We start from the raw sequence: 56575 nt of genomic DNA, 5'->3' as shown, positions 1-56575 counted from the left end.
TGGCGGCGAAACGCGGCATGGTGGTCTCCTTTGAATAGTATGAAGCCCTTGTGGTGGCGGGTTTCTGTGGGAGCAAGGTTTGCCCGCGATGGCATCGCCTCGGTATCAACATGAACAGAGGCGCCTGCATCGCGGGCACGCCTTGCTCCCACACAAGCTCACTCCCACAGGAGGGCGGCAGTCAATCGAGCAACGAAATCGCCGTCGGCGCGTCGTTGCCCACCAGCGCCAGGTCTTCGAATTCGTTGACGGCGTTGATCTCGGTGCCCATGGAAATGTTGGTCACCCGCTCCAGGATAATCTCGACGACCACCGGCACCTTGAACTCCTCGATCATCGCCTGGGCCTGGCGCAAAGCCGGCTGGATGCCGGACGGCTCGAACACCCGCAGCGCCTTGCAGCCCAGGCCTTCGGCCACGGCGATATGGTCCACGCCATAGCCGTTGAGTTCCGGCGCGTTGAGGTTGTCGAAAGACAGTTGCACACAATAGTCCATGTCGAACCCGCGCTGGGCCTGGCGGATCAGGCCCAGGTAGGAGTTGTTCACCACGACGTGGATGTATGGCAGCTTGAACTGTGCCCCCACCGCCAGCTCCTCGATCATGAACTGGAAGTCATAGTCACCCGACAACGCCACCACCTTGCGGTTCGGATCGGCCTTGACCACCCCCAATGCGGCCGGGATCGTCCAGCCCAATGGGCCGGCCTGGCCGCAGTTGATCCAATGACGTGGCTTGTACACATGGAGGAACTGCGCCCCGGCGATTTGCGACAGGCCGATGGTGCTGACGTAGCAGGTGTCCTTGCCGAACACCTGGTTCATCTCTTCGTACACGCGCTGTGGCTTGACCGGCACGTTGTCGAAGTGGGTCTTGCGTTGCAGGCTGGCCTTGCGCTGTTGGCAATCTTGCAACCAGGCGCCGCGGTTTTTCAGCTTGCCGGCGGCCTGCCATTCGCGGGCCACTTCGATGAAGGTCGTCAGGGCCGAGGCGGCGTCGGAAACGATGCCCAGGTCCGGCGTGAAGACGCGGCCGATCTGGGTCGGTTCGATGTCGACGTGAATGAACCGGCGCCCTTCGGTGTACACCTCCACCGAGCCGGTGTGACGGTTGGCCCAGCGGTTGCCGATGCCCAGCACCAGGTCCGACTTGAGCAGCGTCGCGTTGCCATAACGGTGGGACGTTTGCAGGCCGACCATGCCGACCATCAGCGGGTGGTCGTCAGGGAGGGTGCCCCAGCCCATCAGCGTGGGGATCACGGGGATACCGGTGAGCTCGGCAAACTCCACCAGCAGCTCGCTGGCGTCGGCGTTGATGATGCCGCCTCCGGCCACCAGCAAGGGCCGTTCGGATTCATTGAGCATCGCCAGCGCTTTTTCGATCTGCACCCGATTGGCTGCCGGTTTCGCCAGGGGCAGCGGTTGGTAGGCGTCGATGTCGAATTCGATCTCGGCCATCTGCACGTCGAACGGCAGGTCGATCAGCACCGGGCCCGGCCGGCCGGAACGCATCTCGTAGAACGCCTTCTGGAACGCATACGGCACCTGGCCTGGTTCCAGGACCGTGGTCGCCCACTTGGTCACCGGCTTGACGATGCTGGTGATGTCCACCGCCTGGAAATCTTCCTTGTGCAACCGGGCGCGGGGCGCTTGGCCGGTGATGCACAGAATCGGGATCGAATCCGCCGAGGCACTGTACAGGCCGGTGACCATGTCGGTACCGGCCGGGCCCGACGTACCGATGCACACACCGATATTGCCCGCCTGGGTGCGGGTGTAGCCCTCGGCCATGTGCGAGGCACCTTCTACATGGCGAGCGAGGACATGATCGATGCCGCCAACCTTTTGCAGGGCGCTGTAAAGCGGGTTGATCGCAGCCCCCGGGATGCCGAAGGCGGTGTCCACGCCTTCGCGGCGCATCACCAGGACGGCGGCTTCGATTGCTCTCATTTTGCTCATTGTTTTGTGCCTCTTACGTTTTGTAATTGTATACAAGTGGCTTTGCGCAGAGTGTATTCATGGCGAAAGACGCAGGTCAACCCATTTTCTCAAGCGCCTGTTTCATTCGTTGGAGTGCCATGAACGCTGCGTCGTTTCGTCGTGAATGGCAATTTAAGCAAATAATTGTATACAAAAAATTATTTCATTGTGTTCTATTTGTTGCGTTCGGTTTTGCTGAAAACGCAACCCATCAAGCTTTTTCATAACAAAAGAAGGACAGCACCCATGAGCGCTCTAACCTTGAAAATCGCCGTCGACCTGGCGGGGCAAGCTCTTGACGCCGGCCGTGAGATCAGCGCTGCACCGCTGACCGTCGCGGTCCTGGACAGCGGGGGACACCTGATCGCCTTACAGCGCGAAGACGGTGCCAGCCTGCTGCGTCCCCAGATCGCCATCGGCAAGGCCTGGGGCGCCATTGCCCTGGGCAAGGGCTCGCGCCTGCTCACCCAGGACGCCCAACAACGCCCGGCCTTTTTCGCTGCACTCAACGGCCTGGGGCAGGGCAACATCGTGCCCGCCCCGGGTGGGGTGTTGATCCGGGATCAGGAGGGGCGTGTGTTGGGCGCGATTGGCGTCAGTGGTGATGCTTCGGATGTGGATGAGCGGGTGGCGCTCACCGCGGTCGAGGGGGTGGGGTTGCGGGGGGATGCGGGGATTGCCGTTTGATTTTGCCGTGAATGGACTGGCGTATTCGCGAGCCCGCTCCCACAGGATCTGGTGATCGACACAAAATGTGTGAGCGTCGCAAATTCCTTGTGGGAGCGGGCTTGCTCGCGAATGGGCGTGATGCGGTGTTTCAGGCCACCTCACAGCCCTTCAAAACCAACCGAATAATCGTCTGCGCCGCCGCTTCATAGTCCGTTTCATCCAGCTTCGCCTTGCCGGTTACCGCCGTGATCTGCCAGTCGAAATCGGCATAGGTCTGGGTGGCGGCCCAGATGCTGAACATCAGGTGGTTGGGGTCGATGGGGGCGAGTTGGCCGCGGTCGATCCAGGTTTGGATGCAGGCGATGTTGTGCCGGGCCTGGGCGTTGAGTTGTTCCACCAGGTCGGGGCTCAGGTGGGGGGCGCCGTGCATGATTTCGCTGGCGAAGACTTTCGAGGCGAAGGGCAGGTCGCGGGAGATGCGGATCTTGGAGCGGATGTAATGGCTCAGCACCTCGCCGGGCACTCCGTCGGCGTTGAACGGTGTCGACGCCTGGATAATCGGCTCGATGATACTTTCCAGGACCTCGCGGTAGAGGTTTTCCTTGGATTTGAAGTAGTAATAGACGTTGGGTTTGGGCAGGCCGGCCTTGGCCGCGATGTCGCTGGTCTTGGTCGCGGCGAAGCCCTTGTCGGCAAATTCCTCGCTGGCGGCACGCAGGATCAATGCTTTGTTGCGCTCGCGGATAGTGCTCATAAACCCAGGGGTTCCTTGCCTGTTCTGGCGGTGGGGCATGGTAGCACCGGCTTCGCGCGAGGCTCAAGAATGCCCCTGATACCCCGGCTCGCGGTATGCTGCGCGGCATTATCATTCAAGGAGGCCCCCATGGCTGGAAGCAGTTTGCTGGTACTGATCGACGACATCGCCACCGTGCTCGACGACGTTGCATTGATGACCAAGATGGCCGCCAAGAAAACCGCCGGCGTGCTCGGCGATGACCTGGCGCTCAATGCCCAGCAAGTGTCAGGTGTGCGTGCCGAGCGGGAACTGCCGGTGGTGTGGGCGGTGGCCAAGGGCTCGTTCCTCAACAAGTTGATCCTGGTGCCGTCGGCGCTGGCCATCAGCGCCTTCGTGCCCTGGCTGGTGACGCCGCTGTTGATGGTGGGTGGCGCCTACCTGTGTTTCGAAGGGTTCGAGAAGCTCGCCCACAAGTTTCTCCACAGCCCGGCCGAAGACCAGGTCGAGCACGCGCAACTGGTGGAGGCGGTGGCCGATCCGGCGGTCGATCTGGTGGCCTTTGAAAAGGACAAGATCAAGGGCGCGGTGCGCACCGACTTCATCCTGTCGGCGGAAATCATCGCCATTACCCTTGGCACCGTTGCCGACGCGGCGCTGTCCCAGCAGGTGATCGTCCTGTCGGGCATCGCCATCGTCATGACGGCCGGCGTCTACGGCCTGGTGGCGGGGATCGTCAAGCTCGATGACCTGGGCTTGTGGCTCACGCAGAAACCAAGCCAGGCCGCCCAGTGCATCGGCGGCGCCATCCTGCGTGCAGCGCCCTACATGATGAAAGGCCTGTCGGTGATCGGTACTGCGGCCATGTTCCTGGTGGGCGGTGGCATCCTCACCCACGGCGTGCCGGCGGTGCATCATTGGATCGAAGGCGTGACGGCCAGCGCCGGCGGTGCCGGGTTCATCGTGCCGATGCTGCTCAATGCGGCGGCGGGGATCGTGGCAGGGGCGGCGGTGTTGGTCGGAGTGATGGCGGTTGGCAAGATCTGGAAAATGCTGAAAGGCTAAGCCTGACAACACCAACCCCTGTGGGAGCGAGCAAGCCCGCTCCTACAGGGGTTCTATGTGATCTATTCGGCAATCTGCAACTTGCGCGACTCGGTATACACGTACCGCACCTTCTCGTACTCGAACGGCGAGTTCAGTTGCCCGTAGCGGAAGCCGGTCTGGTAGCGCTTGTCGACGACGCGCAGGGCCAGCAGTTCCGGGTGGTTGGCGCTGACCTCAGACACGTTCAGGAAGTTGATCGCCGATTCGGCGGTGTAGTCCACCAGCAAGCCCGAGGTGTCGCGCAGGTTCGATGGGCCGAGGATCGGCAGCACGACGTACGCGCCGCCGGGCACGCCATAGAAGCCCAGGGTCTGGCCGAAGTCTTCGTTCTGGCGCGGCAGGCCCATGGCGGTGGCCGGGTCCCAGAGGCCGGCGATGCCGATGGTGGTGTTGAGCAGCAGGCGCGCCGTGGTTTCCATCGAGCGCTTGCCCTTGAACTGCAACAGGCTGTTCATCAGGTTCGGCACGTCGCCCAGATTGTTGAAGAAGTTGCTGACCCCGCTGCGCACGAAGCCCGGGGTGACGTAGCGATAGCCATCGACGACGGGCAGGAACACCCATTGGTCGAAGCGGTAGTTGAAGTGGTAGACGCGGCGGTTCCACGACTCCAGTGGGTCATAGACGTTCAGCGCGTTGAGGGTCGAGCGCTCGAATTCGCGTTGGTCCAGCCCCGGGTTGAACTTGAGCCGGCTGAGCGGTTCCTTGAAGCCGTCGGCGTCCACCACGGCGGGCGCCGGGGCCTTGCTGTCCTCGGCGTGGACCAGGCCCGCCCCCATCAACGCCGCGATAAGCAGGAGATATTTAGCCACGGAAGAACTCCAGCATGGCGTCGCTGTTGACGCGGTAATTAAGGTTGCCGCAGTGCCCGCCCAAGGGGTAGACCGTCAGGCGATCGCCAAAGGTCTTGCGCAGGAAACCCAGGTCACCCGGGCCGAGGATGACGTCGTCGGCGTTGTGCATGACGGCAATCTTCGGGCTGGCATGCAGGTAATCCTTCAGGGCGTAGAGGCTGACCTGGTCGACCAGTTGCAGCACGCTGCCGCCATCGGTACGCGCCCGCCACATCGGAATCACCTGCTCGGTGAGGTAGCAGTCGAAGTCGCATTGCAGGGCGCGCTTGAGGAAGGGCGTCAGGCTGGTGCCTTCGGAGATCGGGAACTTGGGCGGGATGATCAGGCCGCGTCGGTTGATCAGGTCCGAGGTGAACGCGATGTCGGCCGCCGAGAAACGGAACGAGGTGCCGATCAGCATGGCCATCTGCTCGTTGCTCAGATGCTGCTTGGACTGCTGGAAGTCATACAGCAGGGCGTCGTTGAGGTCGATGTAGCCTTTCTGCTGGAAGTAGCGGGTCAGCTTGTTCAACACCAGTTCATAGAATGTGGTGGTGCTGTTGATGCCCTTGACCTGGGTCTGGACGAGCCTGTCCAGGTTGGTGACCGAGGTGTAGAGGTTCACGGGCGGGTTGAGCAGCAACACTTTCTTGAAGTTGAAACTGCGCCGGGTTTCATCCAGGTGGGCGACGAAGGCGGCGTCCAGGGCGCCGAGGCTGTAGCCACTGAGGTAGTACTCGGTGATCGGCAGCTTCGGATGCTGCGCGCGCACGGCTTGCATCACCCGGTACATGTCTTCGGCGTCTTCCTTGCTGATCCCCGGCGTGGCGAAGCGCGAAGCGGCACTCATGAAGTCGAAGCTGGTGGGCGAGGACAGCTGCACCACGTGGTAGCCGGCCTTGTAGTAGAGGCGCTTGAGGTATTCGTTGAGGGTGCTGTCGTAGCGCGCGCCCGTGCCGGCGATCAGGAAGATCAGCGGTGCGGGTTTGTCCTGGGTGGCCATGCGGTAGGTGAGGCTTTTCACCGGCCAGAAGTTGTCCGGCAGGATGAACTGGCGTTCCGGGCGCAGGGTCAGGCTGTGGTCCGCCTGGTGGATGTCCTCGATGGGCGGCAGGTCCGGGCGCAAGTCCGGCGGGGTCGTGGCGATGGTCGCCTCGAACGGGTTAGTCAAGGGATAGCCATAGCTGGCGGCGTCGATATCCACCGCCAGCGCGGACGCACTCAGGAGAAGGCCGCCGAGCAGGGCAGCGAAGCGCAGGGAACGGGGCATTGACTGAAATCCCTAGAGAAAGGTACCGGAGGGTGTGCAGGCTATGACCACCGAAGCCGAGCCAAGTGCCACAACGAGCACGAAACAGCCTTGAACGGCGGGTAAATAGCCTCGGAACGATACACGTTGCGGCGGGTAATTGGATAGTTGCCTACACTTGTCGCGGATGGCGTTCTGATGTCGTTTCCCGTTGTTTCGATGTCGCTGCCAGATCAGGTCCCAGGCCGGCGCAGGTTGATGATCGTTGCATCAGTACTCCACTGATGTTCGAACCGGTTTGCAGGCGAGCGTGATGGGGGCGCTGAGCACCATAAAAATACGTTGACGTCGCTCGGCATCCGCCGGGCGCAGCACTTTCGGGGAAGTACACGATGAAGATGCGACGACTCATGGGCGCAGGTGCCGCACTGGTACTGGCGATCAGCTCCACACTGGCCAGCGCCGAAACCAAAACCCTGAGCATCGGCTACGTTGACGGCTGGTCCGACAGCGTCGCGACGACCCACGTGGCAGCCGAAGTCATCCAGCAGAAGCTCGGTTATGACGTGAAGCTGCAAGCGGTTGCGACCGGGATCATGTGGCAGGGCGTAGCCACCGGCAAGCTCGACGCGATGCTCTCGGCCTGGCTGCCAGTGACTCACGGCGACTACTGGGCCAAGAACAAGGACCAGGTGGTCGACTACGGCCCGAACTTCAAGGACGCCAAGATCGGCCTGATCGTGCCGGAGTACGTCAAGGCCAAGTCCCTTGAGGATCTGAAAACCGACGAGTCCTTCAAGAAACGTATTGTCGGCATCGACGCCGGTTCGGGCGTGATGCTCAAGACCGAGCAGGCAATCAAGGACTACGACCTGACCGGTTATCAACTCAAGGCCAGTTCCGGCGCCGGCATGATTGCCGAGCTGACCCGTGCCGAGAAGAAGAACGAATCCATTGCCGTGACCGGTTGGGTGCCGCACTGGATGTTCGCCAAGTGGAAACTGCGCTTCCTGGAAGACCCGAAAGGCGTCTATGGCGCGGCTGAAACCGTGAACAGCATCGGTAGCAAGGAGCTGGAAGGCAAGGCGCCGGAAGTGGCGGCCTTCCTGAAGAAATTCCAGTGGGCCTCGAAGGACGAAATCGGCGAAGTCATGCTGGCCATCCAAGAGGGTGCCAAGCCTGAAGCCGCTGCCAAGGACTGGGTCGCCAAGCACCCGGACCGCGTGAAGGAGTGGACCGGCAAATAATCGGCCGGGTTTAGCGCTCTCGAAAACCGCATGGCTTTAGGGTCATGCGGTTTTTTTTTCAATGTTCAGCATGTGCAAGCCCGCTCCCACAAAGAAGCAATGCAGCGGTTAAGGGCAAACTGGCAAAACCGTCATGTCGTTCTAATACTAAGGTCGTCTGGAACCTGGCCTTGGGCCGCATAGAGTAGAGTCGTTCCAACTTAAATCTGTGCTGCGAGGATAAAAACAATGAACGACAGCATTTACCTCTCGATTCAAAACAGCCCGCGCTTCAAGGAGCTGGTGAGAAAAAGGGAAAGGTTCGCCTGGGTTCTCTCGGCGATCATGCTTGGGCTGTATTCCGGCTTCATTCTTCTGATTGCCTACGGGCCACACATTCTCGGGGCCAAGATCTCGCCCGAGTCGACGATCACCTGGGGGATTCCCATCGGCGTCGGCCTGATCGTCTCGGCCTTCGTCCTGACCGCTATCTATGTACGGCGCGCCAACGGCGAGTTCGACGACCTGAACAATGCGATTCTCAAGGAGGCTCAGCAATGATCCGTCGTCTACTGGCTCTTTTGAGCATTGCCGTGTTTGCGCCGGGTGCCTGGGCGGCTGAAGCCCTCACCGGTGCCGTGCAGAAACAACCCCTGAACGTCTCCGCCATCGTCATGTTCGTGGTGTTCGTGGGGGCGACCCTGTGCATCACCTACTGGGCGTCCAAGCGCAACAAGTCGGCCGCTGACTACTATGCGGCGGGCGGTCGGATCACCGGTTTCCAGAACGGCCTGGCCATTGCCGGCGACTACATGTCGGCGGCGTCCTTCCTGGGGATCTCCGCGCTGGTGTTCGCCTCCGGCTACGATGGGCTGATCTACTCCATCGGCTTTTTGGTGGGCTGGCCGATCATCCTGTTCCTGATCGCCGAGCGCCTGCGTAACCTGGGTAAATACACATTTGCCGACGTGGCGTCCTATCGCCTGGGCCAAACCCAGATTCGCACCCTGTCTGCCAGCGGCTCGCTGGTGGTGGTGGCGTTCTACCTGATCGCGCAAATGGTCGGTGCCGGCAAGCTGATCCAGCTGCTGTTCGGCCTGGACTATCACGTTGCGGTGGTCCTGGTGGGTATCCTGATGTGCCTCTACGTGCTGTTCGGCGGCATGCTGGCCACCACCTGGGTGCAGATCATCAAGGCGGTGCTGCTGTTGTCGGGCGCTTCGTTCATGGCCCTGATGGTCATGAAACACGTCAACTTCGACTTCAACATGCTGTTTGCCGAAGCGGTCAAGGTTCACCCTAAAGGCGAGGCGATCATGAGCCCCGGCGGCCTGGTGAAAGATCCGGTCTCGGCGTTCTCCCTGGGTCTGGCGCTGATGTTCGGTACCGCTGGCCTGCCGCACATCCTGATGCGCTTCTTCACCGTGAGCGACGCCAAGGAAGCGCGCAAGAGCGTGCTGTATGCCACTGGCTTTATCGGTTACTTCTATATCCTGACCTTCATCATCGGCTTCGGCGCGATCCTGCTGGTCAGCACCAACCCGGCCTTCAAGGACGCGGCAGGTGCCTTGCTCGGCGGCAACAACATGGCGGCGGTGCACCTGGCCAACGCGGTGGGTGGCAGCGTCTTCCTGGGCTTCATCTCGGCCGTAGCCTTCGCCACCATCCTGGCGGTCGTTGCGGGCCTGACCCTGGCTGGTGCCTCGGCGGTGTCCCATGACCTGTACGCCAGCGTGATCAAGAAAGGCAAGGCCAACGAGAAGGACGAGATCCGCGTCTCGAAAATCACCACCATCGCCCTGGCGGTGCTGGCGATCGGCCTGGGCATCCTGTTCGAGAAGCAGAACATCGCGTTCATGGTGGGCCTGGCGTTCTCCATCGCGGCGAGCTGCAACTTCCCGGTGCTGTTGCTTTCGATGTACTGGAAGAAGCTGACCACCCGTGGCGCCATGATCGGCGGCTGGATGGGCCTGGTCAGTGCCGTTGGCTTGATGATCCTGGGCCCAACCATCTGGGTGCAGATCATGGGGCACGAGAAGCCGATCTACCCGTATGAATACCCGGCGCTGTTCTCGATGGCCATTGCCTTCGTCGGCATCTGGTTCTTCTCCATCACCGACAAGTCGACCGCGGCCGAGAACGAGCGGGCGCTGTTCTTCCCGCAGTTCGTGCGTTCGCAGACTGGCCTGGGGGCGAGTGGGGCGGTTAACCACTGATGCGGTAAGTTGCAGGTGTAGTGTTTGAAGAAATACCCCGGTCGAGAGGCTGGGGTATTTTTTTCTGTGCTGTCTGTGTTGTTTGTGAGTGCGCCATCGCGAGCAAGCTTTGCTCCCGCAGGAGGGTGAGCACAGAGTCAATGCCCATTATAGAACTCTGTGGGAGCAAAGCTTGCTCGCGATGGCGTCAGTGCAGGCAGTCCAGTCTGGAGGCATAAAAAAACGGCCCCTGCTCTTATATAAGAAGCAGGGGCCGTTTCGGTGTAGCGTCAGACCTTGTTACTTGCGGTCTTCCAGCTTGGTGATGTCACGCGACTCGTAGCCGGTGTACAGCTGGCGTGGACGGCCGATCTTGTACGGGCTGGAGAGCATTTCCTTCCAGTGGGAGATCCAGCCGACGGTCCGCGCCAGGGCGAAGATCACGGTGAACATGCTGGTTGGAATGCCGATCGCCTTGAGGATGATCCCCGAGTAGAAGTCGACGTTCGGGTACAGAGAGCGCTCGATGAAGTACGGGTCGGTCAGGGCGATCTCTTCCAGGCGCATGGCCAGTTCGAGTTGCGGATCGTTATTGATCCCCAGTTCCTTGAGCACTTCGTCGCAGGTCTGCTTCATGACGGTGGCGCGCGGGTCGCGGTTCTTGTAGACCCGGTGACCGAAGCCCATCAGCTTGAACGGATCGTTCTTGTCCTTGGCCTTGGCAATGAACTTGTCGATGTTCGAGACATCGCCAATTTCATCGAGCATGGTCAGTACCGCTTCGTTGGCACCGCCGTGGGCCGGGCCCCAGAGTGCGGCGATACCCGCGGCGATACAGGCGAACGGGTTCGCACCCGAAGAGCCGGCCAGGCGCACGGTGGATGTGGACGCGTTCTGCTCGTGGTCGGCATGGAGGATGAAGATCCGGTCCATGGCCTTGGCGAGCACCGGGCTGATCGGTTTGATCTCGCACGGGGTGTTGAACATCATATGCAGGAAGTTCTCTGCATAGTTCAGGTCGTTGCGTGGGTACATCATGGGCTGGCCCATGGAGTACTTGTAGACCATCGCTGCCAGGGTCGGCATCTTCGCCACCAGGCGGACCGCGGAAATCTCGCGATGCTGGGGGTTATTGATGTCCAGGGAGTCGTGGTAGAACGCCGAGAGAGCGCCGACGACACCGCACATGACGGCCATCGGGTGGGCGTCGCGACGGAAGCCGTTGAAGAAGCTCTTCAGTTGTTCGTGAACCATCGTGTGGTTCTTCACGGTGCTGACGAACTGGGCCTTTTGATCTGCGGTTGGCAGCTCGCCGTTGAGCAGCAGGTAGCAGGTTTCCAGGTAGTCCGATTTTTCAGCCAGTTGCTCGATCGGGTAGCCGCGGTGCAGCAGGATGCCGTTGTCGCCGTCGATGTAGGTGATTTTCGACTCGCACGAGGCGGTCGACATGAAACCTGGGTCAAAGGTGAAACGGCCCGTGGCCGTCAGGCCCCGTACGTCGATTACATCGGGACCAACGGTGCCGGTTAAAATGGGCAGCTCGACGGGGGCTGCGCCCTCGATGATCAACTGCGCTTTTTTGTCAGCCATGTGGCCTCCTATTAATGCTTGAAATCATCAGACAGACCCCCCACGCAGGGCCCGCACCACTATAGTGAGATAAATCCGAAAGTCAATTTGCCTAAAGTCTTGCTCCAGAAGGCTTTAACCTGACTTTTTCCTCGAAATTGCCTGCCATTTACGCCTTTTGTGCTGTATGTGCAATGCGCTATTAGGGGAAGGTGAACGCGTTGTCATTAGTAGCCTAACTGTCTATACTCGGCCACCGACCGCCAGGGGCTTTTGGGCCTGCTTTGCTGGGGGTCGTCACTCCCTGGGTGGTGAGTACCTGACCAGTGCGCGCCCCAACAACTTTGCCCTGATTGTTAGGGGCTCTTCAGTGTGAAAAAAAAGCCGTGAAAAGCCAACGACCTGTAAACCTAGACCTAAGGACCATCAAACTCCCAGTCACTGCTTACACGTCCATTCTTCACCGTATTTCCGGTGTCATCCTCTTCGTCAGCCTGGCCATCATGCTTTATGCATTGGACAAGTCGCTCGATTCGGAAGAAGGCTTCGGTCAGGTGAAAGCGTGTCTGACCAGTCCGCTAGCCAAGCTAGTGATTTGGGGCATCCTGTCCGCCTTGCTGTATCACTTGGTTGCCGGTGTGCGCCATTTGATCATGGACATGGGCATCGGTGAGACGCTGGAAGGCGGCAAGCTGGGCTCGAAAATCATTATCGCCGTCACCGCGGTGCTGATCGTTCTGGCAGGAGTCTGGATATGGTAACTAACGTCACGAACCTCTCGCGTTCGGGCCTCTATGACTGGATGGCGCAGCGTGTGTCTGCGGTCGTTCTCGCGGCTTATTTCATCTTCCTGATCGGATATGTCATAGCAAACCCTGGCCTTGGCTACGCCCAATGGCATGAGCTGTTTGCACACAACGGGATGCGTATCTTCAGTCTGCTGGCGCTTGTCGCACTGGGCGCTCACGCCTGGGTCGGCATGTGGACCATTGCCACCGACTACCTGACGCCAATGGCGTTCGGCAAATCGGCGACTGCCGTACGTTTCCTCTTCCAGGCAGTATGCGGCGTCGCGATGTTCGCCTACTTCGTCTGGGGTGTGCAGATTCTTTGGGGTATCTGATTCATGGCTAACATTCCTACGATTTCTTTCGACGCCATCATTGTTGGTGGTGGCGGTGCTGGCATGCGCGCAGCGCTGCAACTGGCACAAGGCGGTCACAAGACTGCGGTAATCACCAAGGTTTTCCCGACCCGTTCGCACACTGTTTCCGCCCAGGGCGGCATCACCTGCGCCATCGCTTCGGCCGACCCGAACGATGACTGGCGCTGGCACATGTACGATACCGTCAAGGGTTCCGACTACATCGGTGACCAGGACGCTATCGAATACATGTGTCAGGAAGGCCCGGCTGCGGTATTCGAGCTGGACCACATGGGCCTGCCGTTCTCGCGTACCGAAACCGGTCGTATCTACCAGCGTCCTTTCGGCGGCCAGTCCAAGGATTACGGTAAAGGCGGGCAGGCTGCCCGTACCTGCGCCGCATCCGACCGTACCGGTCACGCGCTGTTGCACACCCTTTATCAGGGCAACCTGAAAGCCGGTACCACGTTCCTGAACGAGTACTACGCTGTTGACCTGGTGAAAAACCAGGAGGGCGCGTTCGTCGGCGTGATCGCCATCTGCATCGAAACCGGCGAAACCACCTACATCCGTTCGAAAGCCACCGTGCTGGCAACCGGCGGTGCCGGTCGTATCTACGCCTCCACCACCAACGCCCTGATCAACACCGGTGACGGCGTCGGCATGGCTCTGCGTGCTGGCGTGCCGGTACAAGACATCGAAATGTGGCAGTTCCACCCAACCGGCATCGCCGGCGCCGGTGTACTGGTCACCGAAGGTTGCCGTGGTGAAGGCGGTTACCTGATCAACAAGCACGGCGAGCGTTTCATGGAGCGTTATGCTCCGAACGCCAAGGACCTTGCCGGTCGTGACGTGGTTGCCCGTTCGATGGTTAAAGAGATCATCGCCGGCAACGGTTGCGGTCCGAATGGCGACCACGTGATGCTCAAGCTCGACCACCTGGGCGAGGAAGTGCTGCACAGCCGCCTGCCAGGCATTTGCGAACTGTCCAAGACCTTCGCACACGTCGATCCAGTGGTTGCGCCGGTTCCAGTCGTTCCAACCTGCCACTACATGATGGGCGGCGTAGCCACCAACATTCATGGCCAGGCCATCACCCAGAACGCCGAAGGCGTGGACCAAATCATCCCTGGCCTGTTCGCAGTGGGTGAAGTGGCTTGCGTATCGGTTCACGGTGCCAACCGCCTGGGCGGCAACTCGCTGCTCGACCTGGTGGTATTCGGTCGCGCTGCCGGCCTGCACCTGGAAAAAGCCCTGAGCGATGGCATCGAGTACGACGACGCCACCGACGCCAACATCAATGCGGCCCTGGCTCGCCTGAACGCGCTGAACAGCCGTACCGATGGTGAAGACGTCGCCACCCTGCGTCGCGAGCTGCAAAGCTGCATGCAGAACTACTTCGGTGTATTCCGTACCGGCGAATACATGCAGAAGGGTATCGCCCAGTTGGCGCAATTGCGTGAACGAATCGCCAACGTGAAGATCAACGATAAATCGCAGGCGTTCAACACTGCGCGTATCGAAGCGCTGGAACTGCAAAACCTGCTGGAAGTGGCTGAAGCCACCGCGATCGCGGCCGAAGTGCGTAAAGAGTCCCGTGGCGCCCATGCCCGCGAAGACTTCGAAGACCGTGACGACGAAAACTGGCTGTGCCACACCCTGTACTTCCCGGGTGAGAAACGCGTTGCCAAGCGTGCCGTGAACTTCTCGCCGAAGACTGTTCCGACTTTCGAACCTAAAGTCCGGACTTATTAAGGGTGGCCACTATGTTGCAAGTCAGTGTTTATCGTTACAACCCTGATCAGGACGCCGCGCCGTTCATGCAGGATTTCCAGGTCGATACCGGCGGTAAAGACCTGATGGTGCTGGACGTACTGGCCCTGATCAAGGAACAGGACGAAGGTTTTTCCTATCGTCGCTCGTGCCGTGAGGGCGTTTGCGGCTCCGACGGCATGAACATCAACGGCAAGAACGGCCTGGCGTGCATCACGCCGCTGTCTGCCGTGGTCAAGGGCAACAAGCTGATCGTACGTCCGTTGCCAGGTTTGCCGGTTATTCGTGACCTGGTCGTCGATATGAGCATCTTCTACAAGCAATACGAGAAGGTGAAGCCATTCCTGCAGAACGACACGCCGGCTCCGGCCATCGAACGTCTGCAGTCCCCGGAAGAGCGTGAAAAGCTCGACGGTCTGTACGAGTGCATCCTGTGCGCCTGCTGCTCGACCTCGTGCCCATCCTTCTGGTGGAACCCGGACAAATTCCTGGGCCCGGCCGCCCTGCTGCAAGCGTACCGCTTCCTGGCAGACAGCCGTGACACCAAGACGTCCGAGCGTCTGGCTGCACTGGATGACCCGTTCAGCGTATTCCGCTGCCGCGGGATCATGAACTGCGTCAACGTCTGCCCGAAAGGCCTGAACCCGACTAAGGCCATCGGTCACGTACGTAACATGTTGCTGCAAAGCGGCGTGTGATTCAGCTGCTGTACCCGTAGAACTGCTGTACCCGTAGAGGCTAAGGCGCGGGCTTCAACCCGCGTCATAGCTATAACCAGAGCAGCCGCCCACAAAGCGGCGGTTCTTATTTTGAAGAAATGAGACAAGCAGGGGAATCCGGGCTGGTACCCGGACTATCAGCGTGATCCTTAGTGGCTTGTTTTAGTCGCTGCACTCGGACTTCTGCAAGTTTGCTCGGTGTTTTCGCCGGTGGTGCTCCCCTAATCGAGGGTGACCAAGCATGCAAGAAAGCGTGATGCAGCGCATGTGGAACAGTGCCCACCTTTCCGGTGGTAACGCTGCCTATGTGGAAGAGCTCTACGAACTCTACCTGCACGACCCTAACGCTGTGCCAGAAGAGTGGCGCACCTACTTTCAGAAGTTGCCGACCGAAGGCAACTCTGCCACCGATGTTTCGCACTCCACGATTCGCGATCATTTCGTGCTGCTGGCAAAGAACCAGCGCCGCGCCCAACCGGTTTCCGCCGGGAGCGTGAGCACTGAGCACGAGAAGAAGCAAGTTGAAGTGCTGCGATTGATCCAGGCCTACCGTATGCGTGGCCACCAGGCAGCCCAGCTTGACCCGCTGGGACTGTGGCAGCGTCCTGCACCGGCAGACCTGTCGATCAATCACTACGGCTTGACCAATGCCGATCTTGATACGACCTTCCGTGCCGGCGACCTGTTCATCGGCAAAGAGGAAGCCAGCCTACGCGAAATTCACGAAGCGTTGCAGCAGACATATTGCCGCACCATCGGTTCTGAATTCACGCACATCACCGACTCCGAGCAGCGCCAGTGGTTCCAGCAGCGTCTGGAAAGCGTGCGCGGTCGCCCGACGTACTCCGCCGACATCAAGACCCATGTGCTGGAGCGCGTGACGGCCGGTGAAGGCCTGGAGAAATACCTGGGCACCAAATACCCGGGCACCAAGCGTTTCGGCCTGGAAGGCGGCGAAAGCCTGATTCCGATGCTCGACGAACTGATCCAGCGTTCCGGCTCCTACGGCACCAAGGAAGTGGTCATCGGCATGGCCCACCGTGGCCGTCTGAACGTGCTGGTCAACACCTTCGGCAAGAACCCGCGCGAGCTGTTCGACGAGTTCGAAGGCAAGAAGAAGGTCGAGCTGGGTTCCGGTGACGTGAAATACCACCAGGGCTTCTCGTCCAACGTGATGACCACTGGCGGTGAAGTCCACCTGGCCATGGCGTTCAACCCGTCCCACCTGGAAATCGTTTCCCCGGTGGTCGAAGGTTCGGTTCGCGCCCGTCAGGATCGTCGCAACGACCCGACCGGTGAGAAGGTCCTGCCGATCTCCATCCACGGTGACGCGGCATTCGCCGGTCAGGGCGTGGTCATGGAAACCTTCCAGATGTCGCAGACCCGCGGTTTCAAGACCGGCGGTACCGTGCACATCGTGATCAACAACCAGGTCGGCTTCACCATCAGCAACCCGCTGGACTCGCGTTCCACCGAGTACGCCACCGACGTTGCGAAGATGATCCAGGCGCCGATCCTCCATGTGAATGGCGATGATCCGGAAGCCGTGTTGTTCGTGACCCAGTTGGCCATCGACTACCGCATGCAGTTCAAGCGTGACGTGGTGATCGACCTGGTCTGCTACCGTCGTCGCGGCCACAACGAAGCGGACGAGCCTAGCGGCACCCAGCCTCTGATGTATCAGCAGATCACCAAGCAGCGCACCACCCGTGAGCTGTATGCCGATCGCCTGATCCAGGCCGGTGTGCTCGACTCCGAGCGCGTCCAGGCCAAGGTCGACGAATACCGCAACGCGCTGGACAACGGTCTGCACGTGGTGAAAAGCCTGGTCAAGGAGCCGAACAAAGAGTTGTTCGTGGATTGGCGTCCATACCTGGGCCACGCCTGGACTGCACGTCACGACACGCGTTTCGACCTCAAGACCTTGCAGGAACTGTCCGCCAAGCTGCTGGAAATCCCGGAAGGCTTCGTGGTTCAGCGCCAGGTTGCGAAGATCTACGAAGACCGCCAGAAGATGCAAGCCGGCGGCCTGCCGATCAACTGGGGCTACGCCGAAACCATGGCGTACGCGACCCTGGCGTTCGAAGGTCACCCGATCCGCATGACCGGCCAGGACATCGGCCGCGGTACGTTCTCGCACCGTCACGCCGTCCTGCACAACCAGAAAGACGCCAGCACCTACATTCCGCTGAAGAACCTTTACGAAGGTCAACCGCGGTTCGACCTGTACGACTCGTTCCTTTCGGAAGAAGCCGTACTGGCGTTCGAATACGGTTACTCGACCACCACGCCAAACGCGCTGGTGATCTGGGAAGCCCAGTTCGGTGACTTCGCCAACGGTGCACAGGTCGTGATCGACCAGTTCATCACCAGCGGCGAGCACAAGTGGGGTCGTCTCTGCGGCCTGACCATGTTGCTGCCGCACGGCTACGAAGGCCAAGGCCCCGAGCACTCCTCGGCACGTCTTGAGCGCTACCTGCAACTGTGCGCCGAGCACAACATCCAGGTGTGCATGCCAACCACGCCGGCCCAGATCTACCACTTGCTGCGCCGTCAGGTGATTCGCCCGCTGCGCAAGCCTCTGGTCGTCCTGACGCCGAAGTCGCTGCTGCGCCACAAGCTGGCCATCTCGACACTCGAAGACCTGGCCGACGGTTCGTTCCAGACCGTTATCCCGGAAATCGATGCCCTGGACCCGAAAAAGGTCGAGCGCATTGTCCTGTGCAGCGGCAAGGTCTACTACGACCTGCTGGAAAAACGCCGTGCCGAAGGCCGTGACGATATCGCCATCGTGCGTATCGAGCAGCTGTACCCATTCCCTGAGGACGACCTGAAGGAAGTCCTGGCGCCTTACACCAATGCCAAAGCGGCTGCCTGGTGTCAGGAAGAGCCGATGAACCAGGGCGCCTGGTACTGCAGCCAACACCACCTGCGTCGCAGCATCAGCAACCTCAACAAGTCTCTCGTACTCGAATACGCGGGCCGCGAGGCTTCTGCTGCACCTGCATGTGGTTACGCATCGATGCACGCCGAGCAGCAGGAACAACTGCTGCAAGCCGCGTTTACCGTTTAACGCCTTCGCGCACCTGAAACCGAATTTAAGGAACCAAAGACAATGGCTATCGAGATCAAAGCCCCCACTTTCCCGGAGTCGGTTGCCGATGGCACCGTTGCCACCTGGCACAAGCAACCGGGCGACGCCGTCAAGCGTGACGAACTGATCGTCGACATCGAGACCGACAAGGTCGTCCTGGAAGTCCTGGCGACTGCCGACGGCGTGCTGGGCGCTATCGTCAAGAACGAAGGCGACACCGTCCTGTCCGACGAAGTACTGGGCTCGATCGTTGAAGGTGGCGCTGCCGCCGCTGCTCCGGCTGCCGCTGCTGCTCCAGCCGCTGCCCAGGCTGCTGCCCCTGCCGCCGACGGCGAAGACGACCCTGTCGCTGCGCCTGCCGCTCGCAAGATCGCAGAAGAAAACGGTATCAACATCGCTTCCGTTGCCGGCACCGGCAAGGGCGGTCGTGTGACCAAGGAAGACGTGGTAGCCGCCGTTGCCGCCAAGAAAGCCGCTCCGGCTGCCGCACCTGCCAAGGCTGCTGCCCCGGCCGCTGCTGCGCCGGTGTTCGCCGCTGGCGATCGCGTCGAGAAGCGCGTTCCGATGACCCGCCTGCGTGCCAAGGTTGCCGAGCGTCTGGTCGAAGCCCAGTCGAACATGGCAATGCTGACCACCTTCAACGAAGTCGACATGACCGAAGTCATGGCCCTGCGTTCGAAGTACAAGGATCTGTTCGAGAAGTCCCACAATGGCGTGCGCCTGGGCTTCATGTCGTTCTTCGTCAAGGCTGCCACCGAAGCGCTGAAACGCTTCCCGGCCGTCAACGCGTCGATCGACGGTTCCGACATCGTCTACCACGGCTACGCCGACATCGGTGTCGCGGTTTCCAGCGACCGTGGCCTGGTGGTTCCGGTACTGCGTAACGCCGAACTGATGAGCCTGGCCGAAATCGAAGGCGGCATCGCCACCTTCGGCAAGAAGGCCCGTGACGGCAAGCTGTCCATCGAAGAGATGACCGGCGGTACGTTCACCATCACCAACGGTGGTACATTCGGTTCGATGATGTCGACTCCGATCGTCAACCCGCCGCAAGCGGCAATCCTGGGCATGCACAACATCATCCAGCGTCCGATGGCCATCAACGGCCAGGTCGTGATCCGTCCGATGATGTACCTGGCACTGTCCTACGATCACCGTCTGATCGATGGCAAAGAAGCTGTAACCTTCCTGGTGACCATCAAGAACCTGCTGGAAGATCCGGCTCGTCTGTTGCTGGATATCTGATAGAAGCAGCCATGGGCTGCAAGTTCCAGGCTGCGTGAAACAGCGGCCTGGCTTGCAGCTTGCGGCTTGAAGCTTTTCGCTAAAGAGGATTTTTTGAATGTCGCAGAAATTTGACGTAGTAGTGATCGGTGCTGGCCCTGGCGGCTACGTGGCTGCCATCAAGGCCGCGCAACTCGGTCTGAGCACTGCCTGCATCGAGAGGTACACCGATGCCGAAGGCAAGCAAGCCCTGGGCGGCACCTGCCTGAACGTAGGCTGCATTCCTTCCAAGGCGCTGCTGGACAGCTCCTGGAAATACAAGGAAGCCAAAGAAAGCTTCAACGTCCACGGTATCTCGACCGGCGAAGTCAAGATGGACGTCCCTGCGATGGTTGCCCGCAAGGCTGGCATCGTCAAGAACCTGACTGGCGGCGTTGCCACCCTGTTCAAGGCCAACGGCGTCACTTCGATCCAGGGCCACGGCAAGCTGCTGGCTGGCAAGAAAGTCGAAGTCACCAAGCCTGACGGTTCGGTTGAAGTCATCGAAGCCGAGAACGTGATCCTGGCACCAGGCTCGCGTCCGATCGACATCCCGCCTGCACCGGTTGACCGGAATATCATCGTCGACTCCACTGGCGCCCTGGAATTCCAGGCTGTGCCTAAGCGCCTGGGTGTGATCGGCGCGGGTGTGATCGGCCTGGAACTGGGTTCGGTCTGGGCGCGCCTGGGTGCGCAAGTGACCGTCCTGGAAGCCCTGGACACCTTCCTGATGGCAGCGGACACCGCTGTTTCCAAGGAAGCGCTGAAAACCCTGACCAAGCAGGGCCTGGACATCAAGCTGGGCGCTCGCGTGACCGGCTCCAAAGTGAACGGCGAAGAAGTCGTCGTGAACTACACCGATGCCAACGGCGAACAGACCATCACCTTCGACAAGCTGATCGTATCCGTTGGTCGCCGTCCGGTGACCACCGATCTGCTGGCTGCCGACTGCGAAGTGTCCCTGGATGAGCGCGGCTTCATCAAAGTTGACGACTATTGCGCCACCACCGTACCGGGCGTGTACGCCATCGGTGACGTGGTTCGCGGCATGATGCTGGCCCACAAGGCCTCGGAAGAGGGCATCATGGTCGTCGAGCGCATCAAGGGCCACAAAGCCCAGATGAACTACGACCTGATCCCATCGGTTATCTACACCCACCCGGAAATCGCATGGGTCGGTAAAACCGAGCAGGCCTTGAAAGCCGAAGGTGTTGAGGTTAACGTCGGCACCTTCCCGTTCGCCGCCAGCGGCCGTGCCATGGCTGCCAACGATACCGGCGGTTTCGTGAAAGTCATTGCCGATGCCAAGACGGATCGCGTACTGGGTGTTCACGTCATCGGCCCAAGCGCTGCCGAGCTGGTACAGCAAGGCGCGATCGGCATGGAATTCGGCACCAGCGCTGAAGACCTGGGCATGATGGTCTTCTCCCATCCGACCCTGTCCGAAGCCTTGCACGAAGCGGCCCTGGCCGTGAATGGCGGCGCCATCCACGTGGCCAACCGCAAGAAGCGTTAATAGATAATAAGAAACCACGGCGGTTCGGCCCGTCGTGAGCCTTGTGCGCAAGACTCACCGCGGAATGTCCGCTGGACGCAGTCTTGCGTAGCTGGACCGGTTGTCCGGAAGGCTACGCAAGCAGCAGTCACAGGTGGTGCGGCACTGGAACGGTGCAGCACCGAATGCGCAGTACCTAAACGAAGACGGTAATAAGCATGAATCTTCACGAGTATCAGGGTAAGCAGCTGTTCGCTGAGTACGGCCTGCCAGTATCCACAGGCTACGCGGTAGACACCCCGGAAGCGGCAGCAGAAGCTTGCGACAAAATCGGCGGCAGCGAATGGGTTGTCAAAGCCCAGGTTCACGCCGGTGGTCGCGGTAAAGCGGGCGGCGTCAAGCTGGTTCGCAGCAAAGAAGACGCCAAAGCCTTCGCACAGCAGTGGCTGGGCAAGCGTCTGGTGACTTACCAGACTGATGCCAACGGTCAGCCAGTCACCAAGATCCTGGTTGAATCGTGCACTGATATCGCTAAAGAGCTGTACCTGGGCGCTGTCGTTGACCGTTCGAGCCGCCGTATCGTGTTCATGGCTTCCACCGAAGGTGGCGTGGACATCGAGAAAATCGCGCACGACACCCCTGAGAAAATCCTCAAGGCCACAATCGATCCACTGGTTGGCGCACAGCCATTCCAGGGTCGTGAGCTGGCATTCCAGCTGGGTCTGGAAGGCAAGCAGGTTGCTCAGTTCGCCAAGATCTTCGTTGGCCTGGCCAAGCTGTTCCAGGACCACGACCTGGCCCTGCTGGAAGTCAACCCGCTGGTGATCAAGGCCGACGGCGACCTGCACTGCCTCGATGCCAAGATCAACATCGACGCCAACGCCATGTACCGTCAGCCTAAGCTGAAGACTTTCCACGATCCGTCGCAAGACGATCCGCGCGAAGCGCACGCTGCCAAGTTCGAACTGAACTACGTAGCCCTGGAAGGCAACATCGGCTGCATGGTCAACGGTGCCGGCCTGGCCATGGGTACCATGGACATCGTCAACCTGCACGGCGGCAAGCCAGCCAACTTCCTCGACGTGGGCGGTGGTGCTACCAAGGAACGCGTAACCGAAGCCTTCAAGATCATCCTGTCCGACACCAACGTCGCTGCAGTACTGGTCAACATCTTCGGCGGCATCGTTCGCTGCGACATGATTGCCGAAGGCATCATCGGCGCCGTGAAAGAAGTTGGCGTGAAAATCCCGGTTGTTGTTCGCCTTGAAGGCAACAACGCTGAGCTGGGCGCTAAAGTACTGGCAGAAAGCGGTTTGAACATCATCGCTGCTACCAGCCTGACCGACGCTGCTCAACAAGTCGTTAAAGCTGCGGAGGGCAAATAATGAGCGTCCTGATCAATAAAGACACCAAGGTTATCTGCCAGGGTATTACCGGTTCGCAAGGTAGTTTCCACACCCAGCAAGCCCTGGAATACGGCACCAAGATGGTTGGCGGCGTAACCCCAGGCAAAGGCGGCACCGAGCACCTGGGCCTGCCAGTGTTCAACACCGTGAAAGACGCTGTAGCTGCCACTGGCGCCACCGCCAGCGTGATCTACGTTCCAGCTCCTTTCTGCAAGGACTCGATCCTGGAAGCTGCTTTCGGCGGCATCAAGCTGATCGTCTGCATCACCGAAGGCATCCCGACCATCGACATGCTGGAAGCCAAGGTCAAGTGCGACGAGCTGGGTATCACCCTGATCGGCCCTAACTGCCCAGGCGTGATCACTCCAGGCGAATGCAAGATCGGCATCATGCCAGGTCACATTCACTTGCCAGGCAAGGTCGGTATCGTTTCCCGTTCCGGCACCCTGACCTACGAAGCTGTGAAGCAGACCACTGACGCCGGTTTCGGTCAGTCGACTTGCGTCGGCATCGGCGGTGACCCGATCCCAGGCTCCAACTTCATCGACATCCTGAAGCTGTTCCAGGAAGACCCGAAGACCGAAGCGATCGTCATGATCGGTGAGATCGGCGGTTCGGCTGAAGAAGAAGCGGCTGCCTTCATCAAGGCAAACGTGACCAAGCCGGTTGTTTCCTACATCGCTGGTGTGACTGCTCCTCCGGGCAAGCGCATGGGCCATGCTGGCGCAATCATCTCTGGCGGCAAAGGCACTGCAGACGAGAAGTTCGCTGCACTGCAAGACGCAGGCGTGAAAACCGTGCGTTCGCTGGCAGACATCGGCAAGGCCCTGGCCGAGCTGACTGGCTGGGAAATGAAGAAGTAAGCTTCGGCTGACTTTTTTGTTCCAGCAACAAAGGCCACCTTCGGGTGGCCTTTGTCGTTTCTGGCCAGGGTGGAGCAAACCGCTGCGCTTGGGCAAGGTATGGAATACCCCTGTGGCGAGGGAGCTTGCTCCCGCTCGACTGCAAGGCAGTCGTAAACCGGCAACGCGTTCTTTCTGAATGAATACAGCTGTCCATAGGGAGAGGGGGCTGCTCTGCAGCCCAGCGGGAGCAAGCTCCCTCGCCACGGGCCTGTGTGGGAAACACGGGTGGTGTGGGTAAATTAGATATGTAAACGCGACACCACGACGTCGTGCATCGGATAGTTCGCCCCTTAACAGTGCGTTTTGCCCATAAATTCGTTAGGCTGTCCGCGATTTTCTGCGGCTGCTGCCCACAAGGAAGCGACGCGCTAACCGGGTCGGTCTTATACGGATCGACAGCATTTCCCTCACCCATAAGGGAAATCCCTCTCTAAATTCCGATTCAGTAGTGTGGTTTCCTTAATGAAAGCGTTGAAAGGCCAGGACGTCCTGGCGCTTGGATTCATGACTTTTGCCCTGTTCGTCGGGGCTGGCAACATCATCTTCCCTCCCATCGTCGGCTTGCAGTCCGGACCTCATGTCTGGATGGCGGCGCTGGGCTTTCTGATCACTGCGGTCGGGTTGCCGGTCATCACCGTCGTCGCGCTGGCCAAGGTCGGTGGCGCGATGGATGCCCTGAGCAGCCCCATCGGCAAACTCGCCGGTGGCGTGCTGGCGGCGGTCTGCTACCTGGCAGTCGGCCCGTTGTTCGCGACCCCGCGTACAGCCACCGTCTCGTTCGAAGTCGGCCTGGCGCCGCTGACCGGCGAGAGCCCGCTGGCACTGTTTCTCTACAGCGCAGTGTATTTCCTGGTGGTGTTCTTCATCTCGCTCTACCCGGGCCGTCTGCTGGACACCGTGGGGCGCTTCCTCGCCCCGCTGAAGATCATCGCCCTGGCCGTGCTGGGCATCGCCGCGTTTGCCTTGCCGGCCGGTGATATCGGTGTGGCAACGCCCGAGTACGTGGCGGCGCCATTCTCCCAAGGCTTCATCAATGGCTACCTGACCATGGACACCCTGGGGGCCTTGGTGTTTGGCATTGTCATCGTCAACGCGATCCGTTCCCGTGGTGTCGAATCTCCGGCCTTGATTACCCGCTACGCCATCATCGCCGGGCTGATCGCCGGGGTGGGCCTGGCGCTGGTCTATATCAGCCTGTTCCGCCTCGGTTCGGGCAGCCATACCGTAGCGGTGGGCGCGACTAACGGCGCCGCAGTGCTGCATGCCTACGTGCAACACACGTTCGGCAACCTGGGCAGTGGTTTTCTCGCCGTGCTGATTTCCCTGGCATGCCTGGTGACCGCGGTCGGCCTGACCTGCGCCTGCGCCGAATACTTCAGCCGCGTCCTGCCACTGTCCTACAAGACCTTGGTGGTGGTCCTGGCGGCGTTTTCGCTGCTGGTGTCCAACCTGGGCCTGACCAAGCTGATCGCCTTCTCGATTCCGGTCCTGACCGCCATCTACCCGCCGTGCATCGCCCTGGTGGCCCTGAGCTTCTGCAGGGACTTCTGGCACGAGCAGGGGCGCATTGTCGGCCCTGTGATGTTGGTGTCGTTCCTGTTTGGCCTGATCGATGCGCTCAAGGGCGCCGGGCTGGCAGACTGGATGCCGGCACAACTGGCCCATCTGCCGCTGAGCGAGCAAGGCCTGGCCTGGCTGGTGCCCTCGGTAATGACCCTGGCCGTTGCGGTGGTGTGCGACCGTCTGTTGGGCAAGCGCAGCGAAGCCCTGGCGTAAGCGTTTTTCCGCAAGCTCACCGGTAAAACCGAAATGCCCTGTATCAATTGATGCGGGGCATTTTTTTTAGGTGCAGTGCCTTTTTCCATGGGCTAACGTCGAAGCAGTGCCTCGAAAGGCTCCCACAAGGGTTTACTGCAACTACTGCATCTGTCACACAAGGAATTGCATGCCATTCATCCAAGCCAACCTGATCCATCTCCTGGCCGCCGCCTGGTTCATCACCTGCTGGGCGGGCTACACCCGTTATGCCACCTGGAAGGCGCGCGATACCGCGTGCCTGGCCAGTGTGATGCACTTGTACCGCGAAGACTGGATGCGCCGCATGTTGCTGCGTGAGAACCGTATCGCCGACGCCAGCGTGATCGGCAACCTGGAGCGCAATGCGTCATTCTTCGCTTCCAGTACGCTGATCATCCTGGCCGGCATCCTGACGGTTCTCGGCGCCTCTGACCGGGCGGTATCGTTGCTGGCGGACCTGCCGATGGTGCAGCAGGCTTCCCAGGGCATGGCGGAGCTCAAGTTGCTGTGCCTGGCGCTGGTGTTTGTCTATGCCTTCTTCACGTTCAGCTGGTGCATGCGCCAATACAACTTCGCGGCAGTGCTGATTGGCTCAGCACCGATGATTGGCGAACGTCATGTTTCGGAGCAGGAGCGCAAGGCGTTTGCACTGCGGGCGGCGCGGGTCATTTCCATGGCGGCCAACCAGTTCAACTTCGGGCTGCGCTCTTATTATTTCGGCATGACCATGTTGGCCTGGTTTGTCAGCCCATGGTTATTCATGTTGATGAGTGCCGGCGTGGTGTTCGTGCTCTATCAGCGTGAATTTCATTCCGATGTGCTGGACGTCATGGTCTATACGCCCACCGAAGTACCGTTGCCGGAAGTTGGCAAGGACGCGACCTGACACAAACGGCAATGTGTCCAGTCCAGGCAAAAGAAAACCCGCACGAGGCGGGTTTTCTTTTGTCGCTAAAACCGTATCAGTTGGTTTTAGGCGCGGTGGCAGGCGCTTGTTCCTGCGTGGCGGCTTTGTTCGATTCAGCCTGATCTTTGGCGGCTTCGGCGTTTTCTTTCGCCGCGTCGTTCACTTTATCCTGTGCTTTGTTCATGTCTTGTTGAGCTTGCTCAGCGTGTTGTTGAGCGTCTTGAGCCTTGTCCTCGGATTTCTTGTCGCAGGCAGCGAGGCCGAGGGAGGCGGCCAACATCAAGGCAATAGCTAAAGTCTTACGCATGGGGTGTTTCTCCTTATGGAAATAACTACTGGCCTTTTGAGCAGACCCCCTCTGGTTAAGTTCCTCTTTTGCGACAGATATATAACTTTGTACCGCAGTGGAACTTTATGGCGCACGCCTGTTTCCCGGCGTCCGCAAAAAAAGGGAATTGATGAAAATGGCTGAAGATCCCGTTTTTGAGCGTGCGACACGCTTTCTATCCGCCTTGAGGCATTGCCAGGTGCTGGGCTTGAAGTTGCACAATGCCAGTCGCGACGGGCTGACGGTGATCCTGCCGTTCAGCCCGAAAATCGTGGGCAATCCCCTGACAGGCATCATCCACGGCGGGGCGCTGACCTCTCTGATGGACACGGCGTGCGGCATGTCGACGTTGTGCGTGCTGCCGCAATTCGAAGTCTGCCCGACCCTGGACCTGCGCATCGACTACATGCACGCCGCCGAGCCCCACAAGGACGTCTACGGCTTTGCGCAATGCTACCGGGTCACCCCGGACGTGATTTTCAGCCGGGGGTTCGCCTATCAGGATGACCCCGAACAGCCCATCGCCCACGTGGTCGGCACGTTCATGCGCCTGGGCCAGCACGCCCGGGGGCTCACAAAGGGCGGCCCGATGGCTGGCGTGGACAAATCATGACCAGGATGACCCAGGAACAACTGCGCCAGGCCTGTGAGCAGGGTGATTATGGGCTGCTGCTGGCTTCGATTCCCTATGCGCAACTGATCGGCATCCAATGCACGCGCCAGGGCGATGAGCTGGTGTTTTGCCTGCCGGCCAACAAGGACAACATTGGTAACCCTTTGCTGCCCGCCATCCACGGCGGGGTCATTGCCGGGTTCATGGAGTTGGCGGCTGCCGTTCATCTGTTGATCGCCACCGGCGTGACCAGCGTGCCGAAAATCATCGACTTCTCCCTGGATTACCTGCGTGCCGGGCAGTTTCGCGACACCTACGCCAAATGCCAGGTGTGGCGTCAGGGGCGGCGGGTGGCCAATGTCGCGATCACCGCTTGGCAAGACGTCGAGGCCGAACCCATCGCCACCGCCCGGGCGCATTTCAAGGTCCAGGAGCCTTCGAAAACCAACCGCCCTTGAAATCACCACCGTTGCCCCCACCTTGTGGACATCCCGCCGCCAATCTCAGCGAGGCGGACACCACCATCCACTTGGAGTTTGATGACCATGAGCGTGGAAACTCAAAAGGAAACCCTGGGCTTCCAGACCGAGGTGAAGCAGCTGCTGCACCTGATGATTCACTCGCTGTATTCGAACAAGGAAATCTTCCTTCGCGAGCTGATTTCGAACGCCTCTGACGCCGTCGACAAATTACGTTTCGAAGTGCTGTCCAAGCCTGAATTGCTCGAAGGCGGCGCCGAGCTGAAAATCCGGGTGAGCTTCGACAAGGACGCCAAGACCGTCACCCTCGAAGACAACGGCATCGGCATGAGCCGCGAAGAGGTGATCACGCACCTGGGCACCATCGCCAAGTCCGGCACCGCCGACTTCATGAAAAACCTGTCTGGCGACCAGAAGAAAGACTCCCACCTGATCGGTCAGTTCGGTGTCGGTTTCTACTCCGCGTTCATCGTCGCCGACCGGGTCGAAGTCTTTACCCGCCGTGCCGGCCTCGCGGCGAGCGAAGGCGTGCACTGGTCGTCCAAGGGTGAAGGCGAGTTCGAAGTCGCCACCCTCGACAAGGCCGATCGCGGCACACGCATCGTGCTGCACCTCAAGTCCGGCGAAGACGAGTTCGCCGATGGCTGGCGCCTGCGCAACATCGTCAAGAAGTACTCCGATCACATCGCGCTGCCGATCGAGCTGCCGAAGGAAGCCGCCGCTGGCGAAGGTGAAGAAAAGCCTGAAGTGGAATGGGAAACCGTCAACCGCGCCAGTGCCCTGTGGACCCGTCCACGCACCGAGGTCAAGGACGAGGAATACCAGGAGTTCTACAAACACATCGCCCATGATTTCGAGAACCCGCTGAGCTGGAGCCATAACAAGGTCGAAGGCAAGCTGGAGTACAACTCGCTGCTGTACGTGCCGGCCCGTGCACCGTTCGACCTGTACCAGCGCGAAGCGCCACGCGGCCTGAAACTGTACGTGCAGCGTGTGTTCGTGATGGACCAGGCCGAATCGTTCCTGCCGCTGTACCTGCGCTTCATCAAGGGTGTGGTGGATTCCAACGATTTGTCGCTGAACGTTTCGCGGGAAATCCTGCAGAAAGACCCGATCATCGATTCCATGAAGTCGGCACTGACCAAGCGCGTGCTGGACATGCTGGAGAAACTGGCGAAGAACGAGCCTGAGCAGTACAAGGGCTTCTGGAAGAACTTCGGCCAGGTGATGAAGGAAGGTCCGGCCGAAGACTTCGCCAACAAAGAGAAAATCGCCGGCCTGCTGCGCTTCGCCTCGACCCAGGGTGACGACGGCGAGCAGATCGTTGGCCTGGCCGACTACCTGGCTCGCGCCAAGGAAGGCCAGGACAAGATCTACTACCTGACCGGTGAGACTTATGCACAGGTCAAGAACAGCCCGCACCTGGAAGTCTTCCGCAAGAAAGGCATCGAAGTGCTGCTGCTGACCGACCGCATCGACGAATGGCTGATGAGCTACCTCAGCGAGTTCGACGGCAAGAGCTTTGTCGACGTCGCCCGTGGCGACCTGGATCTGGGCAACCTGGATTCGGAAGAAGACAAGAAAGCCGCCGAGGAAATCGCCAAGAGCAAGGAAGGCCTGGTGGAGCGCATCAAGACAGCCCTGGGTGACGCGGTCAGCGAGGTGCGTGTTTCTCACCGCCTGACCGATTCTCCGGCGATCCTGGCCATCGGTGAGCAGGACCTGGGCCTGCAAATGCGCCAGATCCTGGAAGCCAGCGGCCAGAAGGTTCCGGATTCCAAGCCGATCTTCGAATTCAACCCGGCTCACCCGCTGGTGGAGAAACTGGACAGCGAACAGAGCGAAGAGCGTTTCGGCGACCTGTCGCACATCCTGTTCGACCAGGCGGCCCTGGCGGCTGGCGACAGCCTGAAGGACCCGGCAGCGTATGTGCGCCGCCTGAACAAGCTGTTGGTTGAGCTGTCAGCTTAATCAAGTGAAGACAAAACCCGCTTCGGCGGGTTTTGTCATTTCTGGGGTTGAGTCAAAGAGGAATCCGTCATGAGTCAGGTTACGGTTCGTTCGCTGGTTTATCAGATCGAGGGTCAAGCCTATGAAGGCCGCCTGGCCTTCGACGTCAACCAACAAGGCCTGCGTCCAGGGCTGTTGATGGCGCCCAATTGGATGGGCGTAGGGGCGGGCGCCGAAGCCATCGCCAAGTCGGTGGCGGCCAACGGCTACGTGGTGTTGATTGCCGATTTGTATGGGCAGACGGTGCGCCCGACCAATGCCGATGAAGCAGGGGCGGCGATGATGCCCCTGAAGAACGACCGGGCCCTGCTGCGCAAGCGCATGCAGGTGGCGCTCGAACAGCTGCAAAACCAGGCTGAGGCACAGGTCGACGCTTCGAAACTGGCGACCTTCGGCTTCTGTTTCGGCGGCTGCTGCGCCCTGGAACTGGCCCGCAGCGGTGCGCCGCTCAAGGCCGCGGTCTCGTTCCATGGCACCCTGGACACGCCAAACCCGGCGGATGCCCGGAGCATCAAGGGCGCGGTGTTGGCCATGCACGGTGCTTCGGATCCGTTGGTGCCCAAGGAACAGCTACCGGCCTTCGAAGAGGAAATGAATGCCGCCGGCGTGGACTGGCAGTTGTTGAGCTACGGTGGCGCGGTGCATTCGTTTACCGATCCACAGGCCAATGTGCCGGGCAAGATGATGTACAACCCCAAGGTCGCCGCACGGGCGTTCAGGTCGATGCATAATTTGCTGGATGAGGTGTTCAAGGGCTGATTGCCTGACTGCTTCATGGCAATCAGCTTAGGCACATATCGGAGCCTGTGGGGTACATCCTGTGGGAGCAAAGCTTGCTCGCGATTGGGACAGGTCAGTCGACAACGGTATTGACTGGACCACCGCTATCGCGAGCAAGCTTTGCTCCCACAGGAGTTGTGCACTCAAGGCAACTCGATTCGCTCGCTTTCCCCCGGCACGGTTGGCCAGTCCCCGGCCGCCCAGCGCCGCCGGGCTTCGTCTATGCGAGCCGGGTCACTGGAGACAAAATTCCAGTTGATCCGCCGTGGCCCGTCCAGCGGCGCGCCGCCGAACAGCACGGCATGGCAGTCACTGCCGGCGAACAGCGTCATCGCTTCCCCAGTGGGCAGGATCACCAAGGCATGGGGTTCCAGCGGCTCACCGTCCAACGACGCCTCACCGCTCAACACATACAGCGCCCGCTCCTCATGCTCGGTAGGGATCAGCAGCGTCGTCGCCGTTTGCAGGTGCAATTCGGCATACAGCGTCGGCGACAGCACCGGCACCGGCGATTCCAGGCAAAAGCCTGACCCGGCGATCATGCGGATGCTGACCCCCAGGTTCTCACTGATCGGCAGGCTGTGTGCCGGATGGTGACTGTAGTGCCCTGGCCCTTGCTCATGGGATTTGGGCGAGGCCAGCCAGACCTGCAGGCCATGCATGACGAAATCCCCGGTCAGCAACGAGGCGGGCGTGCGCTCGACGTGGGCAATGGCGCTGCCGGCGGTCATCCAGCTGACGTCCCCGGCTTCTACCACCTGGTCGGAGCCCAGGCTGTCCTTGTGCTGAAGCTTGCCCTCGAACAGGTAGGTGAGGGTGGACAGGCCGATGTGGGGGTGCTGGCGGATGTTCATGCCCTTGCCGGCCGGGTAGGTGGTTTGCAGCATGTGGTCGAAAAACACGAAAGGCCCGACGGCGCGGCATTTGGCCGACGGCAGTGGACGGAGGATCGGCTGGCCTTCGACGTCTTCTGTGCGAGGGCGAACGGTCAGGAGCGTGGTCATGGAGTCTTCCCGGATGAACGACGAATGCCGCCAGCATAACCCGCTGTAACCGGCAAAAGGGGGCAGGAATAGTTTTTGGGCGGTGTTGCCCCGCGCCGTTCCGAGATAAGAGATAAGAACTGTGGCGAGGGGATTTATCCCCGCTGGGTCGCGAAGCGGCCCCAAACCCGACACCTCGGTGTGTCGGGGCGATCATGCCAGTAAGTTTTGGGCCTGCTGCGCAGTCCAGCGGGGATAAATCCCCTCGCCACAAGAGCATCAGGGTGCATTGGCTCTGTCATCAACCTGTCACCCCCACGTCATACCCTCGCGCTCATCTCAATCCAAGGAGCGCACTATGCACCTCACCCGTTCAAGCGCACTGGTGGCGTTGTTGTTGGCTTGTGGCCTGGCCCAGGCGCAAGTTCGTGTCGAAGGCCCAGTGGAGTACGGCGTCTTCGAAGGGCCAAAGGCCGAGCTGCAATCGGGGGAGCGGGTCCTGCGTCGCAGCAATGAGCAGATCCGCCAGACCGAAAGCGTGCCGGCGAAGCTGGGCACCAAGTTCGGCATGCGCTATCAGCTGGCCGGCAAGGTTGTGGATGACCAGCCATTGACGCTGTTGTATTTCACCCCAGGCATCCTGACGCCCGATGGCGTGCGCCACGATAAATTCGAGATTATCCAGAAACTGGTGCCTGGTGCGCCCCAGGATGTGATGGCCTACGAGTTCACCGAAAGCCACGAAGTGGTGCCGGGGGAGTGGCGATTCATGGTGTTCCAGGGGGATCGGTTGCTGACGCAGCAGCGCTTTGTCGTGCGCTGAGTTCCATCCACTGGAGATCTCATATGGGAGCGAGCAAGCCCGCTCCCACAATGAATTTAGGCCTATTCACCAGGCAAAAAAAACGCCCCGAACCAGTCGGGGCGTTTTCGTGTGTGGTGTAGCAGCGGGACTTACTTGCCTTCCCAGCGCTTCATCACCAGGGTGGCGTTGGTGCCACCGAAGCCGAAGCTGTTGCTCATCACGGTATTGATGGTGGCGTTTTCGCGAGTCTTGGTCAGGATTGGCAGGTCGGCCACTTCTGGATCCAGTTCGTCGATGTTGGCGGAACCCGCCATGAAGTTGCCTTCCATCATCAGCATGCAGTAGATCGCTTCGTGAACGCCGGCGGCGCCCAGGGAGTGACCCGACAGGCTCTTGGTGGAGCTGATGGCCGGGGCCTTGTCGCCGAACACTTCGCGTACGCCCTTCATTTCCGCGACGTCGCCGACCGGAGTCGAGGTGCCGTGGGTGTTCAGGTAGTCGATCGGGGTGTCGACGGTGGACATGGCCATCTGCATGCAACGCACGGCACCTTCGCCGCTTGGTGCAACCATGTCATAGCCATCGGAAGTGGCGCCGTAGCCGACGATTTCCGCGTAGATTTTCGCACCGCGGGCCAGGGCGTGTTCCAGTTCCTCGACCACTACCATGCCGCCGCCGCCAGCGATGACGAAGCCGTCACGGTCGGCGTCGTAGGCGCGGGAGGCTTTTTCCGGGGTGTCGTTGCGCTTGCTGGACAGGGCGCCCATGGCGTCGAACAGGAACGATTGGCTCCAGTGTTCTTCTTCACCGCCGCCTGCGAACACGATGTCCTGCTTGCCCATCTGGATCTGCTCGACCGCATTACCGATGCAGTGAGCGCTGGTGGCGCAGGCAGAGGAGATGGAGTAGTTCAGGCCCTTGATCTTGAACGGTGTAGCCAGGCAGGCGGAAACGGTGCTGCCCATGGTCCGCGTGACGCGGTACGGGCCGACGCGCTTGACGCCTTTCTCGCGCAGGATGTCCAGCGCTTCCATCTGGTTCAGGGTCGACGCGCCACCGGAACCGGCGATCAGGCCGGTACGCACGTTGGAAACCTGCTCGTCGGTCAGGCCGGAGTCAGCGATGGCGTCCTTCATGGCCAGGTAGGCGTAGGCCGCCGCATGGCCAACGAAACGGTAGATCTTGCGATCGATCAGCTCTTCGAGATTGAGGTCGATGGAGCCGGAAACCTGGCTACGCAGACCCATTTCGGCGTATTCCGGGTTGTACCGGATGCCCGGGCGACTTGCACGCAGGTTAGCGGAGACGGTCTCTTTGTCATTGCCCAGGCACGAAACGATGCCCAGACCAGTGATAACGACGCGGCGCATGCGGATAACCCTTAGAAGTTGTCAGTGGAGGTGAAAACGCCGACCCGGAGGCCTTCGGCGGTGTAGATCTCGCGACCGTCGACAGCGACCGAACCATCGGCAATGGCCATGTTCAGCTTGCCCTTGAGGACGCGTTTGATATGAATGTTATAGGTGATTTTCTTGGCGGTCGGGAGGACCTGGCCAAAGAACTTCACTTCGCCCGAACCCAGGGCGCGGCCACGGCCTGGCAGACCCTGCCAGCCAAGGAAAAAACCGACCAGTTGCCACATGGCGTCGAGGCCCAGGCAGCCTGGCATCACCGGGTCGCCTTCGAAATGGCAGGCGAAGAACCACAGGTCCGGAGTGATATCCAGCTCGGCGACCAATTCACCTTTGCCGTACTTGCCACCCTCTTCGCTGATATGGGTGATGCGATCCACCATCAGCATGTTCGGGGCGGGCAGTTGCGCGTTACCTGGGCCGAACAGCTCACCGCGACTGCAGCGCAGCAGATCTTCCCGGGTAAAGGCGTTTTGTTTGGTCATGCGAGCTCCTCAATAGTCCCATGCGGCAGGGTGGGGCAAATCTTCCCGGCCGATCGAAGCGTTCATGCCTCGCATCGGCAGCCTACTCATAGACTATTGCGTTGTAGTGAAAGTCACAGCACACGGGAAATGAAAGTACACCTGTGCACTGAAATTATTATTCAAGCCCCAATCGGGACTTGTTCGGGTGCTTAAGACTGCCGCACTTTCGTCTTTCACGCCAGTCGCAGATGGTCCGGTCAGCGTATCCAGCGTTGCAAAATCTGCTGCAGATCGACTCTTTTGAACGGTTTGGCCAGGTAATCGTTCATGCCTGCCGCCAGGCACGCCTCGCGATCCCCCTGCAACGCGTTGGCGGTCAGGGCGATGATCGGTATGTCCGTGTAGTCGGGCAGGTGGCGAATCTGTCGCGTGGCCTCGTAGCCGTCGATGATGGGCAGCCGGCAATCCATGAGGATGGCTTCGAAAATCTGGCTCTCGGCGTGCTGGATGGCCTGGGCGCCGTCCTCGGCGACGCTGACGATGAAACCCAGGCTGCGCAGCATGGCTTCGATCACGGTCTGATTGACCGGGTTGTCTTCCACCAGCAACACATTGCGACCTGCGCCGTCGCCGCTGCCTGCGGGCAATCGCGGCGCCCGTGCCGGTGGTGTGTGGCGCGACAGGGCCAGGGGAATTTCGAGGGTGAACACCGAGCCCTGGCCTTCTTCGCTCTGGGCCCGCAATGTGCCGCCCATGCGTTCGGCCAGGGTGCGCGCGATCGGCAGGCCCAGCCCGGTGCCGCCGTAGCGCCGGGAAATCGAGCTGTCGGCCTGCTGGAAGGCATCGAACATGCGCTCCAGGCTCTCGGCCGGAATGCCGATGCCGCTGTCGCGCACTGTGCAGGTGAACCACAGCAGCTCGTGGTCCAGGGCCTGCCACTGGCATTGCACCGTGATCAACCCCTGTTCGGTGAATTTCAACGCGTTGCCGATCAGGTTCACCAGGATCTGCCGGATCCGCGTCGGGTCGCCCTGTACTTCCAGGGCCCGCATGTCGCTGGGGATCAGCAGGTCCAGGCCCAGCATGCGTTGGGCGGCGCTGTGCTGGAACGACTGGGCGCAACTGTTGACCAGTTCCGCCAGATTGAACGGGATGTGTTCCAGTTCAAGGGCCGAACGCTCAATGCGCGAGAAGTCGAGGATGTCGTTGATCACCTTCAGCAGGTGCTCGGTGGACTGCGAAGCCAGCGCGGTGTACTCGTGCTGCTCGTCGCTCATGTGCGTGGTTTCGAGCAGTTGCAGCATGCCCAGCACACCGTTCATGGGGGTGCGCAGTTCATGGCTCATCATCGCCAGAAACTCGGACTTGGCGCTGTTGGCCTTTTCCGCCTCCTCGCGAGTCTTGATCAGTTGCGCCATGGCCTGGTGCTGTTCCCGGCTGGCCTGTTCAAGCCCGTCGGCCAGGTTGTTGATGTGGCGTGACAAGGCCCCCAGTTCGGCGTCCTCGACGATCGGCAGCGGGGTGCTGTAGTCGCCTTGCTGGATCGCCTTGACCGCGTTGCCGATGTCGCGGATCGGCCGGGACAGGTTGGACGCCAGCCGACGAGCCACCAGGAAGGTGAACAACAACGCGAAGAGGGCCAGGATGGCGGCCTTGAGCAGGATCTCCTGCTGGCGCTGACTGAAGGCGTCGCTGGACATGCCGACGACCACCCGGCCCAGGTAATCCTCGCCGGGCGCGCCGATGGGCGCGCTGGCGCCTTGCAGGAAATCATTGTTCAGGGCGATGCGTTGCAGGCGAACCGGTGCCTGGAACACCTCTATCTGCTGCGATTGGCTGCGGCTCTGCTCCAGTTGTTCGACGTACACCAGCACCTTGTCCGTGCTGTCCTGGACCTCGAGAAAACGCACGTGTGGGGTCGCGAGGGTGGCGGTGAGCAGGCTTTCGAGCACGTCCTTGTTGCCCGAGATCACCCCGTATTCCGTGGCGGGCGCCAGCTGGTTGGCGATTAACTGCCCGGTGTGATTGAGTTCCTGGCGCAGGTCCTGGATTCGCACGAAGGTAAAGAAGCTGATCAGCAACACGGTCAGCAGCAGCGCCGGACCCAAGGCGATGAGCTGGGTGCGGGTATTGATATCCCAACGGCGACGCAAGGTCATGGGCGGTGTTCTCCTTCGGCCAGCTGCGCAGCGACGGACTCGGCATCAATCGGTTCGATCCCCAGGGAACGGGCGACTTGCCGGTTGCTCAGGACTTTGAAACGGCTTGGGTACAACGTGCGTGGCCAGGTGGCGGCGGGGCGATCGAGCAGGTCGTCGAGAATCGCCAGCCAGTCGTCCTGGTCGCTGTAGGTGCTGGCCAGGCTGCCGGCCTTGACGAACGCGGCGCTTGGCCCGATCAGCGCACGCTGTCGGGCATAGCTGCTGAGCAAGAGGTTTTTCACGGTCTTGGGGTTGTACAAGTCGGGATCGTCGAGGCCCAGCAAGACGTCGCTCTGGCCCAGCAGGGTCTGCAGGGGGCGACTGTCGCTGGTGTCGTCCCAGCGCTCGCTCACCACTTCCAGGCCCAGCGGCGCGGCGGCCCGGCGAACGTCCTGGAGCAAGAATTCGCTATGCCGGTCGAACAACACGCCGACCCTGCGCACCTGCGGCAGGATCTTGCCAATCAGCCGCAATTGCCTCGCGATGGGCGGATCGCTCCACAGCAGGCTCAGGTGCTCGGGGATTGTTTCGCCGAGGCGCTCCCGGGCTTGCTTGCGGCTGATGCGCAGGACCAGGGTGGCCGGCCCGCGGCTGTCCTGCAGGCGCCAGTCGAGGCTGGGCAGGTCGAGCAGGATCAGGCGGACATTGCCGGGCAGTTTGTCCGGTGCCGGCAGGCTGGCCAACGGGCTGAACCGCACCTCGTCGTCGGGGCGCAGCGCCTTCAAGGCCTGGGTGAAGGACTGCACGCCGGGGCTGTCCTGGGCGCCGGTCAACAGGACCTCGGCGGCCCGGGCCTGGAACGTGGCGAGCCAACCGGCAAGCAGCAGGCAAAGCAGCAGCGGCAGGCGGCCGGAAAATGGCGACTTGTGCAATAGGCCCCGAAGCATCTAGAAGGACAACTCCGCGCTGAAGTACAGGACATGACGCGAGTCGTATTGGTTGTCCACGAACGTGGTGGGTTGATTGTCGAGGCGTTGTTGCAGCACGCCCGCCAGTTCCAGGCTGGCCTTGGCCAGGGGAATGCGTCGGGCGAGGCGGGTGTCGACCCGTTCGAAGCGGTAGCCGTTGAGGGCATCGGCGCCGTAATAGAACACCGCGCTGTTCCAGCCGGCGCCCCAATCGCGCAGCCAGCCGGCCGAGCCGCTGTTGCGCGCGGTCAGGTGTTCGTCGAGGGGATTGCTCGCCTCGGCGTCGACATAGGCATACGTCAGGCGCAGGCGATCGGCGCTGGTCAGGCGCCAGTCGAGCTGGGTTTCGCTCCCCGAGAAGCGGGATCGGTTGGCGTTGCTGGCGATGTACTGATTGTTGCGCAACGGCTCGCTGATCATGCCGGTGATTTCGTCATGGAACAGCTTCACATCGACGCTCAGGCCCCAGTCCACGAAATAGCCGTTGTAGCCCAGCTCCCGGGAGCGCATGTGCTCCTGTTCCAGGTTCCCCGGGCCCCGGGTCTGGACGAAATAACGGGCACTTTGCTGGCCGAACGCCGCAGGTTGCAGGTTGGTGACCTGATAGCTCCAGTTGACGTTGTTCTCGAACATGTCCGGCGAGCGCACCGCTTCTGAGTAAACCGCCCGCAGGCCATGGCGCGGGGTGATCAGGTAATTGACCGCGACGCGGGGCGTCAATGAGCTGCCGGTCAGGCGGGTGTCCTCGAACATCGCGCCGCCCTGCAACAGCCAGTGTTCGCTGGCCCGCCATTCGAGCTGGCCGAACAGGCGCGAGGTGGTGTCGTCCAGGGTGCCGTTGAAATACGTCTCGGAGTCAGCCCGGTCGTAGCGATAGTTGGCTCCGGTAACCAGTCGCAGGCTGTCGGACAGGCTCAAGGTGTCCTGGATTTCCAGGTCGTAGCGCGACTCCCGGGCGCTCTGGTCGATATCACCGCACAAGGTTTGCGAGGCGCCGTTGCGCCATTGGTCGAGCACCTGGTCAGCCAGCGCCTGTTCCTGCGGCGTACCGGCCGGCGCGCCGTTGCTGCTGAAACCGGCGATATTGCGCACCAGCCGCTCGGTGTAATACGGGTTGAGCTGCCAGAGGCTGGTCAGTTGCGGGCTGAACGAGATCTCGGCGTCGCAGGCACGCCAGGTCTGCTGGCGGTCCCAATGCTGGATCGAGCCTTGTACATAGAGGCTGTGATTGGGGTTCAGGTCCAGGTTCCAGCGCAGCGAGCCGGCGTAGTCCTTGGCAATGACGTCGGAATTATCCCCGGCGGCTGTAATACCGGGGAACACAGGATGGTAGGTATATGGCCGCTGGTTGGTCCCGTCCTTGGCGTTCAACTGCCAGTCGATGCTCTGTTGTTCGTCCAGGGTCTGGCTGACGGACAGGTTGAAGCGGTCCAGGCGCCGACTGTCACGGTAGTCGGCGCCGTTGCGGTCGCTGTCGAAGCCGTCGTCTTCCTGGCCGGACAGCGACAGCCTTAGGTCGCCGCCGTCCCAGCCGCTGCCCTGGCTGGCGTACCAGTCGCTGATGCCGCGTTGGCCCCGGGTGATTTTCACCCGGGTGCCGTGGCTGTCGGCCGGGGCCCGCGTGATGATATTGACCACCGCCATCAGCGCGTTGGCGCCATAACTGACGGTGTTGGGGCCGCGGAAGACTTCGATCCGCTCGATGTCTTCCATGGCCACCGGAATGTCGCTCCAGTCCACCGTGGCCAGGCCGGCGCGGTACACCGAGCGGCCGTCGATCAGCACCTGCATGCGTCGCGCTTCGCTGGCGTTGGTGCCGTGGTAGTTCACCGACGCCTGGTTGCCGCTGATGTTGCCCACCATCATGCCCGGCACCAGGCGCAACAGCTCGCTGATGTCGCGGGCGCCGCTGGCCTTGATCAATTCGCCGTCCAGCACGGTCATGCTGCCGGGAACGGCTGCGGGCGATTGTTTCAGGCGTGTTGCGGTCAGCACTTGTGGCAAGGGCTGGCTGTCCACGAACAAGTCGTCGGCCAGCGCTGTCGGGCTGATGATCAGCGCCAACAGCAGCGACGAACCTGAGCGGGAAGGGCCAACGGACACGGCACAGCCTTTGAAAAGTGAAGAATGGCGGGCATGGTAACCGAGCTGAACGACTTTTCCATGTACGTTGACAGCATTTTCCTAGGAATTGGTGGTCAGCTTCCTACAGTTGGCGGTAATTTTTGCCGGGGCTGGTCGCGATCTGGCCGCTCCGTATAATGCCCGGCATTGCCACTTGGTATGGATGAGCGGATTGCATATGACTGAACAGCGCCCGATTGCGGTCCTGGGGGGAGGGAGTTTCGGCACCGCCGTGGCGAACCTGCTGGCCGAGAACGGCCACTCGGTACGCCAATGGATGCGTGACCCGGAACAGGCCGAGGCCATCCGCGTCAACCGTGAGAACCCGCGTTATCTCAAAGGCATCAAGATCCGCCCGGAAGTGGAGCCGGTGACGGACTTGCAGGCCACCCTGGAGGGCAGCGACCTGTTCTTCGTCGCGTTGCCGTCCAGCGCCTTGCGCTCGGTGCTGGCGCCCTTTGCCGAGCGCTTGAGCGGCAAGCTGCTGGTGAGCCTGACCAAGGGCATCGAAGCCCAGACGTTCAAGCTGATGAGCGAGATCCTCGAAGACATCGCGCCCAAGGCTCGCATCGGCGTGATTTCCGGACCGAACCTGGCTCGGGAAATCGCCGAGCATGCGCTGACCGCCACGGTGGTCGCCAGTGAGGACGAGGAGCTGTGCCAACGGGTCCAGGCCGCGTTGCATGGCCGCACCTTCCGGGTCTACGCCAGCGCCGACCGTTTTGGCGTGGAGCTCGGCGGGGCGTTGAAGAACGTCTACGCGATCATCGCGGGCATGGCCGTGGCGTTGGGCATGGGCGAGAACACCAAGAGCATGTTGATCACCCGGGCGCTGGCGGAAATGACCCGTTTTGCCGTCAGCCAGGGCGCCAATCCGATGACCTTCCTTGGCCTGGCGGGCGTGGGCGACCTGATCGTCACCTGCTCGTCCCCCAAGAGCCGCAACTACCAGGTCGGTTTCGCCCTGGGCCAGGGCCTGAGCCTGGACGAGGCGGTGTCGCGCCTGGGCGAAGTGGCCGAAGGGGTCAACACCCTGAAGGTGCTCAAGGCCAAGTCCCAGGAGGCAGGCGTGTACATGCCGCTGGTCGCCGGGCTGCACGCGATCCTGTTCGAAGGGCGCACGCTGGAGCAGGTGATAGAGCTGTTGATGCGCGGCGAACCGAAGACCGACGTCGATTTCATTTCCACCAGCGGCTTCAACTGAAAGCCGCTGATTGCAAGCAAGCAGGAGCAAGTCATGAACGATCCGAAAGGACAACCCCAATACGAATCCATCCTGCTGCGGGTGCTGTGGATGGTGATCTATTTGCTGGTCTGGCAAGTGGCGCAGTTCATCCTCGGCGCCGTGGTGCTGGTGCAACTGATCTACCGGCTGATCTACAGCGCGCCGAGTGCCAGCCTGATGAATTTCGGCGACAGCCTGAGCCAGTTCCTGGCGCAGATCGGCCGTTTCGGCACGTTCCACAGCGACCAGAAACCCTGGCCGTTCGCTGACTGGCCGACCCCGCGCGCGCCTGAAGGCGAAGCCCCTCACGTCGTGGCGCCGGCGCCGCATCCGGTCCGGGACGAGGAGCCGAAGCTATGAAGCTGTGGGTATTGCGTCATGGTGAGGCCGAGCCTTACGGCGCGCGCCCCGATCCTGAGCGCAACCTGACCGTCAAGGGCCGTGCCGAGGTGCTGCACAGTGCCGGTCGGTTGATGGGCCAGCCGTTGTGTGCCATTTACGCAAGTCCCTATGCCCGTGCCCAGCAAACCGCGCAACTGGTGCGCGAAGCCCTGGGGTTCGAGCCGGAGTTGATCACCGTCGACTGGCTCAAGCCCGAAACCCGGCCGCAACAGGTCCTGGAACACCTCGTGGACCACGACGATGTGCTGCTGGTCAGCCACAACCCGTTGGTGGGCAGCTTGCTGGGCTTTTTGCAACACGGCCACCTGCAGCAACCCGAACAGGTGCAAACGGCGGACCTGGCCGAGCTGGAAGGCGACCTGCCGCTGGCCGGGGCGATGACGCTCAAGCCGGCGTAAATCGGGGACCGGCCAGGTTCGGCCTTGCTCCCACAGGGCGGTGCAGGGTTGAATGCAAAAAAAATCACAAAGGAAGGGCAACGATGAGTCTGTGGCGCAGCACTCCCAACATCGAGCAACTGAACGCTGCCGGTAAGAACACCATCAGCGAGGTGCTGGACATTCGTTTCGAGTCGTTCGACGACGAATCCCTGACCGCCAGCATGGTGGTCGATCATCGTACCCACCAGCCGTTTGGCCTGTTGCACGGCGGTGCCTCGGTGGTGCTGGCCGAAACGGTCGGCTCCATGGCCGCCTACTTGTGCGTGGACGCCAGCAAGTTCTATTGCGTGGGCCTGGAGATCAACGCCAACCACCTGCGTGGCGTGCGCAGCGGCCGGGTAACGGCCACGGCCCGGATGGTTCACCTGGGCCGCACGACCCAGGTCTGGGACATCCGCCTGGTCAATGACGAGGGCAAGCTCAACTGTGTCTCGCGCCTGACCATGGCAGTGGTACCGCTGGGCGAGCAGCCGCCGGCGCGTTGATATCCTGGCTAATGCCATTCCCTGTGGTGAGGGAGCTTGCTGTGGTAGGGAAACTAGCTGTGGTGAGAGAGCTTGCTGTGGTAGGGAAACTAGCTGTGGTGAGAGAGCTTGCTGTGGCGAGGGAGCTTGCTCCCGCTGGCCTGCGCAGCAGGCCTAAAACCAGGCGACGCGGTGTTTCAGGCCCATCGAGTCGATGGGCCTGGGGGGCGCCTCGCGCCCAGCGGGAGCAAGCTCCCTCGCCACAGGGGCGGCGGGTCATACCTCCATAGCCCCAACCCGACTGTCATCATTCCTGTCAGTTACGGTCATTGCCGTGCCGTTGGGTTCTGCGGACAATCGGTCCCAGTTCCCTAATGGATCGGCTGTCATGTCGCAACAGATATTCTTCGCCCACGCCAACGGTTTTCCCTCGGCCACCTACGGCAAGCTGTTCGCCGCGCTGGCGCCGCAGTACCAGGTTGCGCACCTGGAATTGCATGGCCATGACCCGCGTTTCCCGGTGGACGATAACTGGTACAACCTGGTGGACGAACTCATCCATCACCTGGAACAGCTACCGGAGCCGGTGTGGGGCGTGGGGCATTCGTTTGGCGGCGTCTTGCACCTGCACGCCGCGTTGCGTTGCCCGCATCTTTATCGTGGCGTGGTCATGCTCGACTCGCCCGTGCTGAGCCGCACCGACCGCTGGGTGATCCTGGCCGCGAAGCGCTTGGGGTTCATCGACCGCTTGACCCCGGCCGGGCGGACCCTGGGGCGGCGGGAAGAGTTCGCTGACCTGGCATCGGCCCGACAGTATTTTGCCGGCAAGACGCTGTTCCGTGGTTTTGACCCGGAGTGCTTCGACGCCTACCTGCAACACGGCCTCCAACCGGTGGGCGACCGCCTGCGGCTGCGCTTCGATCCGGCCACTGAAATCAGCATCTACCGAGGCGTGCCGCACACCAGCCCTGGGCAGGCCAGTCAGCTCAAGGTGCCGCTGGCGGTGGTGCGGGGCCGGCAGAGTCGCGTGGTAATGCGTCATCACGCACGTTCGGTGGGGCGCATGCCCCATGGCGAGTCGTTGAGCGTGCCCGGCGGCCACATGTTTCCCCTTGAGCGCCCTCAGGACACGGCTCAGTTGCTCAAGGACCTGTTGCAACGCTGGGAGGGACGCCGCCCATGAGCCGGGTCGAAGAGGTTCGCCTGAGCTTGCCCCACATCGAACTGGCTGCCCACCTGTTCGGGCCGGAAGACGGTCGCCCGGTGATTGCCCTGCATGGCTGGCTGGACAACGCCAACAGCTTCGCCCGGTTGGCGCCCCGGCTGGAGGGGCTGCGGGTGATTGCCCTGGACATGGCCGGCCATGGTCATTCCGGGCATCGACCGGTCGGTGCCGGCTACGCCCTCTGGGACTACGCCCACGACGTCCTGCAAGTGGCCGAACAACTGGGCTTGAAGCGTTTCGCCCTGCTGGGGCATTCCATGGGCGCCATTGTGTCGACGGTGCTCGCCGGCTCCCTGCCGGAGCGAATCACGCACCTGGGGCTGATCGACGGGGTCATTCCGCCTACCGCCAAAGGTGAAAATACGGCGGAACGCATGGGCATGGCCCTGCAGGCGCAGCTGGACCTGCAGCAAAAGCGCAAGCCCGTCTACAAAACCCTCGACCGGGCCATCGAAGCCCGCATGAAAGGGCTGGTGGCGGTCAGCCGCGAGGCGGCCGAACTGTTGGCCCAGAGGGGGTTGATGCCCGTGCCGGGCGGCTACACCTGGCGGACCGACAACCGCCTGACCTTGCCCTCGCCGCTGCGCCTGACCGAGGAGCAGGCCATGGCCTTCGTGATGCGGGTCGGTTGTCCTGCGCACCTGATAGTGGCTGCCGACGGCATGCTGGCCCAGCACCCACAACTGCTGGAGCGTCTACCCTTCAGTCATGAGCAACTGCCCGGCGGCCATCATTTGCACCTGAACGACGAAGCGGGGGCGGCGCTTGTAGCAGACTGTTTCAATCGGTTCTTCACCGTTTCTTGACTTGCACCGGGCAACTGTCGAGGCTGGGCGGGTTGAAAGGGAGACAACCATGACAGATCTCTGTTTACCCGCCGCGTGGCGCCCGGACGATACCCGTGGCGTCCAGCCAGCCCGGGCCAAGCCAATCCAATGAACTTATCCACCCGCGTATTCACCTTGTTGGTGCTGGCGTGCCTAGGGCCTGTTGCGTTCGCCGACGATGTGCCCGGCAGTCACGACCTGGATCGTGTGCCGCGCATGCCCGACGCGCAGATCGTCGACTACCGCCAGGCCAGCGACCTGGAGCGCGTCTACCCGTTGGGCTCGATCCGCAAGATCAGCGGCCAGCTGCGCTTCGACGGCCAGGTCGACACCCGTGGCAACGTCACGTCGGTGACCTATGAGCTGCCGCCGGAACATACCGCTACCCAGGCGTTTACCGCCGCGCGCGAAGCGCTGCAGAAGCAGGGAGCCGAACTGCTGTTCTGGTGCCAGGCCCGTGACTGCGGCGAAAGCAGCCTGTGGGCCAATGATGTTTTTGGCAATGCCAAGCTCTATGGGGCCGACAACGGCCAGGCCTACCTGTTGCTACGCCTGGCACCGCCGGCGGACAACACGCTGATTGCGCTGTATGGCATTACGCGGGGTAACCGCAAGGCTTACCTGCACGTCGAGCAGCTCGAGGCGAGTGCGCCGCTGGGGGAGCTGCTACCGACATCGGCCACGCTGTTGCGCCAGCTCAAGGACACTGGCGTGCTGGACATGCCCCGTCTTGCCGGTGAGCCGGACGACACCTGGTTGCGCCTGTTGTCCAGGGCCCTGAACCTGGACACGGGCCTGCGGGTCAGTATCACCGGCCCCAAGGCCGAAGACTGGCGCCAGGCGTTGATTGACCAGGGGGTTCGTGCGGCGCGTATGGAGGCTGCCAACGGCGAGGCCGCGGGCCTGCACCTGGAGTTGCTGCGCTAATCTGTTGCGGGCGATGGATGCCCTGTCGTCGCCCGGACCTGACTTTTTTCGAGACCTTACATGCTCAATAACGATCGGCTGTTGGTGCAGATCCTGCTCTTGGTGTTGTTCGGCGCCAGCCTCTGGGTGATGGCGCCGTTCTGGTCCGCGTTGTTCTGGGGCGCCGTGCTGGCGTTTGCCAGTTGGCCGCTGATGCGCCTGCTGACCCGCTGGGTCAATGGCCGCGAATCCCTGGCGGCCGGTTTGCTGACGGTGGGCTGGATGCTGTTGGTGGCGGTGCCGCTGGTGTGGCTGGGCCTGAACCTGGCCGATCATGTGCGCGACGCCACCGCGTTCATCAGGGATGTCCAGGTCGACGGGCTGCCCGATGCCCCAGCCTGGCTGGGTGGCGTGCCGCTGGTGGGCGGACGGCTGGTGGCGATCTGGAACAGCATCGACCAGCAGGGGGCGGCGATGATGGTGTCCGTCAAACCCTACCTGGGGCAGGTCGGCAACTGGTTGCTGGCGCGCAGCAAGCAGATTGGCGGCGGCATGCTCGAGTTGACCCTGAGCATTGTGTTCGTGTTCTTTTTCTACCGCGACGGCCCGCGCCTGGCGGTGTTCGTCCACGGGTTGCTGGAGCGCCTGATTGGCGACCGTGCCGGTTATTACATCGAGCTGGTGGCCGGTACGGTGCAGCGCGTGGTCAACGGCGTGATCGGCACTGCGGCGGCCCAGGCCGTGCTGGCGTTGATCGGCTTCCTGATCGCCGGGGTGCCGGGGGCACTGGTGTTGGGGATCGTCACTTTCCTGCTCAGCCTGATCCCCATGGGGCCACCGCTGGTCTGGATCCCTGCCACCGCCTGGTTGGCATGGCAGGGCGAGTACGGGATGGCGGTGTTTCTTGGTATCTGGGGCACGTTCATCATCAGCGGCGTGGACAACGTGCTCAAACCCTACCTGATCAGCCGAGGCGGAAACCTGCCCTTGGTCATCGTGTTGCTCGGGGTCTTCGGCGGGTTGATCGCCTTTGGTTTCATCGGCCTGTTCATCGGCCCGACCCTGCTGGCGGTGGCGTACAGCCTGTTGACGGATTGGAGCAAGAGCCAGGCGCGCTAGTTTGAATGCCTGATCATTTGTCGCGAGAGCCTGCTGTGGCGAGGGGATAAATCCCCTCGCCACAAGTGAGTTTCAATACAGGCTTAGCGGTGAATCAGGTGGCCACGTTCAGGTGTTTGCCCACGCTGGCGACGTTATCCAGCGAGTATTGCCGGCTGAGGTTGGCGATCATTCTGTTCAGTGCTTCGCTGGCATTGGCCTGCCCGGTGGCGCTGTCGCCGTTGCGGTTGGCCTGCAATGCGTTATTGAACTCGTCGCTGCTGACACCGCCGCTGCTGTCGCTGTCGAGTGCTTCCATCAGCATCGCGCTGGTGTCGGAGCTAGTGGACGTACTGGCGCTAGCCTGCAAGGCGCTGGTCAGTTCGCTGGCCGTGACGCTGCCGTCGCCATCGGCGTCGAGCTGGCCGAACAGTTCCTCGCCCCTGGCCTGTTGCGGCGGTGGAGGGGGCGGAGGCGCCATTGCGGCCATTTCCTCGCTGCTCAAGTCACCGCTGCTGTCACTGTCCAGGTCGGTGAAGTTTTCGCTCAGGCTGACCAGCACACCGTCGTCGCTTTTCTGCGAGAGGGCCGTGCTCAATTCGTCCTGGTTGACCGAGCCGTCGCCGTCGGTGTCGAGCTTGTCGAGCAATGCCTTTTGAAACTGTTGGCTGCGGGCATTGCTGGTCGCGGTACTGCTGTTGAGGTTGGTATAGGGTGAATAACTGCTGACGCTACCAATCATGGAGGCTCTCCTTGGGATGGAATAGCCGGTGGGTGCACCGGCTGATGCAGCGTCGGTGGGGCAGTTGTCGTGAGTGTGTGGGGTTTGTACCGGCGGGTGTACAAACTGAGCCCTGGTGCAGTTTCGAGTGTGGAAGCGGCGGGGTTCAGATGCGAGGCAGGCTGATGACCGCCGTCAACCCACCCCCTGGCGTCTCTTCCAGGGTCAATTGTCCGCCCAGGCGTTCAGCGGCCTCGCGGGCGATGGTCATGCCGAGGCCGACACCGCCGGAGTTGCGGTTGCGCGAGCCTTCGAGGCGGTAGAACGGTTCGAACACCGCTTCGCGTTTGTCTGCCGCGATGCCGGGGCCGTGGTCGATGACCCGGATCAGGACCTCTTGGTCCTGGTCCTGCAGGACAATCGAGGCATGCCCGGCGTAGCGCAGGGCATTGTCCATGAGGTTGTTGAGGCACGAGCGCAGCGCCATCGGCTGCACCTGCAGCGGCGCGCAGCAACCGCTGGCCTGTACGTCGGCGCCGTGGTCCTGGGCGTTTTCACACAGCGACTCCACCAATGCTTGCACGTCCATCCATTGCAGCGCCTCGCTGGTGCGCTGTTCGTGCAGGTAGGAGAGGGTGGCGTCGAGCATGCCGATCATGTCGTCCAGGTCCTGGCGCATCTGGCCTTGCAGTTTGGCGTCATCGATCTGTTCCAGGCGTAGCTTGAGCCGTGAGAGTGGCGTACGCAGGTCGTGGGACACGGCGCCGAGCATGCGCGAACGTTGCTGCACCTGCTCGCGGATGCGCTGTTGCATCAGGTTGAACGTATGCGCGGCTTGCCGCGCTTCCCGGGGACCGCTCTCATCCAGCGGCGCACTGTCGAGGTTCTCGCTCAAGCGTTCGGCGGCATCGCTCAGGCGCTGGATCGGTCGGGTCAGCAGTTTGGCGCCGTACCAGGCGGCGACGATCAGGCACACGAACTGAAACGTCAACGGCACCACCGGGCCACCAAACCAGGGGCGTGGGCGCCGTTCGGGGGGCGGACCAAAGGGTGGGGGACCTTGGTCGTGCGCGGAAAATTGTGGAGGGGGGCCGGGCGGTGGCGGCTGGTCGTAATGGATAAACCAGGCAAAGGCCAGCAGGTGCGCCAGGACGATCGCCAGCAGCAGCACGCCAAACAGACGACCGAACAGGGAGTCGAGGCGCAACCGCATCAACCGATGTCCCGGGCGTCGAACAAGTAGCCCTCGCCGCGTACGGTCTTGATCAGTTGCGGCGCTTTCGGGTCGTCGCCCAGCTTCTGGCGCAGGCGCGAGACCAACAGGTCGATGCTGCGGTCGAACGCCTCGATGGAGCGTCCGCGGGCGGCGTCCAGCAGTTGTTCGCGGCTGAGGACCCGGCGCGGTCGCTCGATGAACACCCACAGCAACCGGAATTCGGCATTGGACAGGGGGACCACCAGCCCATCGGCAGAAATCAGTTGGCGCAGTACGCTGTTGAGCCGCCAGGTGTCGAAGCGGATGTTGGCCCGCTGCTCGGAACGGTCGTCGCGTACCCGGCGCAAGATCGTCTGGATCCGTGCCACCAGTTCCCTGGGTTCGAAAGGCTTGGCCATGTAGTCGTCGGCGCCCAGTTCGAGGCCGATGATGCGGTCGGTGGGTTCGCACCGGGCGGTGAGCATGAGGATCGGAATGTCCGATTCGGCGCGCAGCCAGCGGCACAGCCGCAAGCCGTCTTCGCCCGGCAGCATCAGGTCCAGCACGATCACGTCGAAATGCTCGGCCTGCAGCGCCTGGCGCATGGCCGTGCCATCGGTCACGCCGCTGGCGCGGATGTTGAAACGGGCCAGGTAATCGATCAACAACTCACGGATCGGCACATCGTCATCGACTATCAGCGCGCGGATGCTCCAGCGTTTGTCATCGTCGACCGTTTTTTGATCGTCAGCGTTTGCAACAGGGGTGGTGTGCATGGATGCATCATCTGCCAGATAGGCTGCCAACCGCAAAGATGGCGGCGAGGTGGTGGCTTCAGCATAGGCTTCGGGTGCCGGGGCGTGAAGCGCTGAAAGCAACGGGGTGCAGCGGCGGACGGTAGCGTGCCGCCGTGTTGCGCACATGTCATGAATGTATCGACTTTGACACAAAGACCGATATCGCCCTGGCGGGCGGCGGATGCCATGAGATTTACCGATCATCGGGTCCCGAATCGGCGCTGGTTCCGCTACAATGCGCGCCGATTTCGACTTGCCTGAGAGCCCGCTCATGTCCGCCTGCCAGACGCCCATCATCGTCGCCCTGGATTTCCCTACCCGTGACGCCGCCCTGAAGCTGGCCGACCAGTTGGACCCCAAGCTTTGCCGGGTCAAGGTCGGCAAGGAGCTGTTCACCAGCTGCGCTTCGGAGATCGTTGGCACCTTGCGTGACAAGGGTTTCGAAGTGTTCCTGGACTTGAAGTTCCACGACATTCCGAACACCACCGCCATGGCCGTCAAGGCGGCTGCCGAAATGGGCGTGTGGATGGTCAACGTGCATTGCTCCGGCGGCCTGCGCATGATGGCGGCCTGCCGTGAAGTGCTGGATCAACGCAGCGGCCCGAAACCGCTGCTGATCGGCGTGACCGTGCTGACCAGCATGGAGCGTGAAGACCTGGCGGGCATAGGCCTGGACATCGAACCCCAGGTACAGGTGTTACGCCTGGCGGCGCTGGCGCAAAAGGCTGGCCTGGACGGCCTGGTCTGCTCGGCCCTGGAAGCCAGCGCCCTGAAAGCGGCCCATCCGTCGCTGCAACTGGTGACTCCGGGGATTCGTCCGGCAGGCAGCGCCCAGGACGACCAGCGTCGCATCCTGACCCCGCGCCAGGCGCTGGATGCCGGTTCCGATTACTTGGTGATCGGCCGCCCGATCAGCCAGGCAGCGGATCCAGCCAAGGCGTTGGCGGCGGTGGTGGCTGAACTGGCCTGATCCAACCCCGGCGTTCCTTCTCCCTGTGGGAGCGAGCCTGCTCGCGATAGGGCCGTATCAGTCGACATTGATCTTGACTGACACGGCCCTATCGCGAGCAGGCTCGCTCCCACAGTTGTTTTGTATCAGGCCTTGAGCTGCAGTCCTGCAGTCGTTTTGTCTCAGACCTTCAAGACCAGCTTCCCGAAATTCTCCCCGCTGAACAACCTGCCCAGCGTCTCGGGGAACGTCTCCAGCCCTTCGACAATGTCTTCCTTGCTCTTGAGCAGCCCCTGGGCCATCCAGCCGGCCATTTCCTGCCCGGCGGCGGCGAATTGCGCGGCGTAGTCCATGACCACGAAGCCTTCCATGCGCGCCCGGTTGACCAGCAGCGACAGGTAGTTGGCGGGGCCTTTGACCGCTTCCTTGTTGTTGTACTGGCTGATGGCGCCGCAGATCACCACACGAGCCTTGAGATTCAAGCGGCTGAGCACTGCGTCCAGGATGTCACCGCCGACGTTGTCAAAATACACATCCACGCCTTTGGGGCATTCACGCTTGAGGCCGGCATGGATGTCCTCGCTCTTGTAGTCGATGGCGCCGTCAAAGCCCAACTCCTCGATCAGGAATTTGCACTTGTCCGCTCCGCCGGCGATGCCGACCACACGGCAGCCTTTGATCTTGGCGATCTGCCCGGCGATGCTGCCCACCGCCCCAGCGGCCCCCGACAGCACGACGGTTTCGCCGGCCTTGGGGGCACCGACATCCAACAGGGCGAAATAGGCGGTCATGCCGGTCATGCCCAATGCGGACAAGTAGCGCGGCAGCGGCGCCAGTTTCGGGTCGACCTTGTAGAAGCCCCTGGGCTCGCCGAGGAAATAATCCTGCACGCCCAGCGCCCCGTTGACGTAGTCCCCCACCGCGAAGCCTGGGTTGTTTGACGCAATCACCTGGCCGACACCCAGGGCGCGCATCACTTCACCGATGCCCACCGGCGCGATGTAGGACTTGCCCTCGTTCATCCAGCCGCGCATGGCCGGGTCCAGGGACAGGTATTGGTTCTTCACCAGGATCTGGCCGGCTGCCGGTTCGCCGACCGGCACTTGTTGATAAGTGAACGTCTCGCGGGTTGCGGCCCCTACCGGGCGCTTGGCGAGCAGAAACTGGCGATTGGTCTGGGCAGTCATGGCGGGCACTCAAAATGAATGAAGCCTTGTTGATAGACCTTCAAAGCCCAGGCTGCAAGGTTTGCTGATGCAGCGAATGCTCGTCGATCCAGTCCAGTGATAGTTCCTGGTGATAGTTCCTGGTGATAGTTCTCCCCAGGGACATATCACTGGAACCCATGAGTACCCAAACGGCAATTGGATAGTGCTGCCGCGCCAGCGGGCGCTGTGCCTAGACTGGCGTCCTCTCCCGCATTCTTCGAGGAACTGACAATGAGCATGACGTTTTCCGGACAAGTCGCCGTGGTCACGGGCGCCGCTGCGGGCATTGGCCGTGCGACCGCCCAGGCCTTCGCCGCCGAGGGCCTGAAAGTGGTGGTGGCTGACCTGGACGTGGCGGGCGGCGAGGGCACGGTGCAGGCCATTCGGGCGACGGGCGGCGAGGCGGTGTTCGTGCGCTGCAACGTGACGCAGGAAGACGATGTGCGAAATTTGATGAGCGAGGTGATAAAGGCCTACGGTCGCCTCGATTACGCTTTCAACAACGCCGGGATCGAGATCGAGAAAGGCAAGCTGGCCGACGGAACCCTCGACGAGTTCGACGCGATCATGGGCGTCAACGTGAAGGGCGTCTGGCTGTGCATGAAATACCAACTGCCGCTGTTGCTGGCCCAGGGTGGCGGCGCCATCGTCAATACCGCGTCGGTGGCCGGCCTGGGGGCGGCGCCGAAAATGAGCATCTACGCGGCGTCCAAGCACGCGGTGATTGGCCTGACCAAGTCGGCGGCCATCGAGTATGCCAAGAAGAAAATCCGCGTGAACGCGGTCTGCCCGGCGGTGATCGACACCGACATGTTCCGTCGTGCCCATGAGGCCGACCCGAAAAAAGCCGAGTTCGCCCATGCCATGCATCCGGTGGGGCGCATCGGCAAGGTCGAAGAAATTGCCAGCGCCGTGCTGTACCTGTGCAGCGACGGGGCGGCGTTCACCACCGGCCACTCCCTGGCGGTGGACGGCGGCGTGACGGCGTTCTGACGAACGTGCGGTTCTGCCTGTAGGACGAAGCCTGCACTTGTTGTGGGCTTTTTCTTGAGCGGGGGCAAAGCGCTCCGACTCGGACGTTCAATGTGTTTCAAGGGGTGAGAATCGGCTGTTTTGGCGCCATTGTCGTACCTCGGCCAGCAGCGGCCTGTGCTTAACTGTTTCCGGAGATAAAACAAACGCTTAGGAGCTCGGTGACTCATGGAATTGAGAATCGACCGACAGGCCCTGGTGCCTGTCGTGCAGCAAATCGTCGACGCATTGACCGGCTGGATTCGACAGGATGCGGTGCAACCGGGTACGCGCTTGCCCTCCATCCGGCAACTGGCGCGGGAAAATCTGCTCAGCCAGTCCAGCGTCAGCGAAGCGTGTGAGCGCCTGGTTGCCCAAGGGCTGCTGGCGTCCCGTCACGGCTCGCGTTTTTTCGTCGCCCCGGCCCCTGCGCCGGGCCAAGTCTCGATTGACCGGAACGGGCAGCTGGACATCCCGCTCATCCTGGACGGACTGCTCGACAGCGGCGAGTGGGCGCTGAAACTCGGCTGCGGCGGGCTGCCCGAGCGTTGGCGCGAGAGCGATGACCTGGGCTACGCGATTCGCCAGGTCACCCGGACCGATATGGCCGGGCTGTTCAACTACAGCACGCCGTTGGGCCTGCCCGCCCTGCGAGAGCAACTGTCCAGGCGCCTGAAGCATTTCAATATCGAAGCCGAGCCGGACAGGATCCTCACCACGACAGGCGCCACCCACGGGCTGGACCTGATCGTGCGTACATTGCTCCCGCCCGGCTGTTGTGTGGTGGTGGAGAGTCCAGGCCACTCGAACCTGTTCGACCTGCTCCGGCTGCATGGCATCGACATGCTCGAACTGCCGCGGACGTCGCGCGGCCCGGATGTCGATGCGTTGCAGCGGCTGTTGGAGACTCACCGCCCCAGCGCCCTGTTCGTCAACAGCGCCTGCCACAACCCGACCGGCAGCAGCCTGGTCCCGGCGGTGGCCCAACGGCTCCTCCAACTGACGAAAAAGCACGCCTTGCTGGTGATCGAGGACGATGTCTACGCCGACTTCCAGAGTTCGACACGGACCCGGCTGGCGGCCCTGGATGCCAACGTGGTTTACGTCGGCAGCTTTTCCAAGACCCTGAGCAGCTCGTTGCGGGTGGGGTTCGTGGTGGCGGGGCGCTCCGTCGTCACACGCTTGAGCCGGGTCAAGGAAGTCACCAGCGTGGGCGGGTCGCGGTTCTGTGAGTCGGTCCTTGCCACGCTCCTGGCCAATGGCGCCTATCGCAAGCTGGTCCAGCGCCAGCGGCAGCGCCTGGGCACCGACCGGACGGCGGTGTTGCAGGTGCTGGAAGATGCCGATTGGCAGGTGTTTGGCAAACCTGCCGGTGGGCTGTTCATCTGGGCACGTTCGCCGTTGTGCGACTATGCTGGGCTACAGCGTCTGGCCAAGCGGTTCGGGGTGCTGCTGTCCTCGCGTACCGCATTCAGCCCTTCGGGCGCCGAGAGTGACTGGCTACGGATCAATGTGGCCTATGCCCGCGATCCCAGGGCATTGGCCTTTTTCCGTGCCACGGCTCTGGATCGACTTCCAGTGTCCTGAAAACGACGCGGCTGTAGCTTTTTGCCATTATTCCGACGCCAGCATCTTGTGTTGCAGGGCGTCTCGTTGCGAATCTGCGATCAATACACACTGGCAGAGGACTGAGCGCAATGATTTCGGCCGTGCAAGGACGTTTTGCCAACTTAGGTATGGCGAAGAAACTGGGTATCGGGTTTGTCCTGGTGTTACTGCTCACTGCTGTCGTGGCAGCCATCGGCGTTTGGTCCCTGCAGACCATCAGCCATCGCTTCGATGGCCTGAAGCAGATGTCGTCCCTCAACAGCGGGCTGCTCAAGGTGCGGTTGCTGGAGCAGGAATACGCCTTGCGCTCCGATGCCAAGACGGCCGATGCCCTGCGCCAGGGCATCGACGCGCTGGTGGCCGAGGCAAACGAACTCAAGGCCCGGTCGAGCGCCAATGTGCCGGTGATGGACGATGTGGCGCAGGCCCTGGCGGCCTACCGCAAGGCCTTCGACGAATTTGTCGGGCTGACCCAGAGCAAGGACCTGGCGCTGGAAATGGCCAGTTGGTCGGTGTCCAGTGTGGCCAACAACCTCGATGTGTTGCAGGCGGGGCTGTCGGATGATGGCGCCTATACCTTGAAGGACTCCGAAGGCAAGGAAGGCGCCGAGTTCATCGAGCAGGCCAACCAGGTCAGCGAAGTGTCGCGCTTGATGCTGCAGGCCATGAACGAAGCGCGGGTCCGCCTCGACCAGAGCCGCAAGGGCAGTGACGAAGGGGCCGGGCAAGGCAACATCGAGCAGGCCGAGCAGGCCATGAAGCAAGCCGAAGCCCTCAAGGGGGCGGTCAAGGACCCGGGTTACCAGACCGTACTCAACGAAGTGGCCGGGCACATCACCGGGTTCAACCAGCAACTGGCCGAATACACCGGCCTGCTGGCCAAGGAAAAGGTCGTCTACCAGCAATTGCATGAACGCGCCGCGCAAGTCGTGGAGCGGGTCGACCAGGCTTACAGCGCCGAAGACCACGCCATGCAGGTGGAACTGAAGAAGAACTCGATGCTGATCATCGGCTCGTCGGCCCTGGCGCTGCTGGTGGGGTTGATTGCCGCCTGGGTCATTACCCGGTTGATCGTCGCGCCGCTGCGCAGCGTCATACGGGTTGCCCAGCAGATTGCCTCGGGCGACTTGAGCGCAACGGTGGAAGTCACGCGCCGGGATGAGATTGGCCAGTTGATGTTGGCCATGCAACAGATGGGGGCAGGCCTGAGTGGGATCGTCAGTGGTTTGCAGGCCGGCATCGAGCAATTGGCCAATTCGGCTCAATCGCTGTCGGCCGTGACTGAGCAGACCAACCTGGAGGTCAGCAGTCAGAAGGAGGAGACCGAACAGGTCGCCACCGCCATGAACCAGATGACCGCCACTGTGCATGACGTGGCACGCAACGCGGAGGAAGCGGCCCAGGCGGCCCAGACTGCCGACGACAAGGTCGAAAGCGGCCAGCAGGTGGTGCGCCAGAGCATGGTGCGCATCGAGCAACTGGCCGATTCGGCCACGTCGGCCAGCGATAGCATCGAAAGCCTCAGCGCCGAGATCCAGAACATCGGCACGGTGTTGAGTGTGATCAAGAGCGTCGCCGAGCAGACCAACCTGCTGGCCCTCAACGCCGCCATTGAAGCGGCCCGGGCCGGTGAGCAAGGCAGGGGGTTCGCGGTGGTGGCCGATGAGGTACGCGCCTTGGCCCGACGCACTCAACAATCCACCGAGGAAATCGAGCGGCTGGTCAGCGCCTTACGCTCCGCTGCCCAGACCTCGGTGCAGCAGATCCAGAGCAGCGGGGAGCTGGTAAAAATGGCCGTCAGCGATGCGCTGCAAACCGAAAGCGCCCTGGGGAGCATCGCGGCAGCCGTGTCGTTGATCCAGCAGATGAACCAGCAGATCGCCGCCGCCGCCGAACAGCAGAGCTCAGTGGCCGAAGAGATCAACCGTAGCGTCACCAGCATCCGCGCCAGTGCCGATCAATCGTCCGTGGCGATGCAGGGCAACGCAGCGTCCAGTATCGAACTGGCGCAGCTGGGTGTTGAACTGAAGGGAATGGTAGGGCATTTCAGGTTGTGACACATCGGTCACTCAAGGCACACCGGGAGATGAGGGTGCCTTTGTGGCGAGGGAGCAAGCTCCCTCGCCACAATAAGACCTGACTGGTCTTAGTCGTAAACCTTCTTCTTCTTCCACTCGTCGTTCGCTTCGTCTTCCTTCAAGCCTTCGGTCAACTGGTTGACCTCGCCTTCGATTGGCTGGGTCTTGGCCAGGACCATGGCGTTGACTCGGGCCAGGAGTTTCTCCAGGTAGGCCAACTGTTCGGCATAGACTTGCGGTTCCGGTTGCTTGCGCAGGTACTGCACGCCGCGTTCGAATGCCAGGCGGGCTTGCCCGGGTTGTTCCTGCTGCAAGGCTTGTTGGCCCAGGTTGTTGAAGAATTCGATGTGCAACAGCACCAGGATGTGCCGCACTTCACGGATCCAGCGCTTGGCTTCGTTGGACGGCAGGAAACCGTCCTGGGCGGCGCGGGTGATCTGGCCATGCAAGGCTTCAAGCAGGAAACGCACGTCCTTGGCCTTGGCTTCGGTCAGGATAGGTGCCGGCGGATTGTTCACCGGGATCGATTCACCCTGGGCAACCAATGCGCTCAGTTCGTCCAGACGGGCCTTGACCGGCGCGTTGGTCTTGTCCATGTTCAGTAAACGCTGGCAGACGTTCATCTCCAGGCGCGTCATCAACAACTTCAGGGCCGGTGTCATCAACTGACCCGGAAAGGTTTCGGTAAGCTCGCCACAGCGACGCAAGCGGTCGTTGAGTTCAACCTTGGTGCGGACCTTTTCCAGCTTGTTGTTTTCCACCACATGGTTCATGTAGCCAATGGCGATCAACAGGGCGATCCCGGCTACGACGAGCAGGGTGATCATGAGTGGTGTCACCGGTAAGACCTCTTTAATAGGGTACGCAATGTCATGAGTGTAGTGGCTTGGCTTTTAAGCGCATAGGCCCGTACGGCGCGATTAGACGGGCGTCCTGCTGTTTTATGGGGAGCGCATCGGGGTGGGTGCACATTGCCACTATCTGCCGGGTGCGACTATAACGCCTTGGCAGGCGACAGAATATAGGCGTCAGAGACCGGACGGGCAAAATCTGCGAATCGGCCTGAAACCGGGGGAAGTCATTGATTTAAATAAATTTATATCTGGGGGTTGACGACCCTTCAATCCATCCATAAAATGCGCGCCACTTGCAGCGTAAAGCACTAAGCGAAACGCGGCAGGGAGTGAATGTTGTACGTGTGTCCCCTTCGTCTAGTGGCCTAGGACACCGCCCTTTCACGGCGGTAACAGGG

51 protein-coding genes and 1 pseudogene (1 of these 52 cut by a window edge) are annotated in these 56575 nt (G+C 61.5%); 34 read left to right on the top strand and 18 right to left on the bottom strand.

The features are described from left to right. Both hyi and gcl read right to left on the bottom strand, forming a co-directional pair. Nucleotides 1–19: the 5' portion of a hydroxypyruvate isomerase gene (hyi, locus tag ACODSJ_RS16310; protein WP_489102702.1), read on the bottom strand. 764 nt of this gene lie to the left of the window's left edge; only the first 19 of its 783 coding nucleotides appear in the window; the start codon lies at nt 17–19; its stop codon lies beyond the left edge, outside the window. A gap of 162 nt (nt 20–181) precedes the next feature. Continuing rightward, nucleotides 182–1957, bottom strand: a complete 1776-nt coding sequence (gene gcl, locus ACODSJ_RS16305) for a glyoxylate carboligase (protein WP_489102701.1) — start codon at nt 1955–1957, stop codon at nt 182–184. A 267-nt stretch (nt 1958–2224) separates the two neighbouring features. Here gcl and ACODSJ_RS16300 point away from each other — a divergent pair, with 267 nt between their 5' ends. Beyond that, nucleotides 2225–2665, top strand: coding sequence for a GlcG/HbpS family heme-binding protein (locus ACODSJ_RS16300; RefSeq protein ID WP_489102700.1), 441 nt, complete (start codon nt 2225–2227; stop codon nt 2663–2665). Between the two features lie 130 nt (nt 2666–2795). Here ACODSJ_RS16300 and ACODSJ_RS16295 read toward each other — a convergent pair whose 3' ends face one another. Further along, the gene (locus ACODSJ_RS16295) at nt 2796–3401 is read right to left on the bottom strand and encodes a TetR/AcrR family transcriptional regulator (protein ID WP_489102699.1); all 606 of its coding nucleotides are present in this window, start codon (nt 3399–3401) and stop codon (nt 2796–2798) included. A gap of 129 nt (nt 3402–3530) precedes the next feature. Between ACODSJ_RS16295 and ACODSJ_RS16290 the strand changes: the two genes are divergently transcribed. Beyond that, nucleotides 3531–4445, top strand: coding sequence for a DUF808 domain-containing protein (locus ACODSJ_RS16290; RefSeq protein WP_489102698.1), 915 nt, complete (start codon nt 3531–3533; stop codon nt 4443–4445). Between the two features lie 62 nt (nt 4446–4507). Here the strand turns inward: ACODSJ_RS16290 and ACODSJ_RS16285 are convergent, their stop codons facing one another. Together ACODSJ_RS16285 and ACODSJ_RS16280 are read right to left on the bottom strand one after the other, a co-directional pair. Continuing rightward, nucleotides 4508–5263: an MlaA family lipoprotein gene (locus ACODSJ_RS16285; RefSeq protein WP_489102737.1), complete on the bottom strand. Its 756-nt coding sequence runs from the start codon at nt 5261–5263 to the stop codon at nt 4508–4510. Nucleotides 5264–5288: 25 nt separating this feature from the next. Then, entirely contained in the window at nt 5289–6587 is a 1299-nt protein-coding gene (locus ACODSJ_RS16280; protein ID WP_489102697.1) for an alpha/beta fold hydrolase, read from the bottom strand. A 371-nt stretch (nt 6588–6958) separates the two neighbouring features. On the opposite strand from ACODSJ_RS16280, the gene ACODSJ_RS16275 reads away from it, so the two are divergent. The 3 genes from ACODSJ_RS16275 to ACODSJ_RS16265 all read left to right on the top strand — a co-directional run bounded on the left by ACODSJ_RS16275 (nt 6959) and on the right by ACODSJ_RS16265 (nt 10008). Next, complete coding sequence (locus tag ACODSJ_RS16275; protein WP_489102696.1) at nt 6959–7813, top strand: glycine betaine ABC transporter substrate-binding protein; 855 nt, start codon at nt 6959–6961, stop codon at nt 7811–7813. A gap of 228 nt (nt 7814–8041) precedes the next feature. Then, entirely contained in the window at nt 8042–8353 is a 312-nt protein-coding gene (locus ACODSJ_RS16270) for a DUF485 domain-containing protein (RefSeq protein WP_489102695.1), read from the top strand. Then, nucleotides 8350–10008: a cation acetate symporter gene (locus ACODSJ_RS16265; protein ID WP_489102694.1), complete on the top strand. Its 1659-nt coding sequence runs from the start codon at nt 8350–8352 to the stop codon at nt 10006–10008. The genes ACODSJ_RS16270 and ACODSJ_RS16265 overlap by 4 nt, the downstream gene beginning before the upstream one ends. A gap of 279 nt (nt 10009–10287) precedes the next feature. Here the strand turns inward: ACODSJ_RS16265 and gltA are convergent, their stop codons facing one another. Further along, complete coding sequence (gltA, locus tag ACODSJ_RS16260) at nt 10288–11577, bottom strand: citrate synthase (RefSeq protein WP_489102693.1); 1290 nt, start codon at nt 11575–11577, stop codon at nt 10288–10290. A 365-nt stretch (nt 11578–11942) separates the two neighbouring features. On the opposite strand from gltA, the gene sdhC reads away from it, so the two are divergent. The 11 genes from sdhC (at nt 11943) to ACODSJ_RS16205 (ending at nt 26038) form a co-directional block, all read left to right on the top strand. Beyond that, nucleotides 11943–12317, top strand: coding sequence for a succinate dehydrogenase, cytochrome b556 subunit (sdhC, locus tag ACODSJ_RS16255; protein ID WP_489102692.1), 375 nt, complete (start codon nt 11943–11945; stop codon nt 12315–12317). Then, nucleotides 12311–12679 carry a succinate dehydrogenase, hydrophobic membrane anchor protein gene (gene sdhD, locus ACODSJ_RS16250; protein WP_260962954.1) on the top strand — a complete coding sequence of 123 codons (369 nt, stop codon included), beginning with the start codon at nt 12311–12313 and terminating at the stop codon, nt 12677–12679. The genes sdhC and sdhD overlap by 7 nt, the downstream gene beginning before the upstream one ends. Before the next feature lie 3 nt (nt 12680–12682). After that, nucleotides 12683–14455, top strand: coding sequence for a succinate dehydrogenase flavoprotein subunit (gene sdhA / locus ACODSJ_RS16245; RefSeq protein WP_489102691.1), 1773 nt, complete (start codon nt 12683–12685; stop codon nt 14453–14455). Between the two features lie 11 nt (nt 14456–14466). Then, nucleotides 14467–15171 (top strand): succinate dehydrogenase iron-sulfur subunit, encoded by a 705-nt coding sequence (locus ACODSJ_RS16240; RefSeq protein ID WP_024780617.1) that lies wholly within the window; start codon nt 14467–14469, stop codon nt 15169–15171. 262 nt (nt 15172–15433) lie between these two features. Further along, a complete protein-coding gene (locus tag ACODSJ_RS16235; protein WP_489102690.1) occupies nt 15434–18265 on the top strand; it encodes a 2-oxoglutarate dehydrogenase E1 component in 2832 nt (943 codons plus the stop codon). A 42-nt stretch (nt 18266–18307) separates the two neighbouring features. Further along, on the top strand, nt 18308–19531 hold the full coding sequence (gene odhB, locus ACODSJ_RS16230) for a 2-oxoglutarate dehydrogenase complex dihydrolipoyllysine-residue succinyltransferase (protein ID WP_489102689.1): 1224 nt from the start codon (nt 18308–18310) through the stop codon (nt 19529–19531). Nucleotides 19532–19628: 97 nt separating this feature from the next. Then, nucleotides 19629–21065 carry a dihydrolipoyl dehydrogenase gene (gene lpdA / locus ACODSJ_RS16225; protein WP_489102688.1) on the top strand — a complete coding sequence of 479 codons (1437 nt, stop codon included), beginning with the start codon at nt 19629–19631 and terminating at the stop codon, nt 21063–21065. Between the two features lie 197 nt (nt 21066–21262). Beyond that, nucleotides 21263–22429, top strand: coding sequence for an ADP-forming succinate--CoA ligase subunit beta (gene sucC, locus ACODSJ_RS16220; RefSeq protein WP_130203743.1), 1167 nt, complete (start codon nt 21263–21265; stop codon nt 22427–22429). Beyond that, a complete protein-coding gene (sucD, locus tag ACODSJ_RS16215; protein WP_134925317.1) occupies nt 22429–23313 on the top strand; it encodes a succinate--CoA ligase subunit alpha in 885 nt (294 codons plus the stop codon). The genes sucC and sucD overlap by 1 nt, the downstream gene beginning before the upstream one ends. Before the next feature lie 504 nt (nt 23314–23817). Further along, the gene (brnQ, locus tag ACODSJ_RS16210) at nt 23818–25131 is read left to right on the top strand and encodes a branched-chain amino acid transport system II carrier protein (protein WP_489102687.1); all 1314 of its coding nucleotides are present in this window, start codon (nt 23818–23820) and stop codon (nt 25129–25131) included. Between the two features lie 169 nt (nt 25132–25300). Next, the gene (locus tag ACODSJ_RS16205; RefSeq protein WP_489102686.1) at nt 25301–26038 is read left to right on the top strand and encodes a DUF599 domain-containing protein; all 738 of its coding nucleotides are present in this window, start codon (nt 25301–25303) and stop codon (nt 26036–26038) included. Between the two features lie 76 nt (nt 26039–26114). On the opposite strand, the gene ACODSJ_RS16200 is transcribed toward ACODSJ_RS16205, so the two are convergent. After that, nucleotides 26115–26366, bottom strand: a complete 252-nt coding sequence (locus tag ACODSJ_RS16200; RefSeq protein ID WP_260962973.1) for a hypothetical protein — start codon at nt 26364–26366, stop codon at nt 26115–26117. A gap of 157 nt (nt 26367–26523) precedes the next feature. Between ACODSJ_RS16200 and ACODSJ_RS16195 the strand changes: the two genes are divergently transcribed. The 4 genes from ACODSJ_RS16195 (at nt 26524) to ACODSJ_RS16180 (ending at nt 30248) form a co-directional block, all read left to right on the top strand. Then, nucleotides 26524–27000, top strand: coding sequence for a PaaI family thioesterase (locus tag ACODSJ_RS16195; RefSeq protein ID WP_489102685.1), 477 nt, complete (start codon nt 26524–26526; stop codon nt 26998–27000). Next, nucleotides 26997–27458 carry a PaaI family thioesterase gene (locus ACODSJ_RS16190; RefSeq protein ID WP_489102684.1) on the top strand — a complete coding sequence of 154 codons (462 nt, stop codon included), beginning with the start codon at nt 26997–26999 and terminating at the stop codon, nt 27456–27458. The genes ACODSJ_RS16195 and ACODSJ_RS16190 overlap by 4 nt, the downstream gene beginning before the upstream one ends. An 87-nt stretch (nt 27459–27545) precedes the next feature. After that, nucleotides 27546–29450, top strand: coding sequence for a molecular chaperone HtpG (gene htpG, locus ACODSJ_RS16185; RefSeq protein WP_489102683.1), 1905 nt, complete (start codon nt 27546–27548; stop codon nt 29448–29450). A 69-nt stretch (nt 29451–29519) separates the two neighbouring features. Continuing rightward, on the top strand, nt 29520–30248 hold the full coding sequence (locus tag ACODSJ_RS16180) for a dienelactone hydrolase family protein (protein ID WP_489102682.1): 729 nt from the start codon (nt 29520–29522) through the stop codon (nt 30246–30248). A gap of 164 nt (nt 30249–30412) precedes the next feature. Here ACODSJ_RS16180 and ACODSJ_RS16175 read toward each other — a convergent pair whose 3' ends face one another. Next, a complete protein-coding gene (locus tag ACODSJ_RS16175; RefSeq protein WP_489102681.1) occupies nt 30413–31273 on the bottom strand; it encodes a pirin family protein in 861 nt (286 codons plus the stop codon). A 337-nt stretch (nt 31274–31610) separates the two neighbouring features. Here ACODSJ_RS16175 and ACODSJ_RS16170 point away from each other — a divergent pair, with 337 nt between their 5' ends. Continuing rightward, the gene (locus tag ACODSJ_RS16170; protein ID WP_489102680.1) at nt 31611–32075 is read left to right on the top strand and encodes a DUF3859 domain-containing protein; all 465 of its coding nucleotides are present in this window, start codon (nt 31611–31613) and stop codon (nt 32073–32075) included. A 131-nt stretch (nt 32076–32206) separates the two neighbouring features. Here ACODSJ_RS16170 and fabB read toward each other — a convergent pair whose 3' ends face one another. The 5 genes from fabB to ACODSJ_RS16145 all read right to left on the bottom strand — a co-directional run bounded on the left by fabB (nt 32207) and on the right by ACODSJ_RS16145 (nt 39148). Continuing rightward, nucleotides 32207–33427, bottom strand: a complete 1221-nt coding sequence (gene fabB / locus ACODSJ_RS16165) for a beta-ketoacyl-ACP synthase I (RefSeq protein ID WP_489102679.1) — start codon at nt 33425–33427, stop codon at nt 32207–32209. 11 nt (nt 33428–33438) lie between these two features. Beyond that, entirely contained in the window at nt 33439–33954 is a 516-nt protein-coding gene (gene fabA / locus ACODSJ_RS16160; RefSeq protein ID WP_003204400.1) for a 3-hydroxyacyl-[acyl-carrier-protein] dehydratase FabA, read from the bottom strand. Between the two features lie 239 nt (nt 33955–34193). Beyond that, nucleotides 34194–36095: an ATP-binding protein gene (locus tag ACODSJ_RS16155; RefSeq protein WP_489102678.1), complete on the bottom strand. Its 1902-nt coding sequence runs from the start codon at nt 36093–36095 to the stop codon at nt 34194–34196. Then, complete coding sequence (locus ACODSJ_RS16150) at nt 36092–37024, bottom strand: ABC transporter substrate-binding protein (RefSeq protein WP_489102677.1); 933 nt, start codon at nt 37022–37024, stop codon at nt 36092–36094. The genes ACODSJ_RS16155 and ACODSJ_RS16150 overlap by 4 nt, the downstream gene beginning before the upstream one ends. Beyond that, on the bottom strand, nt 37025–39148 hold the full coding sequence (locus ACODSJ_RS16145; RefSeq protein WP_489102676.1) for a TonB-dependent receptor plug domain-containing protein: 2124 nt from the start codon (nt 39146–39148) through the stop codon (nt 37025–37027). Nucleotides 39149–39347: 199 nt separating this feature from the next. On the opposite strand from ACODSJ_RS16145, the gene ACODSJ_RS16140 reads away from it, so the two are divergent. From ACODSJ_RS16140 to ACODSJ_RS16105, 8 genes are all read left to right on the top strand, one after another. Further along, nucleotides 39348–40373, top strand: a complete 1026-nt coding sequence (locus ACODSJ_RS16140) for an NAD(P)H-dependent glycerol-3-phosphate dehydrogenase (protein ID WP_489102675.1) — start codon at nt 39348–39350, stop codon at nt 40371–40373. Nucleotides 40374–40406: 33 nt separating this feature from the next. After that, nucleotides 40407–40754 (top strand): DUF4389 domain-containing protein, encoded by a 348-nt coding sequence (locus tag ACODSJ_RS16135; protein ID WP_489102674.1) that lies wholly within the window; start codon nt 40407–40409, stop codon nt 40752–40754. Then, nucleotides 40751–41194 carry a phosphohistidine phosphatase SixA gene (gene sixA, locus ACODSJ_RS16130; RefSeq protein ID WP_489102673.1) on the top strand — a complete coding sequence of 148 codons (444 nt, stop codon included), beginning with the start codon at nt 40751–40753 and terminating at the stop codon, nt 41192–41194. The genes ACODSJ_RS16135 and sixA overlap by 4 nt, the downstream gene beginning before the upstream one ends. Before the next feature lie 83 nt (nt 41195–41277). Continuing rightward, nucleotides 41278–41721, top strand: a complete 444-nt coding sequence (locus ACODSJ_RS16125; RefSeq protein ID WP_489102672.1) for a hotdog fold thioesterase — start codon at nt 41278–41280, stop codon at nt 41719–41721. Between the two features lie 367 nt (nt 41722–42088). Continuing rightward, nucleotides 42089–42883, top strand: coding sequence for an alpha/beta fold hydrolase (locus ACODSJ_RS16120; RefSeq protein ID WP_489102671.1), 795 nt, complete (start codon nt 42089–42091; stop codon nt 42881–42883). Then, a complete protein-coding gene (locus tag ACODSJ_RS16115; protein WP_489102670.1) occupies nt 42880–43731 on the top strand; it encodes an alpha/beta hydrolase in 852 nt (283 codons plus the stop codon). The genes ACODSJ_RS16120 and ACODSJ_RS16115 overlap by 4 nt, the downstream gene beginning before the upstream one ends. Nucleotides 43732–43860: 129 nt before the next feature. Next, a complete protein-coding gene (locus tag ACODSJ_RS16110; protein ID WP_489102669.1) occupies nt 43861–44679 on the top strand; it encodes a DUF4892 domain-containing protein in 819 nt (272 codons plus the stop codon). Nucleotides 44680–44739: 60 nt separating this feature from the next. After that, the gene (locus ACODSJ_RS16105) at nt 44740–45777 is read left to right on the top strand and encodes an AI-2E family transporter (RefSeq protein WP_489102668.1); all 1038 of its coding nucleotides are present in this window, start codon (nt 44740–44742) and stop codon (nt 45775–45777) included. A gap of 94 nt (nt 45778–45871) precedes the next feature. Here ACODSJ_RS16105 and xopAW read toward each other — a convergent pair whose 3' ends face one another. The 3 genes from xopAW to ACODSJ_RS16090 all read right to left on the bottom strand — a co-directional run bounded on the left by xopAW (nt 45872) and on the right by ACODSJ_RS16090 (nt 48448). Next, nucleotides 45872–46498 carry a XopAW family type III secretion system calcium-binding effector gene (gene xopAW, locus ACODSJ_RS16100; protein WP_489102667.1) on the bottom strand — a complete coding sequence of 209 codons (627 nt, stop codon included), beginning with the start codon at nt 46496–46498 and terminating at the stop codon, nt 45872–45874. 145 nt (nt 46499–46643) lie between these two features. Continuing rightward, a complete protein-coding gene (locus ACODSJ_RS16095; RefSeq protein ID WP_489102666.1) occupies nt 46644–47690 on the bottom strand; it encodes a sensor histidine kinase in 1047 nt (348 codons plus the stop codon). Further along, nucleotides 47690–48448, bottom strand: coding sequence for a response regulator (locus ACODSJ_RS16090; protein WP_489102665.1), 759 nt, complete (start codon nt 48446–48448; stop codon nt 47690–47692). Before ACODSJ_RS16090 ends, ACODSJ_RS16095 begins: the two co-directional genes overlap by 1 nt. Before the next feature lie 292 nt (nt 48449–48740). On the opposite strand from ACODSJ_RS16090, the gene pyrF reads away from it, so the two are divergent. Continuing rightward, nucleotides 48741–49439 (top strand): orotidine-5'-phosphate decarboxylase, encoded by a 699-nt coding sequence (gene pyrF / locus ACODSJ_RS16085; protein WP_489102664.1) that lies wholly within the window; start codon nt 48741–48743, stop codon nt 49437–49439. A gap of 161 nt (nt 49440–49600) precedes the next feature. On the opposite strand, the gene ACODSJ_RS16080 is transcribed toward pyrF, so the two are convergent. Beyond that, entirely contained in the window at nt 49601–50605 is a 1005-nt protein-coding gene (locus ACODSJ_RS16080) for an NADP-dependent oxidoreductase (protein ID WP_489102663.1), read from the bottom strand. A gap of 252 nt (nt 50606–50857) precedes the next feature. Here ACODSJ_RS16080 and ACODSJ_RS16075 point away from each other — a divergent pair, with 252 nt between their 5' ends. The 4 genes and pseudogenes from ACODSJ_RS16075 to ACODSJ_RS16060 all read left to right on the top strand — a co-directional run bounded on the left by ACODSJ_RS16075 (nt 50858) and on the right by ACODSJ_RS16060 (nt 55302). Next, a complete protein-coding gene (locus ACODSJ_RS16075; protein WP_489102662.1) occupies nt 50858–51619 on the top strand; it encodes an SDR family oxidoreductase in 762 nt (253 codons plus the stop codon). 207 nt (nt 51620–51826) lie between these two features. Next, nucleotides 51827–53224, top strand: a complete 1398-nt coding sequence (locus tag ACODSJ_RS16070; protein ID WP_489102661.1) for an aminotransferase-like domain-containing protein — start codon at nt 51827–51829, stop codon at nt 53222–53224. Between the two features lie 110 nt (nt 53225–53334). Beyond that, a pseudogene (locus tag ACODSJ_RS16065) lies at nt 53335–54441 on the top strand (HAMP domain-containing protein); the annotation flags it as partial. Beyond that, entirely contained in the window at nt 54421–55302 is an 882-nt protein-coding gene (locus tag ACODSJ_RS16060; RefSeq protein WP_489102736.1) for a methyl-accepting chemotaxis protein, read from the top strand. The pseudogene ACODSJ_RS16065 and the gene ACODSJ_RS16060, both read left to right, overlap by 21 nt. 89 nt (nt 55303–55391) lie before the next feature. Here ACODSJ_RS16060 and ACODSJ_RS16055 read toward each other — a convergent pair whose 3' ends face one another. Further along, nucleotides 55392–56150: a hypothetical protein gene (locus ACODSJ_RS16055; RefSeq protein ID WP_489102660.1), complete on the bottom strand. Its 759-nt coding sequence runs from the start codon at nt 56148–56150 to the stop codon at nt 55392–55394. Nucleotides 56151–56575 lie beyond the last annotated feature (425 nt).

The organism is Pseudomonas sp. FG6 (assembly GCF_057809015.1).
The sequence above is the reverse complement of the archived record's forward strand: the minus strand, read 5'-3'. Positions and strand labels throughout refer to the sequence as shown.

Coding starts and splice junctions, on each gene's coding strand:
- gcl (WP_489102701.1), bottom strand. CDS start 1,957: ATGAGCAAAATGAGAGCAATCGAAGCCGCCGTCCTGGTGATGCGCCGC.
- ACODSJ_RS16300 (WP_489102700.1), top strand. CDS start 2,225: ATGAGCGCTCTAACCTTGAAAATCGCCGTCGACCTGGCGGGGCAAGCT.
- ACODSJ_RS16295 (WP_489102699.1), bottom strand. CDS start 3,401: ATGAGCACTATCCGCGAGCGCAACAAAGCATTGATCCTGCGTGCCGCC.
- ACODSJ_RS16290 (WP_489102698.1), top strand. CDS start 3,531: ATGGCTGGAAGCAGTTTGCTGGTACTGATCGACGACATCGCCACCGTG.
- ACODSJ_RS16285 (WP_489102737.1), bottom strand. CDS start 5,263: ATGGGGGCGGGCCTGGTCCACGCCGAGGACAGCAAGGCCCCGGCGCCC.
- ACODSJ_RS16280 (WP_489102697.1), bottom strand. CDS start 6,587: ATGCCCCGTTCCCTGCGCTTCGCTGCCCTGCTCGGCGGCCTTCTCCTG.
- ACODSJ_RS16275 (WP_489102696.1), top strand. CDS start 6,959: ATGAAGATGCGACGACTCATGGGCGCAGGTGCCGCACTGGTACTGGCG.
- ACODSJ_RS16270 (WP_489102695.1), top strand. CDS start 8,042: ATGAACGACAGCATTTACCTCTCGATTCAAAACAGCCCGCGCTTCAAG.
- ACODSJ_RS16265 (WP_489102694.1), top strand. CDS start 8,350: ATGATCCGTCGTCTACTGGCTCTTTTGAGCATTGCCGTGTTTGCGCCG.
- gltA (WP_489102693.1), bottom strand. CDS start 11,577: ATGGCTGACAAAAAAGCGCAGTTGATCATCGAGGGCGCAGCCCCCGTC.
- sdhD (WP_260962954.1), top strand. CDS start 12,311: ATGGTAACTAACGTCACGAACCTCTCGCGTTCGGGCCTCTATGACTGG.
- sdhA (WP_489102691.1), top strand. CDS start 12,683: ATGGCTAACATTCCTACGATTTCTTTCGACGCCATCATTGTTGGTGGT.
- ACODSJ_RS16240 (WP_024780617.1), top strand. CDS start 14,467: ATGTTGCAAGTCAGTGTTTATCGTTACAACCCTGATCAGGACGCCGCG.
- ACODSJ_RS16235 (WP_489102690.1), top strand. CDS start 15,434: ATGCAAGAAAGCGTGATGCAGCGCATGTGGAACAGTGCCCACCTTTCC.
- odhB (WP_489102689.1), top strand. CDS start 18,308: ATGGCTATCGAGATCAAAGCCCCCACTTTCCCGGAGTCGGTTGCCGAT.
- lpdA (WP_489102688.1), top strand. CDS start 19,629: ATGTCGCAGAAATTTGACGTAGTAGTGATCGGTGCTGGCCCTGGCGGC.
- sucC (WP_130203743.1), top strand. CDS start 21,263: ATGAATCTTCACGAGTATCAGGGTAAGCAGCTGTTCGCTGAGTACGGC.
- sucD (WP_134925317.1), top strand. CDS start 22,429: ATGAGCGTCCTGATCAATAAAGACACCAAGGTTATCTGCCAGGGTATT.
- brnQ (WP_489102687.1), top strand. CDS start 23,818: ATGAAAGCGTTGAAAGGCCAGGACGTCCTGGCGCTTGGATTCATGACT.
- ACODSJ_RS16205 (WP_489102686.1), top strand. CDS start 25,301: ATGCCATTCATCCAAGCCAACCTGATCCATCTCCTGGCCGCCGCCTGG.
- ACODSJ_RS16200 (WP_260962973.1), bottom strand. CDS start 26,366: ATGCGTAAGACTTTAGCTATTGCCTTGATGTTGGCCGCCTCCCTCGGC.
- ACODSJ_RS16195 (WP_489102685.1), top strand. CDS start 26,524: ATGGCTGAAGATCCCGTTTTTGAGCGTGCGACACGCTTTCTATCCGCC.
- ACODSJ_RS16190 (WP_489102684.1), top strand. CDS start 26,997: ATGACCAGGATGACCCAGGAACAACTGCGCCAGGCCTGTGAGCAGGGT.
- htpG (WP_489102683.1), top strand. CDS start 27,546: ATGAGCGTGGAAACTCAAAAGGAAACCCTGGGCTTCCAGACCGAGGTG.
- ACODSJ_RS16180 (WP_489102682.1), top strand. CDS start 29,520: ATGAGTCAGGTTACGGTTCGTTCGCTGGTTTATCAGATCGAGGGTCAA.
- ACODSJ_RS16175 (WP_489102681.1), bottom strand. CDS start 31,273: ATGACCACGCTCCTGACCGTTCGCCCTCGCACAGAAGACGTCGAAGGC.
- ACODSJ_RS16170 (WP_489102680.1), top strand. CDS start 31,611: ATGCACCTCACCCGTTCAAGCGCACTGGTGGCGTTGTTGTTGGCTTGT.
- fabB (WP_489102679.1), bottom strand. CDS start 33,427: ATGCGCCGCGTCGTTATCACTGGTCTGGGCATCGTTTCGTGCCTGGGC.
- fabA (WP_003204400.1), bottom strand. CDS start 33,954: ATGACCAAACAAAACGCCTTTACCCGGGAAGATCTGCTGCGCTGCAGT.
- ACODSJ_RS16155 (WP_489102678.1), bottom strand. CDS start 36,095: ATGACCTTGCGTCGCCGTTGGGATATCAATACCCGCACCCAGCTCATC.
- ACODSJ_RS16150 (WP_489102677.1), bottom strand. CDS start 37,024: ATGCTTCGGGGCCTATTGCACAAGTCGCCATTTTCCGGCCGCCTGCCG.
- ACODSJ_RS16140 (WP_489102675.1), top strand. CDS start 39,348: ATGACTGAACAGCGCCCGATTGCGGTCCTGGGGGGAGGGAGTTTCGGC.
- ACODSJ_RS16135 (WP_489102674.1), top strand. CDS start 40,407: ATGAACGATCCGAAAGGACAACCCCAATACGAATCCATCCTGCTGCGG.
- sixA (WP_489102673.1), top strand. CDS start 40,751: ATGAAGCTGTGGGTATTGCGTCATGGTGAGGCCGAGCCTTACGGCGCG.
- ACODSJ_RS16125 (WP_489102672.1), top strand. CDS start 41,278: ATGAGTCTGTGGCGCAGCACTCCCAACATCGAGCAACTGAACGCTGCC.
- ACODSJ_RS16120 (WP_489102671.1), top strand. CDS start 42,089: ATGTCGCAACAGATATTCTTCGCCCACGCCAACGGTTTTCCCTCGGCC.
- ACODSJ_RS16115 (WP_489102670.1), top strand. CDS start 42,880: ATGAGCCGGGTCGAAGAGGTTCGCCTGAGCTTGCCCCACATCGAACTG.
- ACODSJ_RS16110 (WP_489102669.1), top strand. CDS start 43,861: ATGAACTTATCCACCCGCGTATTCACCTTGTTGGTGCTGGCGTGCCTA.
- ACODSJ_RS16105 (WP_489102668.1), top strand. CDS start 44,740: ATGCTCAATAACGATCGGCTGTTGGTGCAGATCCTGCTCTTGGTGTTG.
- xopAW (WP_489102667.1), bottom strand. CDS start 46,498: ATGATTGGTAGCGTCAGCAGTTATTCACCCTATACCAACCTCAACAGC.
- ACODSJ_RS16095 (WP_489102666.1), bottom strand. CDS start 47,690: ATGCGGTTGCGCCTCGACTCCCTGTTCGGTCGTCTGTTTGGCGTGCTG.
- ACODSJ_RS16090 (WP_489102665.1), bottom strand. CDS start 48,448: ATGCACACCACCCCTGTTGCAAACGCTGACGATCAAAAAACGGTCGAC.
- pyrF (WP_489102664.1), top strand. CDS start 48,741: ATGTCCGCCTGCCAGACGCCCATCATCGTCGCCCTGGATTTCCCTACC.
- ACODSJ_RS16080 (WP_489102663.1), bottom strand. CDS start 50,605: ATGACTGCCCAGACCAATCGCCAGTTTCTGCTCGCCAAGCGCCCGGTA.
- ACODSJ_RS16075 (WP_489102662.1), top strand. CDS start 50,858: ATGAGCATGACGTTTTCCGGACAAGTCGCCGTGGTCACGGGCGCCGCT.
- ACODSJ_RS16070 (WP_489102661.1), top strand. CDS start 51,827: ATGGAATTGAGAATCGACCGACAGGCCCTGGTGCCTGTCGTGCAGCAA.
- ACODSJ_RS16060 (WP_489102736.1), top strand. CDS start 54,421: ATGTTGGCCATGCAACAGATGGGGGCAGGCCTGAGTGGGATCGTCAGT.
- ACODSJ_RS16055 (WP_489102660.1), bottom strand. CDS start 56,150: ATGATCACCCTGCTCGTCGTAGCCGGGATCGCCCTGTTGATCGCCATT.